The sequence below is a fragment of the Pseudomonas sp. PDM19 genome (assembly GCF_014852215.1).
In the GTDB taxonomy this organism is placed as follows: Bacteria; Pseudomonadota; Gammaproteobacteria; order Pseudomonadales; family Pseudomonadaceae; genus Pseudomonas.
This window is the reverse complement of the sequence record NZ_JACVBG010000001.1, coordinates 1,259,127-1,316,797: the sequence shown is the minus strand read 5'-3', so window position 1 is coordinate 1,316,797 and position 57,671 is coordinate 1,259,127. Positions and strand designations below refer to the sequence as shown.

The following is a 57,671-nucleotide window of genomic DNA, read 5'->3' as shown; positions in this document are numbered from 1 at the left end:
AGGAACTGGGTTATACCCCCGGTGATATCCAGCGCCTGCACGAGCAGGGCGCGGTATGACCCAGGAGAACCCAATGATTCAGCAAAGCCCGGCGGATTCCATCGTGCGAACCGCGCTGTTCGTTCCCGGCAGCCGCCCGGAGCGTTTCGCCAAGGCCCTGGCCAGCGGCGCCGACGCGGTGATCGTCGACTTCGAGGATGCTGTCGAGGCCTCGCTCAAGGCCCAGGCCCGCGACAATCTGGAAGCCTTCCTCGGCGCCAATCCGGAGGCCCGCGTGCGGGTGCGGGTGAATGCCGCTGGCGATCCGGAACAGGCCGCCGATCTTGAACTCTGCCGGCGCCTGCCGGGCGTCATCGGCATCCTGCTGCCCAAGGCCGAGCGCGCCATGCAGGTGCGTATCGCCGCGTCCTGCGGCAAACCGGTGTGGCCACTGATCGAGAGCGCCCGAGGCCTGCTCGCACTGGGCGAAATCGCTGCCTGCGAGGGTGTGGAACGCCTGACCTTCGGTGGCCTCGACCTGGCGCTGGATATCGGCATGAGCAGTGGCACCCAGGCTGCCGCGGTGGTCTATGACCAGGTGCGCCTGAGCCTGCTACTGCATTCACGGGTGAACGACCTGCAACCGCCGCTGGACACCGTGTTCCCCGCGTTCGACGACGCCGAAGGCTTCGCCGCGACCATCCGCCATGGCCGCGACCTCGGTCTGCTCGGCGCGCTCTGTATTCATCCGAAGCAGGTCGGTGTCGCCCATGCGGCGCTGGCCCCGAGCGCGGACGAGCTGGATTGGGCGCAGCGGGTGGTGGCTGCCGCGCAGAGCGGCGCGGCGGCCTTCCAGGTCGACGGGCAGATGGTCGATGCGCCGGTGCTGGGCCGCGCCCGGCGGTTGCTGGCCAGCGCTGGCGACTGATCTCCAGTGTTTCCTGCAGGAGCGCGCCATGCTCGCGATCGCGCGCATGGCGCGCTCCTACAGGTCAGCTCCGCAGCAGCCGGTCGGCGCGCTGTTCAGCTCAATCCCGGACAGTAGGGCGGATAACCCGGAACGGGTTATCCGCCGATTGCCTTGCGGCGCATAGCGCCAACGCGTTATGCGCCCTGCGTTCCGACCTACAGCAGTGCGCCATGCGCGCTCAATCCAGCAACCCCCGCGCCCGGGCAATCGCCACGGCCTCGGTGCGCCCCTGGGCGCCGAGCTTGGCGTTGATGTTGCGCAGGTGGGATTTCACGGTGAACTCGGAGAGGAACATCTTCTCGGCGATCACCTTGTTCCGGTGCCCGGCTGCCAGCAGGCGGATCACCTGGATCTCGCGGGTGGTCAGGCCTTCGCCGGCAGCGCCGGGTACCTGGCCGTTGCTCGGCGTCTCGCCATGGCAGACGAAGCGCTGCAGCAGGGTGGTGAGGAAGCGCGGCTCGATGCCCAGCGCCCGCGACTGCGCCTGATGCGGAACCGCCCAGCGTTGCAGCAGGCCACCCAGGCGCGGGCCCTCGTCGAGGAAGGTGCGCATGAAGCCTTCATGGCTGGCGAAGCGCAGCGCCTCGCTGAGTGCCTCGAAGGACTCCTCGGTTCGCTCCAGGGCACTGAGCGCGAGGGCATGCAGCAGGCGCAGCTTGAGTTCGCGGCGATGGTGCTGGCGGGCGTTGGCCTCGGCCATGGCTTCGCGCAGCTCGCGCTCGGTGTCCTCGCAGTCGCCCTGGGCGATGCGCAGGCGAAAGCGGGCGATGCTCGGGGTGTCCACGTCGTTGCCATGCAGCAGGATGCCCGGCCGCTCCCAGTCACCATGCAGCTCGGCATAGCGCAGGGATTGGCGGGCCGATTCCAGTCGATTCTCCAGGGTGGCCGCGCGGGCACGCTCCAGCCAGGCCGAGCAGATCACCCGTGCCGAGCCGGACTGCTGGCCGATCTGTTCCAGGTCCGCCAGCAGGCGCAGCCAGGCGTCGCGATCGCCCTTGAGCAGGGCGACGCGGGCCAGCAGGACATGGCAGGAAATCAGTGAATCCGGCGGGCTGCTTTCCTTGGCGTGGGGCAGTACTTCGCCCAGCAGCTGTTCCACCTCGTCCAGCGCGTCGGTTTCGTAGAGTGCGATGGACAGCGTGATCTCCAGCGACGGCCGCCCGGCGAGAATCTTCTCAGCACCGCCCGTGGTTTGCGTCGGGAAGGCCGCCTGCAGACGCGCCACGGCATTGCCCAGGCGCCCCTGGATCATGTCCAGCGCGCCCTCCAGACAACTGGCGACGCTGCCCATGGACTGGGTGCGGCTCTGCGAACAGCGCAGGATCGCCCGCGACAGCAGGCGCCGCGCCTCTTCGTAGCGTCCTGTGGAGACCAGGCTGTAGCCCAGGCAGTTGGCGATCACGCCGTACTGGAACTGCTCGTCATCGGGGATGCGCTGGATGTGCGCCAGGCCCGCCTCGCAGCAGGCTTCCACCTGGTCGGTGAGGGCGAACAGCAGGCAGCGGATGGTTTCCGCTTCCAGCGCCAGCGGTTGCTCGCCATCTTCAGTGGCGCCACGGATCAGCGCGATGCTGGCCAGCGCGTCGGTGTAGCGGCGGTGCAGGGCGAGGGTCCAGGAATAGCCCAGGCAGAGGTTGGGATAGCGCTGCAGGGTCTGCGGCGGAATCTGGTCCAGCCAGCGCAGCAGCAGGCGCGAACGGCCCACGTCCATGAATTCGCCGACATGCCGGGTCAGGTGCAGCGCGGCCTCGTCGCGGGCGCCGGCCTGCAGCAGGTGATCGATGGCCGGCACCGGGCGCTGCTCGGCCAGGTACCACTGCGCCGCCAGCTGGTGCAGCCGTGCGGCATGGCCGGGGTAGGAGCGCTGCAGGGCGTCGCGCAGGTAGCTGGCGAACAGGCTGTGGTAGCGGAACCACTGGTGTTCGCTGTCCAGGGGGAAGAGGAACAGGTTGGCGCGTTCCAGGTAGGCGAGCATTTCCTGGCCGTCCTGCCCGCCGGTGACGGCGTTGCACAGCGGCACGCAGAGCTGGTCAAGCACGCTGGTGAGCAGGAGGAACTGCCGGCAGGCCTCGCTCTGCCGCGCGAGGATGTCTTCGGTCAGGTACTCGGCCAGCTCCAGGTTGCTGCCGGAGAAGCTGGAGACGAAGGCTGCGTGGTCGTTGCGCCCCTGCAGCGACAGGCTGGCGAGGTAGATGGCGGTGATCCAGCCCTCGGTACAGCGGTAGAGGGTGGCGATCTCGGCGTCACGCAGCGGCAGTTCGCGCTTGTCGCGGATGAAGCGCGTCGCCTCGTCGAGGGAGAAGCGCAGCGCGCCGGGGTTGAACTCCAGCAGCTGGCCACGGGCACGGATGCGCCCCAGGCCGATGTCCGGTGTCGAGCGCGAGGCCAGCACCAGTACGCCGCAGGGCGGCAGGGTGTCGATCAGCTGCTGGACGAAGTTGAGCACCGCCGGGTTGTGGATCGCCTCGAATTCGTCCAGCAGCAGGGCGAAGGGGCGAGTGCGGTCGGAAAGTTCTTCCAGCAGCGTCTGCATCTGCTGGGACAGGCCCTGCGGCTCGCCGGTCGGCGTGGCGTCGAGTTGGCGCAGGCCGTTGGCGAGGTGGGCGACGAAGCGTTGCAGGTCGTTGTCCGCGGCATCCAGGTTGAGCCAGAGCACCTGGCGCTCCTGGGCCAGGCAGCGCTCGCGGTACTGCTGCAGGAGGGTCGTCTTGCCGAAGCCGGCGGCGGCGCGGATCAGGATCAGCCGCGCGCTGGACTGCTCCATCTGCTCCAGCAGGTGCTGGCGGGGCAGATGGCTGGCGGAGACGGACGGCGTGGCGAACTTGCTCGACAGGATGCGCAGGGGCGCGGTCCCGGTGGCAGAGGCGGCGGAAAACTGGGCAGACATGGCAACTCCGCTGGCCGGTCGTGTGGCTGCGCTGGGCGCGCCGCCGGCTCAATTGTTTTTCTATGTCGCGGCATCTTGCCACGGCCGGCGGCGGGATCGCAGTCGTCCATTCGAACTACTCGACAGTTTGAGGCACGCCAGAGCCCCGAAATTCGGCCCGAGCGGACTAGTCCGTGATTCGTCCGTTCGATCCATTGTTGCCCGCTGGCCCGTCGCTAGGCTGGGGAGCTGCCGGATATCCCGGCGCTTGCACAGCCAGACAGGAGCGATGCGATGGCGGGCCCGCTGACGGGATTGAAGGTAATCGAGATGGTCGGCCTGGGGCCGGCGCCGTTCTGCGCCATGCTGCTGGCTGACATGGGCGCCGAAGTGATCCGCGTGCAACGCCCCGGCCAGGCGCTGGGCGAGCGGGCGCGCTTCGACGTGCTCGGCCGTGGCCGCCGCGCCGTCGCCCTGGACCTGCGCCAGAGCAAAGGGGTGGAAACCCTGCTGCAACTGGTGGAAGGCGCCGACGCGCTGATCGAAGGCTTCCGCCCCGGTGTGATGGAGCGCCTGGGCCTGGGGCCGGAGCAATGCCTGCAGCGCAACCCGAAGCTGGTGTTCGGCCGCATGACCGGCTGGGGCCAGAGCGGCCCGCTGGCCCAGGCCGCCGGCCACGACATCAACTACATCGCCCTGGCCGGCGCGCTGCACGCCATCGGCCGGCCCGGCGAGAAGCCGGTGGTGCCGCACAACTACATCGGCGACTTCGGTGGCGGCGGCATGTTGCTGGGCTTCGGTGTGCTCTGCGCGCTGCTGGAGGCGCAGCGTTCCGGCAAGGGACAGGTCGTCGATGCGGCCATGACCGACGGCACCGCGCTGCTCTCGGCGATGATGTACGGCTTCCGCGCGGGCGGCCGCCTGAGCGACGAGCGCGGCGCCAACCTGCTCGACGGCGGCGCGCATTTCTACGACACCTACGCCTGCGCCGACGGCCGCTTCATCGCCCTGGGCGCCATCGAACCGCAGTTCTACGCCGAGCTGCTGCAGCGCTGCGGCATCGACGACCCGCAGTTCCAGCAGCAGATGGACCCGCGCCAGTGGCCGCAGCTCAAGGCCAAGCTCACCGCGCTGTTCCTGCAGCGCAGCCGTGCCCAGTGGTGCGAGCTGCTCGAAGGCAGCGACGCCTGCTTCGCCCCGGTGCTGGACTGGGCCGAGGCCGCGCAGCACCCGCACAACCGCGAACGCGGCACCTACCTCGAACTCGACGGCGTACTCCAGCCTGCGCCGGCGCCGCGCTTCAGCCGCACACCCGCCGCGACGCCGACGCAGGCTGCGGGCGAACCGCAGAGCGAAGCGGTGCTGCGCGACTGGGGACTGAGTGACGAACGCATCGCCGACCTGCAGCAGGCCGGCGTCATCTGAGCCCCGCAGCGACGCGGGCCAACAGCACAACAACAAGAAAGGTGAACCGATGGAACGCTTGTACGAGTACATAGTGGTGGGCGCCGGCTCGGCCGGTTGCGCAGTGGCCGGGCGGCTGGCCGATGCCGGCTGCAAGGTGGCGCTGCTGGAAACCGGCGGTCACGACCACCACGGCAAGGTCACGGTGCCGGTGGGCCTGGTGCTGACCATTCCGCGCAAGGGCGACTACAACTACGCCTACGAAAGCACCGCGCAGCCGAGCCTGGCGGGTCGCGCCAGCTACCTGCCGCGCGGTCGCGGGCTGGGTGGCAGCTCCTCGATCAACGGCATGCTCTACCTGCGCGGTACGCCTTCGGATTATGACGGCTGGGCCGCTGCCGGCTGCGAAGGCTGGAGCTGGAAAGAGGTGCTGCCGTACTTCAAGCGCGCCGAGAACAACGAGCGCGCTGCCGGCAAGGACGACGCACTGCACGGCGGCAGCGGCCCGCTGCACGTCACCGACCCGCGTTCGCCGTGCTCCTGGGCGCGCCACTTCATCGAGGCGGCGGCCAGCGCCGGCCACGCCTACAACCACGACTTCAACGGGCCGCAGCAGGAGGGCGTGGGTTACTTCCAGGTCACCCAGTTCAACGGCGAGCGCTGGAACGCCGCGCGGGCCTACCTGCACCGTGGCAATGCCGGCGATGCGACGCACAATGGCGGGCGCTCGAATCTGCAGGTGCTGACCGGCAGCCGCGCGCTGCGCATCCTGTTCCAGGGCAAGCGTGCCACCGGCGTGCTGGTGGAGCGTGACGGCCAGGAAGTGGCGCTGCATGCATCGCGGGAAGTGATCGTCTGCGCCGGCAGCCTGGTCTCGCCGCAACTGCTGATGGTTTCCGGCATCGGCCCGGCCGCGCACCTGCGGCAGCTGGGCATCGCGCCGCTGCACGACGCGCCCGAGGTCGGGCAGAACCTGCAGGAACACCCGGACCTGATCCTGCACAAGCGCATCTTCAGCACCGACCTGTTCGGTGTGACCGTGCGTGGCGCGCTGAGCTACCTGGGGCAATGGCGCAAGTACAAGCGCGAGCGCGGCGGCCTGTTCACCCGCACCTTCACCGAGGCCGGGGCCTTCCTCAAGACCGATCCGGCGCTGGCCGACCCGGACATCCAGCTGCACTTCGTGATGTCCTCGGGCGACAACCACGGGCGCACCTTCCACTACGGCAGCGGCTACTCGGTGCACGTCTGCGTGCTGCGCCCGCACAGCCGCGGACAGATTCGCCTGCACAGCGCCGACATGCGCGACGACCCGCTGATCGAGCTGAACCTGCTGCAGGACGAGCGCGACATGGCGACCATGCTCAAGGGCGTGAAGCTGGTGCATCAGATCCTCGAACAGCCGGTGCTCACGCGCTTCGGCGGCAAGCCGCTGTTCCATGGGCACCTGAAGTTCGACGGGAGCGACGACGAAGCGGTGAAACAGATGATCCGCGAGCACTGCGACAACGTTTACCACCCGGTGGGCAGTTGCCGGATGGGCGGCGACGAGCAGTCGGTGGTCGATCCGCAGCTGCGCGTGCGCGGCGTCCAGGGCCTGCGCGTGGCGGACGCCTCGGTGATCCCGCTGCAGGTAGGCGGCAACACCAATGCGCCGACCATCATGGTCGGCGAGAAGTGCGCCGATCTGCTGCTGGCCGAGCGCAATGACGCCCAGCCGGGCCGCGCGGCCTCGCTGGGGGAACTGCAGACCAGTTGATACCGAGTTGTACGGGGGGAAGGGCCGGGCGGCTTCGGGCGCCCGGCCCTTTTTTTGTGCGCTGCGCCCTACGGTCTTTTTCATTGCGTGGCTCCGGTTCGGTATTCCCCTGTAGGAGCGGGCCATGCCCGCGATCGCGCGCATGGCGCGCTCCTACACCCAGCGCCATGCCACCCGGACAGCGCGGAACGCTCTAGTCCATTCGAACCACCCGCCAAACCACCGCAGCTTCATCCCTTCGACCGACGCCGCGCCCAACGCCCCTCCCTAGTATCGAACTCACAAGAACAACATCGATTGGAGACCTGCCATGTACCTGACCCAAGGCCTGCAACGCATGCTGCAGCAGGACCCGGACCACGTCGCGACCATCTTCCGCGGCCGCACGCGGACCTTCCGCGAGCAGGGCGAGCGCGTCTCGCGCCTGGCCGCGGCCCTGCAATCGCTGGGCATGCGCAACGGCGACCGGGTCGGCATGCTGGCCCTGAACTCGGACCGCTACCTGGAATACATGCTGGCCACCTGGTGGGGCGGCGGCGTGCTCAACCCGGTGAACATCCGCTGGAGCGTGCCGGAGATCGTCTACTCGCTGGACGACTGCCAGACCGAAATCCTGCTGATCGACGACCACTTCCTGCACCTGGCCGAAGGCATCCGCGCCGGCGCCAGGAGCGCCCCGGTGCTGGTCCACGTCGGTGACGGCGCCGCGCCTGAGGGCATGCACTCCTTCGAAGGCCTGATCGCCAGCCACGAGCCCATCGAAGACGCCCTGCGCGGCGGCAACGACCTCGCTTCGATCATGTACACCGGCGGCACCACCGGCCTGCCCAAGGGCGTGATGCAGTCGCACCTGAACCTCTGGTCCTCTGCTGTGGCACGCATGGCCGAGTTCCCCGCCGAGGATGACTCGCGCACCCTGCACGCCGCGCCGATGTTCCACACCGCCGCCATGGCACGCTGCCTGAGCCAGGTGATCGGCGGCTACGTCAACGTGTTCATCCCGATGTTCGATCCGCTGGAAGTGCTGCAGACCATCGAGCGCGAGCGCATCAACGAGATGCTGCTGGTGCCGACCATGCTGCAGGCGGTGATCAACCACCCGGACTTCGAGCGCCACGACCTGTCCTGCCTCAAGCGCATGGCCTACGGCGCCTCGCCGATTTCCCTGCCGGTGCTGGAGCAGGCCCTGGCCAAGTTTCCCGGCATCGCCTTCATGCAGGCCTACGGCATGACCGAAACCTCGCCGGTGATCTCGGTGAGCCCGGACTGGACGCACCAGGCCGAGGGCATCGCCAGCGGCCTGGTACGCAGCGCCGGGCGCGGCGGCTTCGGCGGCCTGGTGAAGATCGTCGACGAGGAGGGCAACGAAGTCCCCCGTGGCGTGGTGGGCGAGATCATCGTCTGCGGCCCCAACGTCATGCTCGGCTACTGGAACCGCCCGGAAGAGACCGCCAAGACCCTGCGCAACGGCTGGCTGCATACCGGCGACGGCGCCTACATGGACGAGCGTGGCTTCCTGTTCATCGTCGACCGCCTCAAGGACATGATCGTCACCGGCGGCGAGAACGTGTACTCCGCCGAGGTCGAGAACGTGGTGGCCCGCCACCCGTCCGTGCAGAGCTGCGCGGTGATCGGCATTCCCCACGAGCGCTGGGGCGAAGCGGTGCACGCGGTGGTGGTGCTGCACGCCGGCAGCGACGTCTGCTCCGACGACATCCGCGCCCACTGCGCCCAGCACATCGCCGGCTACAAGTGCCCGAAATCCGTCGAGTTCGTTGCCGCTCTGCCGCTCTCGGCGGCCGGCAAGGTGCTCAAGCGCGACCTGCGCGCTCCCTACTGGAAAGACCAGAACCGCGCCGTCAACTGACGGCGCGCGACACGCCCATCCCCAAGGAGAAACACATGAGCAATAAAGTAGTGGTGGCCGGGGTCGGCATGATCCCCTTCACCAAGCCGGGCCAGAGCGACGAGTACCACATCATGGGCGCGAATGCGGCCAAGGCCGCGCTGGCCGACGCCGGTATCGACTATGCGCTGGTGCAGCAGGCCTACGTGGGCTACGTCTACGGCGACTCCACCTGCGGCCAGGCCGCGGTCTATGGCGTCGGCCTGACCGGCATCCCGGTGGTAAACGTCAACAACAACTGCGCCACCGGCTCCACCGCGCTGTTCCTGGCGCGCCAGGCCGTGGAAAGCGGCGCCGTGGAATGCGCCATCGCCCTGGGCTTCGAGCAGATGGTCCCCGGCGCGCTGAAGGGCGCCTACACCGACCGTACCGGCCCGATGGACCGCTTCGCCAAGACCATGACCCAGGTGCAGGGCTTCGACGAGGCCGCGCCGCGCGCCGCGCAGTTCTTCGGCGGCGCCGGGCGCGCCTACATGAAGGAATACGGCATCAGCCGCGAAGTCTTCGCCCGCATCCGCGTCAAGGCCAGCCAGCACGCCGCACGCAACCCGCTGGCGGTGTTCCGCAACGTGGTCAGCGTCGACGAAGTGATGGCCTCGCCGATGATCTTCGACCCGCTAACCCGCCTGCAGTGCTGCCCGCCGACCTGCGGCGCGGCCGCCGCCATCGTCTGCACCGAGGCCTTCGCGAAGAAGCACGGCCTGCGCACCGACGTGGTGATCGCCGCCCAGGCCATGACCACCGACCGCAACAGCACCTTCGACGAAGGCGACATGCGCAAGGTCGTCGGCTACGACATGACCCGCAACGCCGCCAACATCGTGTACGAGAAGGCCGGTGTCGGTCCGCAGGACATCCAGGTGGTCGAGCTGCACGACTGCTTCACCGCCAACGAACTGATCACCTACGAAGGCCTGATGCTGACCCCCGAGGGCACCGCCGAGAAATTCATCCTCGACGGCGACAACACCTACGGTGGCCGCATCGTCACCAACCCCTCCGGCGGCCTGCTCTCCAAGGGCCACCCGCTGGGCGCCACGGGCCTGGCCCAGTGCTTCGAGCTGACCCGCCAGCTGCGCGGCACTGCCGACGCCACCCAGGTAGACGGCGCGCGCTTCGCCCTGCAGCACAACCTGGGCCTGGGCGGCGCCTGCGTCGTCACCCTGTTCCAGCGCCAGTGACCGGGGAGCCGCGAGCATGATCGACAAGAGCCATATCGGCGCGGTGGTCTCCAGCCACACGCAACTGGTCGAGGCGGGGCGCCTGCGCTTCTTCGCCAAGGCCACCGGCCAGGCGGACGCGCGCTACAGCGACGAGACCGCCGCCCGCGACGCCGGCTATCCCGGCCTGCCGGTGCCGCCGACCTTCCTCTTCTGCCTGGACATGGAAGCCGGCGGCTCGGGTTCGGTGCTCAAGCGCCTGAACATCGACCTCGGCCGCATCCTGCATGCCGAGCAGGGCTTCACCTACCACCGCATGGCCTTCGCCGGTGAGCGCCTGTCCTTCGAGACGAAGATCGTCGACATCTACGACAAGAAGGGCGGCGCCCTGGAATTCGTGGTGCGTGAAACCCGCGTCAGCAACGCCGCCGGCGAGCTGGTGGCGGAACTGCGCAACAGCCTCGTCGTACGCAACGGATAAGGAGCCGAGCGTGAACCTGAATGCAATCGCCGTCGGCGACGAACTGCCGAGCTTCACCACCGACCCGGTGAACCGCACCACCCTGGCGCTCTACTGCGGCGCCTCGGGGGACCACAACCCGATCCACGTCGACATCGACTTCGCGAAGAAGGCCGGCATGCCCGACGTGTTCGCCCACGGGATGCTGTCCATGGCCTACCTCGGCCGGCTGCTGACCAACTGGGTGTCGCAGGAGCGCCTGCGCAGCTACTCGGTGCGCTTCGCCGCGATCACCCAGCTGGGCGACGCCATCACCTGCTCCGGCCGCGTGCTGGAGAAGGACGAGGCCGCCGGCACCCTGCGCCTGGAAATCACCACCCGCAACCAGGCGGGTGAAATCAAACTGTCCGGCGAAGCCGTCGTGGCCCTGGACGCCTGAAACAGGAGAACAACAATGAACAACAAACTCGCAGGCCAGGTCGCCATCGTTTCCGGTTCCGGCCGTGGCATCGGTCGCGAAATCGCCCTCAAGCTGCACCGCGACGGCGCCGCCGTGGTGGTCAACGACCTCGACGCCGCCCCGGCAGAGGAAGTGGTCGCGCAGATCGTCGCCGAAGGCGGCCGCGCCGTTGCCTGCGTCGGCAGCGTGACTGAAAAGGACTTTGGCGAGCGCTTCGTGAAGACCGCCCTGGAGTCCTTCGGCGGCCTCGACATCATCGTCAACAACGCCGGCTACACCTGGGACAACGTGATCCAGAAGATGACCGACCAGCAGTGGGACGACATCATGGAAGTCCACGTCTCCGCGCCGTTCCGCATCCTCCGTGCCGCTTCCGGGCACTTCCGCGAAGCTGCCAAGAAGGAAGCCGAGGAAGGCCGCGAGGTGTTCCGCAAGGTGGTCAACATCTCCTCCGTCTCCGGTGTCATGGGCAACCCCGGCCAGGCCAACTACTCGGCCGCCAAGTCCGCGATCAACGGCCTGACCAAGGCCCTGGCCAAGGAGTGGGGCCGCTACAAGGTTTGCGTCAACAGCGTCGCCTTCGGCCTGATCGAAACCCGCCTGACCTCCGCCGCAGCGGGCGAGGGCGCCACCATCAACGTCGGCGGCCGCGAGCTGAAGGTCGGCATCAGCGAGCAGATGGCGAAGAACGCCGCCGCGCTGATCCCCATGGGCCGCGCCGGCACTCCGGAAGAGGCCGCCGGTGGTGTCTACCTGTTCTGCATCCCGGAGTCGAACTACGTCTCCGGCCAGGTGCTGATTGTCGGCGGCGGTCGTCCCTGACCGTCCCTTTGCCGGCCGCCCCGTGCGGCCGGCCTTCTTATCCGAATCGTTTCCCGAATCGCTTGCCGAGGAGCCGCCATGAGCGCCACTCAATCGCCGTGGATCACCGACGACCTGGTGATCTTCCAGGACTCCATCCGCCGCTTCATCGCCAACGAACTGGTGCCCCATGAAGAGCGCTGGTGGAAGCAGCAGTACATCGACCGCGACATGTGGCGCAAGGCCGGCGAGTTCGGCATGTTGCTGCCGAGCATCCCCGAACAGTACGGCGGCGGTGGCGGCACCTTCGCCCACGACGCCATCGTCACCCTGGAACAGAGCCGGGCGATGTGCTCGAGCCTGGGCACCAACGTGCACAGCGGCATCGTCGCGCACTACCTGCTGCGCTACGCCAGCGAAGAGCAGAAGCTCGACTGGCTGCCGAAGATGGCCCGTGGCGAGATGGTGGGCGCCATCGCCATGTCCGAGCCGGGCGCCGGTTCCGACCTGCAGGCGATCAAGACCCGCGCCGTGCGTGACGGCGACGAGTACGTGATCAACGGCTCGAAGACCTTCATCACCAACGGCTATCACGCCGACCTCATCCTGGTGGTGGCCAAGACCGACCCGGAGAAAGGCGCCAAGGGCACCTCCATCGTGGTGGTCGAAACCAGGGACCTGCCCGGCTTCCGCCGTGGCCGCATCCTCGAGAAGATCGGCCAGAAGGGCCAGGACACCACCGAACTGTTCTTCGACGACGTGCGCGTGCCGGCCAGCAACCTGCTGGGCCCGGAGGAGGGCAAGGGCTTCATCCAGCTGATGCAGCAGCTGCCCCAGGAACGCATGATCATCGCCCTCGGCGCGCTGGCGACCATGGAGCGCGCGGTGGCCGAGACGGTGGAGTACGTGCGCAGCCGCAAGGTGTTCGGCCAGACCCTGCTGGACCTGCAGAACACTCGTTTCAAGCTCGCCGAGTGCCAGAGCACTGCCGTCATTGCCCGCGCCTTCGTCGACGACTGCATGGTCAAGGTGCTCAAGGGCGAGCTGTCCGGCGAGACCGCAGCCATCGCCAAGTGGTGGAGCACCGAGCAGAACTGCAAGGTGATCGACGAGTGCCTGCAGCTGCACGGCGGCTACGGCTACATGCTCGAGTACCCCATCGCGCGGATGTACGCCAACGCCCGGGTGGGCCGCATCTTCGGCGGCTCCAACGAAATCATGAAGGAAATCATCGCCCGCACCCTGTGATGCGGGTGGGCCGGGCCGCCACGTGCGGTCCGGTCATTCCCGCCGGGATGCCCGCCGCGAGGTACGCATGTCGAGCATCGAACTCTCCATCGAAGACGGACTGGCGCGCCTGACGCTGGCTAGTCCGGAACGCCGGAACGCATTGACCACGGCGATGGTCGCCGAGCTGATCGACGCGCTCACCGCCCTGCGCCGCAACCCTGAAGTGCGCGCGCTGCTGTTATCCGGCGCTGGCGGGGCTTTCTGCTCCGGCGGCGACGTCAGCAGCATGGGCGGTACGCCCGAAGCCGGCGCGGTGCGCATGCGCATGGCCGAGACCAACCGCCTGCTCGCCGCCCTGGCCGACTTCGACCGCCCGGTCGTTGCGCTGGTGGACGGCGTGGCCTATGGCGCCGGTTTCAGCCTCGCGCTGGCTGCTGACTTCGTCATCGCCAGCGAGCGTGCCCGCTTCTGCATGGCCTTCGCCCGCATCGGCCTGGTGCCGGACCTGGCCGCCTCCTGGCTGCTGCCGCGCCTGGTGGGCATGCAGCGCGCCCGCGAGATCATCTATTCCGCCCGCGAGATCGGCGCCGCCGAAGCCGTGCAACTGGGCATCGCCCTGGAACGGCATGAAGGCGAGCGCGCCATCGAACGCGCCGGGGAACTGGCTCGAGCGCTGGCAGAGATGTCGCCCCCGGCCTTCGCCATGAGCAAGCGCCTGCTGGCCCGCAGCTTCGAGAACGACCTGGCCGCCCAGCTCGACGCCGAAGCTGCCGCCCAGGCCGTGGCGCTCACATCCGGCTACGTGAAGGAAGCCTCCGCGCGCTTCCTGCGCAAGGAAGCCCCGCAATACCAGTGGCCGTCGCGCCGCGACGACTGAACGACAACAACAACGAGGCTCAGACCCGCCATGACCCAGACCAGCCCCGGCGCTGCCATCCGCGCCGTGCTCGACCGCCAGCGCGCCGCGCACCTGTCCAGTGAACCGCTGAGCGCCGAGCGGCGCATCGAGCTGATCGACCGCGCCATCGGCCTGCTGGTCGATCACCAGCAGGCAATCGTCGAAGCGGTGCGCGCCGATTTCGGCCAGCGCAGCGATGACTTCTCCCGCGTGGTGGAAGTGCTGTCGCCACTGATGAGCCTGAAGCAGACCAAGGCCCAGCTGCTCGGCTGGATGCAGCCCGAGCCGCGCCACTGCGAGCGCGGCGAAGCCTGGGTGGAGTACCAGCCGCTGGGCGTGGTGGGCATCGTCACGCCGTGGAACTTCCCGGTGAACATGGTCTTCACCGGCCTTGCCGGAGTCCTGGCCGCCGGCAACCGGGCGATCATCAAGCCCTCGGAATTCACCCCGCACAGCTCGGCACTGATTGCCCGGATGATCGCCTCGGTGTTCGCCGAGGAGGAAGTCGCGGTGATCACCGGCGGGCCGGAAGTCGGCCAGGCGTTCTGCGCCCAGCCCTTCGACCACCTGCTGTTCACCGGCGCCACCAGCATCGGCCGCCAGGTGATGCGCGCCGCCGCCGAGAACCTGGTGCCGGTGACCCTGGAGCTGGGCGGCAAGTCGCCGACCATCATTTCCCGGTCGGCCGACTTCCAGGCCGCGGTGCAGAAGATCATCGCCGGCAAGCTGCACAACGCCGGGCAGATCTGCCTGGCGCCGGACTACGTGTTCGTCCCCGAGGAGTCGCTGGACGACTTCATCGCCAGCGCCCGTGAAGTGATCGCGCGCATCTACCCGAGCCTGCGCGACAACCCCGACTACACCTCGGTGATCAACGTCCGCCACCAGCAGCGCCTGCAGGGCTACCTGGACGAAGCCCGCGAGGCGGGCGTAGAGCTGATCGAGCTGAACCCGGCCGGCGAGGGCTTCGCTGCGCAAACCGGGCACAAGCTGGCGCCAACCCTGCTGCGCAACCCCGGCGACGAGCTGAAGGTGATGCAGGACGAAATCTTCGGCCCGCTGCTGCCGATCAAGCCGTACAAGACCATCGCCGAGGTGATCGACTACATCAACGCCCACCCGCGTCCGCTGGGCCTGTACTACTTCGGCGTCGACGCCGACGAGCAGGCGCTGGTGCTGCGCCGCACCACTTCCGGGGGGGTGACCATCAACGACGTGATCAAGCACGTTGGCGTCGAGAGCCTGCCGTTCGGCGGTGTAGGTCCTTCGGGTATGGGCTCGTACCACGGCCGCGACGGCTTCCGCGCCTTCAGCCACGCCAAGGCGGTGTTCAAGCCGGCCGACGGCCCGGACCTGATGCGCCCGCCTTACGTCGAGCCGCTGCGTCAGGCCGTCACCGCCATGATCTGTCGCTGAGGAATCGCCATGAAAGCTGCTGTACTGCGCCAACCGGGCACGCCACTGTCCATCGAGGAAGTTGCCATCGGCAAGCCCGGCCCGCGCGAAGTGCTGATCCGCACCCGCGCCGTGGGCCTTTGCCATTCCGACCTGCATTTCATCGAAGGCGCCTACCCCTGGCCGATGCCGGTGATCCTCGGCCACGAGGCCGCCGGCGTCGTCGAGCAGGTCGGCTCGGAGGTCCGTTCGGTGAAACCGGGCGACCACGTCGTCACCTGCCTGTCGGCCTTCTGCGGGCACTGCCCGCATTGCGTTTCGGGGCACCTGTCGCTGTGCGTGTCGCCGGAAACCAAGCGCGGCAAGAACGATGAGCCGCGCCTGAGCGAAGTCACCAGCCTCAAGCCGGTGAACCAGTTCATGAACCTCTCGGCCTTCGCCGAGCAGATGCTGGTGCACGAGAACGCCTGCGTCGCCATCCGCCGCGACATGCCGCTGGACCGTGCCGCCGTGCTCGGTTGCGCGGTAATCACCGGCACCGGCGCGGTGTTCAACACCGCCCAGGTGCGGCCGGGCGAGACCGTGGCGGTGATCGGCTGTGGCGGCATCGGCCTGTCCACCGTCAATGGCGCGGCGCTGGCCGGGGCCGGGCGGATCATCGCGATCGACCGGCTCGAGTCGAAACTCGAGCTGGCGAAGACCTTTGGCGCCACCGACGTGATCAACGCCGCCGACGGCGACGCCGTGCAGCAGGTGCTGGAACTGACCCGTGGCGGCGTGCAGCACGCCTTCGAATGCATCGGCCTGAAACAGACCGCCGAGCAGGCCTTCGCCATGCTCGCGCGTGGTGGCAGCGCCACGGTCATCGGCATGATCAAGCCCGGCGTGAAGCTGGAGCTGAGCGGCCTGGACTTCCTTGCCGAGCGGCGCATCCAGGGCTCGTTCATGGGCTCCAACCGCTTCCCGGTGGACCTGCCGCGGCTGGTGGACTTCTACCTGCAGGGCCGGCTGAAGCTGGACGAGCTGATCTCCCAGCGCATCGGCCTCGAGCAGATCAACCAGGGCTTCGACGAGCTGCGCCGGGGCGAACTGGCACGCTCGGTCATCGTCTTCGACCAGTGAAACGCGGAGAACCCCCATGAAGACACGCATTACCGAACTGCTCGGCATCCGCTACCCGATCATCCAGGGCGGCATGATGTGGGTCGGTCGCGCCGAGATGGCCGCCGCCGTTTCCAACGCCGGCGGGCTGGGCATCCTCACCGCGCTGACGCAGCCGACCCCGGAGGCGCTGGGTGAGGAAATCGAGCGCTGCCGGACCCTCACCGACAAGCCTTTCGGCGTGAATCTGACGCTGCTGCCGTCGATCAATCCGCCGCCGTACGAGCGCTACCTGGACGTGATCATCGCGAGCGGCGTGAAGGTGCTGGAGACCGCCGGCAACAATCCCGGCGAATTCATCGCCCGCGCCAAGGCCGCCGGCATGACGGTGATCCACAAGTGCGTGGCCGTGCGCCATGCGCTGAAGGCGCAGAGCCTGGGGGTGGACGCGGTGTCCATCGACGGTTTCGAGTGTGCCGGGCATCCGGGCGAGGACGATGTTTCCGGCCTGGTGCTGATCCCGCTGGCGGCACGCCGCCTGCAGGTGCCAGTGATTGCTTCCGGCGGCATCGCCGATGGTGAAGGTATGGCTGCCGCCCTGGCCCTGGGCGCCGAAGGGGTGAACATGGGCACGCGTTTCTGCGCCACCCAGGAGGCGCCGATCCACGAGAACATCAAGCGCGCGCTGGTGGGCGCCACCGAGCGCGACACCCGGTTGATCTTGCGCACCCTGCACAACACCGCGCGGGTACTGCGCAACCCGATCTCCGAGGAAGTGGTCAGCATCGAGAAGCGCGGCAATGCGCAATTCGAGGACATCCGCCACCTGGTGGCCGGTGCCCGCGGCCGCGCGGCGCTGGAGAGCGGCGAGGCGGACGACGGCATCGTCACCGCCGGGCAGTGCGTCGGCCTGATCGACGACATCCCCAGCTGCGCCGAGCTGCTGCAGCGCATGGTCCGTGACTGCCGGGCCAGCCTCCAGCGAGCCCAGCGTTACGCGGGGAGCGAAGCATGAGCGCCAGTGATTTCATCGAAGAGGAGGGCGCCGTGCCCGCCGGCTTCCAGCCCATGTCGCGGCCGGGCTTCGTCAACAACTGCGGTGGCGTGTACGTGAACCTCGAACGCCGCGTGGTGGCGGCGCGAGTCCTCGAGGAGCACCTGAACCCGCTGGGGATTGCCCACGGCGGTTTCCTCGCGACCCTGGTCGATACCGGCTTCGGCACGGCAATCAAGCTCACCGCCGGCAGCGAACTGCCCCCGGCCACCATCAACCTCGACATGGACTACCTGAGCCCGGCGCTGCCGGGGCGCTGGATCGAAGTCCATGTGCAGATCCACAAGCTCGGCCGCAGCATCTGCGTGGCCAGTTGCGACCTGCTTGACGGCGACAAACTGCTGGCGCGCGGCAAGGGCACTTTCATCAACAACACGCGCAGCCTGCACGGCCGGGCGCAATGAACCAGGAGCCAGCCATGGCCGAGAATCCCCCAGCCGCCGCGCCCGTCGGACCGGAAGCGCAGTACCAGCGGTTCCTCCAGCAGGGCCGTTTCATGATCCAGCGCAGCGCTTCCACTGGTCGCCATGTGTTCTACCCACGCGTGGCCGCCCCCCGGCAGCGGCGAGACCGACCTGGAATGGGTCGAGGCTGCCGGCACCGGGCGCATCTACGCCATCACCGTTAACCGCTCGCGCAATGCCAGCCACAACGTGGCGCTGATCGATCTCGACGAAGGCGTGCGCCTGATGTCGCGCATCGAAGGCCGGGAAACCGCGCCCATCGGCAGCCGCGTCAAGGCGCGGGTGATCGAGGAAGACGGGCAGGCGCTCGTGGTGTTCGACGTGATCGAAGAGGTGCAGGCATGAATTCGTCCCTTCGCGGCAAGACCGCCATCGTCGGCATCGGCAGCGCCGGAATCGGCGAAGCCCACGGCTTCAGCGCCATGGAACTGCTCGGCCAGGCTTCGCTGAAAGCTATCGCCGATGCCGGGCTGAAACTCTCCGACGTCGATGCGGTGTTCTCCGCCACCAGCTCCCATGCGTTCCCGACGCTGTCGGTATGCGAGTATCTGGGCATCAAGCCCAGGTTCGTTGACGGCACCAACGTCGGCGGTTCCAGCTTCGAATGGCACCTGCTGCAGGCCACCCTGGCGCTGCAGGCCGGGCTGTGCGACGTGGCGTTGATCTGCTATGGCTCCAACCAGCGCACCGCCGGCGGCAAGCTGGTGTCGATGAGCGAGCCGCAGTGGCACGAGACGGCCTACAAGCCGCGCCACCCGATCACCTCCTATGCGCTGGCGGCCAGCCGGCACATGCACCAGTACGGCACCACCCGCGAGCAGCTGGCGGAAGTGGCGCTGGCCGCACGCGGCTGGGCCAACCTCAACCCGGAGGCCTTTGCCCGCGGCCCGCTGAGCATGGACGACGTGCTGGGCGCACGGATGGTCAGCGACCCGCTGAGCGCCGCCGACTGCTGCCTGGTGACCGATGGCGCCGGCGCCTGCGTGATGGTCCGTGCGGACTGTGCCCGCGACCTGCCGAACAAGCCCGCGTACTTCCTCGGCGCCGGCGGCGCGCAATGGCACCGTTCGGTAGTGTGCATGCCGGACCTGACTGTCACCGCCGCCTCGGAAAGCGGCCCGCGCGCCATGCAGATGGCCGGCGTGAGCCACGCTGACGTCGACCTGGTGATGCTCTACGACGCCTTCACCATCAACACCATCCTGTTCCTCGAAGACCTCGGCTTCTGCCCGAAGGGCGAGGGCGGGCGGTTCGTCCAGGGCGGGCGTATCGCTCCCGGCGGCGAGCTGGCGGTGAACACCAATGGTGGTGGGCTGTCGTGCGTGCATCCGGGGATGTACGGGATGTTCCTGATCCTTGAAGCAGTGACGCAGATACGCGGCCAGGCCGGCGCGCGGCAATTGAAGAAGGCCGATATCGCGCTGCTGCATGGCAACGGCGGGACGCTGTCGAGCCAGGTCACGGCGTTCCTGGGGAGTGAATCGGCGCTTTGATCTAGCGCCGTACCTGTAGGAGCGAAAGCCCGCCGGCCCCGCCGCGCGGGCTTTCTGCTTTCCCGGCGCCCGAAATAAATCCCGCCCGAAATTGGTCCGAACGAACTACAGCCAGCCCCGCGCCACGTCCCGATACTCGACGGCGAAACCCCTGCCGTGAAAGCGGCCCACAAGAACAACAGGTCTGAGGAATACCTCGATGGATATCCACTACACGCCCGAAGAGCTGGCCTTCCGCGAGGAAGTGCGGGCCTTCCTGCGCGACAAGCTGCCGGCCGAGCTGGCCGCCAAGGTCAAGCTCGGCAAGCGCCTCTCCAAGGAAGACAACGTCTTCTGGATGCGCACCCTGAACGATCGCGGCTGGCACGCCTCCCTCTGGCCGGTGGAACACGGTGGCACCGGCTGGAGCGTGGTGCAGAAGTACATCTTCGAGGAAGAGTGCGCGATCTTCGGCGCGCCGCGCGTGCTGCCGTTCGGAGCGGTCATGGTCGGCCCGGTGATCATCAACTTCGGCACCGAGGCGCAGAAGGCCTACTTCCTGCCGCGCATCCTCGACATGACCGACTGGTGGGCCCAGGGTTATTCCGAACCGGGCTCCGGCTCCGACCTGGCCAGCCTGAAGACCCGCGCCGTGCGCGAAGGCGAGCACTACATCGTCAACGGCCAGAAGACCTGGACCACCATGGGCCAGCACGCCGACTGGATTTTCTGCCTGGTGCGCACCGACCCGCAGGCCAAGGCCCAGCGCGGCATCAGCTTCCTGCTGATCGACATGAAGTCCCCCGGCATCACCGTGCGTCCGATCATCACCCTGGACGGCGAGCACGAGGTCAACGAGGTCTTCTTCGACAACGTGAAGGTGCCGGTGGCCAACCTGGTGGGCCAGGAGAACGACGGCTGGACCTGCGCCAAGTACCTGCTCACCCACGAGCGTACCGGGCTTGCCGGCATCGGCTTCTCCAAGCAGTTGCTGCGCCAGCTCAAGGGCATCGCGGCGCGCGAGCGCAAAGGCGGGAAACCGCTGATCGACGATCCGCTGTTCCGGGCGCAGATTGCCGATCTGGAAATGCAGCTGATGGCGGCAGAAATGAGCAACCTGCGCATCCTCGCCGCCGCCCGCGAAGGCGGCGGCAGCGGCGCGGAAAGCTCGATCCTCAAGGTGCGCGGCACCGAGATCCGCCAGGCGATCACCCATCTGCTGCGCAAGGCCGTCGGCCCCTACGCGCTGCCGTTCCTCGAAGAGGAAATGGGAGCCTGCTCCGGCGACCTGCTGCACACCGACTACAGCGCCACCGCCGCCAGCCAGTACTTCATCATGCGCAAGCTCTCGATCTACGGCGGCTCCAACGAAATCCAGAAGAACATCGTTTCCAAAGTGAACCTCGGACTCTGAGAGGCAGCCGACCATGGACTTCAAACTCACTGAAGAGCAGCAGATGCTGCAAGACACGGCGGCGCGTCTGGTACGTGACGCCTACGGATTCGAACAGCGCGAGGCTTATCGCCGTAGCGAGCTGGGCTACAGCGCCGACTTCTGGCACCAGCTCGGCGAGCTGGGCCTGACCGGCGTGTCCCTGCCCGAAGCCTACGGCGGCTTCGGCGGCGGCGTGGACAGCATGCTGGTGCACACCGAACTGGGCCGTGGCCTGTGCCTGGAGCCTTACCTGCAGTCGGTGGTATTCGCCGGCGGCCTGCTGGCCCAACTGGGCAGCGACGCGCAGAAGGACCAGCTTCTGACCCGCGTCGCCAGTGGCGAGCTGCAACTGGCGGTGGCCTTCGAGGAACCGCAAAGCCATTACGAACTGAACAGCGTGGCCACCCGCGCCGAACCGGTGAACGGTGGCTGGCGTCTGAGCGGGCGCAAGGTCGCGGTGATCGGCGGGCACAGCGCCGGGCTGATCCTGGTCTCGGCTCGCGTGGCCGGCGGCGAGCAGGACGAGCAGGGCATCAGCCTGTTCTTCCTCGACCCGAACGAGGCGGGCGTGAAGCGCCGCGTCTACCCGACCGCCAACGGCCTCAAGGCCTGCGAGCTGTACCTGGACGGTGCCTTTGTCGCCAGCGAGCACGTGCTGGGCGAACCCGGCGAAGCCTTCGATGCGCTGCGCTACCAGCAGGGTCGCGCCATCGCCGCGCAGTGCGCCGAGGCGGTCGGCGCCATGGAAGCCACCTGCGAGCTGACCCTGGACTACCTGAAGACCCGCAAGCAGTTCGGCGTCGCCATCGGCTCCTTCCAGGTGCTGCAGCACCGCATGGTGGACATGCGCGCCGAACTGGACCAGGCCAGCAGCATGGCGATCCTCGCCGCCTGCGTCGCCGACCAGCCCGACAGCGCCGAGCGCAGCCGCGCCCTGGCTGCCGCCAAGTACATCACGGTCCGCGCCGGCCGCCTGATCTCCGAGCAGTGCATCCAGCTGCACGGCGGCATCGGCCTCACCGACGAATACCTGGGCTCGCACTACGCCAAGCACCTGGTGATGATCAGCCACCAGTTTGGCGACGACGACCATCACCTGCAGGCGTTCAGCCAGATGATGGACGTGGCCTAGTACGTAGGGCGAATAACGCGCCAGCGTTATCCGCCGCTGCCCCGAATGACGGCGGATAACTGCAAGCGGTTATGCGCCCTACGTTCTGCTTTCCTACAGGCCCCTGGCGTCTCTCAGGTGTAGCCCAGTCCCAGAGTCACCCCTTGTTCCGGGCCGCAAGGCCCGGTTTTTTTCCAGGAGTCCCCGATGAAAGTCCTCGTAGCCGTCAAGCGCGTGGTCGATTACAACGTCAAGGTCCGCGTCAAGGCGGACCACTCCGGCGTCGATCTGGCCAACGTCAAGATGTCCATGAACCCCTTCTGCGAAATCGCCGTGGAAGAGGCCGTACGCCTGAAAGAGAAAGGCGTCGCCAGCGAGATCGTGGTGGTCTCGGTCGGCCCCAGTGGCGCGCAGGAGCAACTGCGTACCGCATTGGCGCTGGGCGCAGACCGCGCGGTGCTGGTCGAGAGCAATGACGAACTGAACTCGCTGGCTGTCGCCAAGGCCCTGAAAGCCCTTGTCGACAAGGAGCAGCCGCAGCTGGTCATCCTCGGCAAGCAGGCCATCGACAGCGACAACAACCAGACCGGCCAGATGCTGGCTGCGCTGACCGGCTACGCCCAGGGCACCTTCGCCTCCAAGGTCGAAGTCGCTGGCGACAAGGTCAACGTCACCCGTGAAATCGACGGCGGCCTGCAGACCGTTGCCCTGAACCTGCCGGCAATCGTCACCACCGACCTGCGCCTGAACGAGCCGCGCTACGCGTCGCTGCCCAACATCATGAAGGCGAAGAAGAAGCCGCTGGAAACCCTCACTCCTGATGCGCTGGGCGTCTCCACGGCCTCCACCGTGAAAACCCTCAAGGTCGAAGCGCCCGCCGCGCGCAGTGCCGGCATCAAGGTGAAATCGGTGGCCGAACTGGTCGAGAAACTGAAGAACGAAGCGAAGGTGATCTGATGGCGGTCCTGGTTATTGCAGAACATTCCAATGGCGCGCTGGGCTCGGCGACGCTGAACACTGTCGCCGCTGCGCAGAAGATTGGTGGCGACATCGCTGTGCTGGTCGCTGGCCAGAATGTCGCTGGCGCGGCCGAAGCCGCTGCCAGGATCGCCGGTGTTGCCAAGGTGCTGGTCGCCGACAACGCTGCCTACGCTCACCAGCTGCCGGAGAACGTCGCTCCGCTGATCGCTGAGCTCGGCAAGGGTTACAGCCACGTGCTGGCCGCCGCCACCACCAACGGCAAGAACTTCCTGCCGCGCGTCGCCGCTCTGCTGGACGTCGACCAGATCTCCGAGATCATCGAAGTGGTCAGCGCCGACACCTTCAAGCGTCCGATCTATGCCGGTAACGCCATCGCTACCGTGCAATCCTCGGCCGCCGTCAAGGTCATCACCGTGCGTGGCACCGGCTTCGACGCCGTTGCTGCCGAAGGTGGCTCCGCCGCTGTTGAAGCCGTTTCCGGCCCGGCTGACGCTGGCAAGTCCGCCTTCGTGGGCGAAGAGCTGGCCAAGTCCGACCGTCCGGAACTGACCGCTGCCAGGATCGTCGTTTCCGGCGGCCGTGGCATGGGCAATGGCGACAACTTCAGCATCCTCTACTCCCTGGCTGACAAGCTGGGCGCTGCCGTCGGCGCTTCCCGCGCTGCCGTTGACGCCGGCTTCGTGCCGAACGACATGCAGGTCGGCCAGACCGGCAAGATCGTCGCTCCGCAGCTGTACGTGGCCGTCGGTATCTCCGGCGCCATCCAGCACCTGGCGGGCATGAAGGACTCGAAAGTGATCGTTGCGATCAACAAGGACGAAGAGGCGCCGATCTTCCAGGTTGCCGACTACGGCCTGGTGGGGGACTTGTTCGAAGCGGTGCCGGAGCTGCAAGGCGCGCTGTGAGCCGCGGCCGGCGTGCCCGACAAAAGAAATCCGGGTCGCCACGCGTATGGCCGAAAGTGATCTAGCTTGAATGGAGGGGAGCCGGCGTCGGTGCCGGCTCCGCGAGCAGATCGGCGCCGCGTCCGTGTGCGCCGCACGTCCCTCACCCCAGGTGACGAAACGCCATGGACTCCCCGAAGAAAGCCTCCAGCAAGAAAGCCGGTGCCCCCGAATCTGCCGTGCAGTTCCGCTCCCGCGAGGAGCGCCTGGACGTCGGCCGGCGCCTGCGGCAGAAGATTCCCCGCGAAAGCCATGGCAAATGGAAGTCGCCCGGGCGACAGCGCGATGTCATCGCCATCCTGGAAAAGTCCAACCGCGACCGCCTCAAGGACCTGGTGCCGATCCGCTACGGGCGCATGTTGCGCAGCCCGTTCACCTTCCTGCGGGGTTCGGCTGCACTGATGGCCCATGATCTCGCCGGGCTTCCGCATATCGGCGTGAAGGTGCAGGCGTGCGGCGACTGCCATCTGCTCAACTTCGGGTTTTTCGCGACCCCCGAGCGCAACCTGGTCTTCGATCTCAACGACTTCGACGAAACCCTGCCTGCGCCCTGGGAATGGGACATCAAGCGCCTGGCGGTGAGTTTCGCGGTGGCTGCCCGCAGTAGTAGCATCGCCGATGCTCGCGCCCGCGAAATTGCCATGACCTGCGTGCGGGCCTACCGCGAGAACCTGCGCTCCTATTCGCGCATGAGCCCGCTGGAGGTCTGGTACTCCCGCCTGGATACCCAGGCCCTGCTGGACATGGCGCCCGATGCCAAGGCGCGCAAGTTTCGCCAGCAGCTGTTCGACCGAGCCCGCGAACGGGTGGTGGAAAGCGCCTTCCCGAAGATCGCCGAGCAGGTGGCCGGCCAGCCGCGCATCATCGACCAGCCGCCGATCATCTACCACGTCGCCGAAGCGGACTTCATGCAGCGCGTACTGAGCAGCCTGGCGGACTACCGCGGCAGCCTGTCGGACGATCGCCGGGTGCTGTTCGAGCGTTACCGCCTGGTCGACGCGGCAGTGAAGGTGGTCGGCATCGGCAGCGTCGGCACACGCTGCTTCATCGCGCTGCTGTTTTCCGAGGAGAACCACCCGCTGATCCTGCAGTTCAAGGAGTCCTGCCGCTCGGTACTCGAGCCTTACGCTGGCAAGTGCCAGTACCGCCACCAGGGGCAGCGTGTGGTGATGGGCCAGCGCCTGATGCAGTCCTCCAGCGATATCTTCCTTGGCTGGATGCGCAGCCCGGCCGGGCGCGACTACTTCGTCCGACAGCTGCGCGACATGAAACTGTCGGTGCCGGTGGAACGCATCAGTGCCGTGCAACTGGAGCGCTACGCCGATATCTGTGGGCTGACCCTGGCCCGCGCTCACGCCAAGTCCGGCGACGCCGCGAGCATCAGCGGCTACCTGGGCAAGGGCGACACCTTCGACAAGGCCATAGGCGACTTCGCCTTGCTCTATGCCGACCAGACCGAACGCGACCACGACGCGCTGGTCAAGGCCGCGCGCAGCGGGCGAGTAAAGGTGTTGATGGAGGAAGAGTAGGGCGTCCTGCGAGCCGTTTCGCGTCAGCAGGAATTCAATCTGCGCAGCGGCGGCGCCTGCGAGGGACTGCTCCTGTCTTCTGATCACTTCTCCTGCAAAAGAGCATGCAAATGGAAGCATCCGGCAAGAAGATGACCCTGACCGGGCTCACCACCCTGGTCGCGGTCAACATGATGGGGTCGGGCATCATCATGCTGCCCACCAGCATGGCGCAGCTGGGGGCGATCTCCCTGCTGTCCTGGATCATCACCGCCATCGGCTCGATGGCCATCGCCTACTGCTTCGCCCAGTGTGGCATCTACTGCACCCGCTCGGGCGGCATGTCGGCGTATACCGAGGAAGCCCACGGCAAGTCGGCGTTCTTCCTCTGCTCCTACCTGTATTTCCTGTCGCTGGCCATCGGCAACGTGGCTATCGCCATCTCCGCAGTGGGCTACCTGACACCCTTCATTCCCTGGCTGGGAACCGGCGCCATGCCGCTGTTCATCGGTAGCGTGGCGCTGATCTGGCTGACCACCCTGGCCAACTTCGGTGGCCCCAAGGTGACCGGGCAGATCGGCTCCATCACGGTCTGGGGGGTGATCATCCCGGTGGCGGGCCTGTCGATCATCGGCTGGTTCTGGTTCGACAGGCAGGTGTTCGACGCTGCCTGGAATCCGAACAACATCGCCATGGGCGACGCCATCACCCAGAGCATTCCGCTGACCCTCTGGGCCTTCCTCGGCATGGAGTCGGCGGCGCAGAACTCCGACGCCGTGGAGAACCCCAAGCGCAACGTGCCGCTGGCCTGCCTGCTGGGCACCCTGGGTGCGGCGGTGGTCTACGTGCTGTCGACGACGGTGATCATGGGCATAGTGCCGAACCCGGAGTTGGCCAATTCCAGCGCGCCGTTCGCCTTCGTCTATGCGCGGATGTTCAATCCGGTGGTGGGCAACATCATCATGGCGCTGGCGGTGATGGCCTGCGTCGGCTCGCTGCTGGGCTGGCAGTTCACCCTGGCACAGACGGCCAAGGTCACCGCCGACCAGCACATGTTCCCCCGCCTGTTCAGCAAGGTGACGCTGCTCGGCGCACCGATCCTCGGGCTGGTGGCCAACGCCGCGCTGCAGAGCGCCATGGCGGTGTCGACCATCTCGCCCAACGCCTCGGAGCAGTTCGGCAAGCTGGTCAGCCTGGCCGCGGTGACCAACATCGTGCCGTACATCACCGCGCTGTCGGCGCTGCTGGTGATCATGCAGAAGGCCGGAGTGACCGGCTTCCCGCACCACCGCAACGTGGCGGCGTTGCTGATCGCCATGGTGTACAGCTTCTACGCGCTGTACGCCTCGGGGATGGAAGCGGTGTTCGGCGGCATGCTGGTCACGGCGGTGGGCTACCTGATGTTCGGCTACATTGCCGACCGCTTCATCGATCCGCAGGCGAAGCTCAACGTGGAGGCCCGGCCATGAACCGCTGGCTCCCCCGCGCCATCCTCCTGCTGGCTGCCGCGTTGCCGCTGGTGGCTCCGGCCCAGACCCTGGAACGCATCCGCAGCAGCCATACCCTGACCCTGGGCTACCTGCCGGAGCGCCCGCCGTTCTCCGCCAGCGAAGGCGAGGGCGCCGTCGGCTACGGCATCGACCTGTGCCAGAAGGTCGCCGACCAGTTGCGGACCCAGCCGGGTCTGGCGCAACTGCAGGTGCGCTTCGTCGCGCTGAGCGCCGACAAGGCGCTGGAAACGGTGGGCGCAGGAGGCGTCGACCTGCTCTGCAGCCCGATGGTGGAAACCTTGAAGCTGCGCCAGGACCTCGATTTCACCCTTCCCGTGTATACCGCCGGGCTGGGCGTGGTGGTCCGCAAGGATGCGCCGTTCTTCCTGGTGCGCTCGCTCAACGGCGAGGTGGACCAGAGCGGCCCGACCTGGCGTGCCACGCTGAACCGCGGTCTGGCGGCCTACACCTTCGCGGTGCCCGGCAATACCAGGGTGGAAACCTGGGTGCGCGAACGCCTGCGCCTGCTCAAGGTTCTGGTCACCGTGCAGGCCGTAGCCGGCCCCACGGAGGGAGTCGAAGCAGTCGCGGGCGGCAAGGTCGATGCCTTCTTCTACGACCAGATGACCCTGCGCAGTCTGGTGGAGCACAGCGCTGGCAGGGCCAACCTGATGGTGCTCAGCCGGCGCTTCGAGTTTGCCCCGGTTGCATTGGCGATGCCGCGCGGCGACGAGGACTTCCGCCTGCAGGTGGATACCGCGCTGAGCGAGCTGTATCGCTCTGACGATTTCGTGCCGCTGTACAGCAAGTACTTCGGCGCACCAAGCGAGCTGGACCAGAGCCTGTTCAAGGTCTATTCGCGGCCGTAGGCCGGGCCGGATTGCAGGCGGGCACTTCGTTGCCCGCTTGCGTTTCAGGGTTGCGCAAGCAGATGGGCGTTGGTGTCGATCAGCGTCTGCGCGACCTCCACCAGGCCATTGATGGCGAACTGCACGCCCATGCACACCAGCAGGAAGCCCATCAGTCGCGAGATGGCGTCGATGCCGGACTTGCCGGTGGCCTTCATGATCAGGTCCGAGGCGCGCAGGCAGCCCCAGAGAATCAGCCCGGTGCAGAGGAAGATCAGCGGTGGCGCGACCAGGATCACCCAGTTCGGGAAGCTGGTGCTGTGCTTGATGCTGGCCGCGGAGCTGATGATCATCGCGATGGTGCCGGGCCCGGCGGTGCTGGGCATGGCCAGCGGGATGAAGGCGAAACTGGTGCGTTCGGGCAGGTCCTCGCGAGAGTCAGGGGAGGGCATGGGCGCGGGGAACAGCATGCGTCCGCCGATGATGCAGAGGATGCCGCCGCCGGCGACGCGCAGGCCCGGAATCGAGATGCTGAACACTCCCATGATGAACTCGCCGATGTAGTAGGTCAGCGTCATGATGATGAACACGTAGCAGGCGGTCAGCAGCGCCTGCTGGTTCTTCTCTTCGCGGCTGAAACCCTGGGACAGCGCAAGGAACAGCGCGACCGTGGTCGGCGGGTTGATCAGCGGCAACAGGGCCAGCAGCCCGAGTAGGATGGCGTCGAACAAGCTGCTCATGAGCGGGCGTTTCTCCAGTGACGGACGGCTGGGGGAAGTTTAGGTGCGAATCCGCCGGCGGCGCGGAAACTATCGTGACCGGCTCGACGCTGGCAGTACGGCCGCTGATCTACGCTGTAGACGATAAGGTTGGCGCTTCGCTGGGCCTTTTGTCGTCTTCGCCAGGAGCCACTTCCCCGATGTCCGAAACCCCGTCGCAATCCCGATCCGGCTTCGACTGGCAGCGCTGGCTGCCCGGCCTCGTCACCCTGCGCAACTACCAGGTGAGCTGGTTGCCCAGGGACCTGGCCGCCGGGCTGGTGCTGACCACCATGCTGGTGCCGGTGGGGATTGCCTATGCCGAGGCTTCCGGCGTGCCCGGTATCTACGGGCTGTACGCGACCATCATCCCGCTGCTGGCCTACGCGCTGTTCGGGCCGAGCCGGATCCTCGTGCTCGGCCCCGATTCGGCGCTGGCCGCGCCGATCCTCGCGGTGGTGGTGCAGTACGCGGCGAGCGACCCGCAGCGGGCCATTGCCATCGCCAGCCTGATGGCGCTGGTGTCCGGTGCGGTTTGCATGATCGCCGGCCTGCTGCGCCTGGGCTTCATCACCGAACTGCTGTCCAAGCCGATCCGCTATGGCTACATGAACGGCATCGCACTCACGGTGCTGATCAGCCAGTTGCCCAAGCTGTTCGGCCTGAAGGTCGACAGCGAAGGACCGCTGCGGGATATCTGGCAACTGGGCCAGGCACTGATGGAGGGACGCGCCAACTGGACGAGCTTCGCGGTGGGCGCCGGCAGTCTGGTGCTGATCCTGCTGCTCAAGCCCTACAAGCGTATTCCGGGCATCCTTATCGCGGTCATCCTGGCGACCCTGGCGGTCAGCCTGTTCGACCTCGGCAACCAGGGTGTCAAGGTGTTGGGGCAGCTGCCGCAAGGGCTGCCGTCGTTTGCCTTCCCCTGGGTGACCGATATCGACCTGGTGGAAGTGGTGCTGGGCGGCGTCGCCGTGGCCCTGGTTTCCTTCGCGGATACCAGCGTGCTGTCGCGCACCTACGCCGCACGACTGAAAAGCCCGGTGAACCCCAACCAGGAGATGTTCGGCCTGGGCGTGGCGAATGTCGCCTCAGGGCTGTTCCAGGGCATCCCCATCAGCAGCAGTTCCTCGCGTACCCCGGTGGCCGAAGCTGCGGGGTCGAAAACCCAGCTCACCGGCATCATCGGCGCGCTGGCGGTGACCTTGCTGTTGCTGGTGGCACCGAACCTGATGGAGCACCTGCCCAACAGCGCGCTGGCCGCGGTGGTGATCGCTGCTGCGCTGGGCCTGTTCGAGTTCGCCGACCTGAAACGCATCTACCGCATGCAGCCCTGGGAGTTCTGGCTGTCGATCAGTTGCTTCGTCGGCGTGGCGGTGTTCGGCGCCATACCCGGCATCTGCATCGCCGTGGTGATCTCGGTGATCGAATTCCTCTGGGACGGCTGGCGGCCGCACCATGCGGTGCTCGGCCGGGTCGATGGAGTGCGCGGCTATCACGACGTAACGCGTTACCCGAATTCCCGGCGCATACCCGGACTGGTGCTGCTGCGCTGGGATGCGCCGCTGTTCTTCGCCAACGCCGAGCAGTTCCAGAATCAGGTGCTGGCGGCGCTGGACGAGTCACCGACGCCGGTACAGCGGCTGGTGATCGCCGCGAGCCCGGTGACCAGTATCGACGTGACGTCTGCCGATATGCTCGCCGAACTGGACAAGGTGCTGGAGCAGCGGGGCGTCGAGCTGCAGTTCGCCGAGATGAAGGACCCGGTGAAGGACAAGATGAAACAGTTCGAGCTGTTCGAGGGCCTGGGCGAATCGGCGTTTCACCCGACGCTGGGCGCCGCCGTGGATGCCTACCTGGCCGATTCCGGCGTGGACTGGAAGCCCTAGGCCGCGCGGGCCCGCGCGCGGCGGCCATCGATCCAGATGAGCATGCCGCTGGCGTAGAGCGACACCGCGAGGAACAGCGCCATGCGGATCGCGAAGGCGCGGTAGACGTCCTGGCCGCCGGCGCTGTCCGCCACCGACTGGCCAAGCAGGATCAGCATGGTGGTCAGGCAGCTGACCCAGTACGCCGGGCTCTTGCGCGTGGCCACGGCGGCGTACAGCCGACGGCCTTGCCAGAGGGTGAACAGCAGCACCCAGAGGAAGAACGTCCACAGGTGCACGAACAGGCTCAGGGCGCCCCACACCATAATCGCCAGCACGCCGGCCAGCAGGGTGGAGCCGATCAGCTCGCGGCTGGCGTGGCGCGCGCGGGTTTCCCCCGCCTGCTGGCCGAGGCTCACCGACTTCATGATCAGCGGCATGAAACGGTCCGGCGCGATGATCGCCAGGAGGAAGGCGGGCATCACGATCAGCGTGGCGCGCAGGGCGATCCAGCCGGCTTCCTGCTCATTGGGCAGGGGCGGGGCTGGGGGCGAGGGCGCATCCGCGGGCTCCGGGAACAGGGCGTGGGCCACGGCGGTGCTCAGCACGGCCAGCAGCATGCCCTTGGCCAGCGCCTCGACCACCGATAACGCCAGGGTGAAATCGCTGGTGCCGGCGGCGGCGATCATGGTCAGGCCGATCACCAGCAGGTTCGCCAGCAGGCCGTTGCCACCGCGTAGCGCATAGCGGAACACGCAGTACAGGCCGACGCCGACCAACAGCACGCCGCTGAGGGGCGCGTGGCGCAGCAGCGGGATCAGCAGCAGGCCGATGCCGCAGCTGAGCATTACCAGCACCGCCAGGGCCGGAGCCGCCTTGAGCGGCAGGGCCTGGGCGCGCATCGCCAGCAGGAGCACGGCAAGCACGGGGGCGAGGAACGGGATCGGCATGCCGATTCCGTAGCTGGCCGCCAGGCACAGCGCCGTGCCCCAGGCCAGCCGGAGCGCACGTTGGCGACGCAGTTCAATAGGCATACGACAGCCAGCTCATCAGCCACATGAACACGCGGCCGAGCAGGTTCAGCGGATTGCCTTCGCTGGGCAGCGCCATGACTTCGGCCTGACCGCCCACGCGCAGGCCGGCCGGGCTCTCCAGCTGGTCGCGGTCCAGCTCGACTATCACCGGGAACCGCTGCGCCGAGCGCAGCCATTCGCGGCTGTTCTGCACCGTCGGCAGCGAGCCCGGCGGCGTGCCCTGGCCGACGCTGACGCCGTAGCCGATGCTGCGGACACGCCCGGTGAGCAGCTCGCCCGGCAGCGAGTCGAGCACCACCAGCACCGGGGTGCCGTTGCGCAGGTGGCCGAGATTGTTCTCGGTCATGTCGGCGCTGATCCACAGGTCGTGGATGGCGATCAGGGTCATCACCGGGCTGCCGGGGCCGACATAGTGGCCGACGTCGGTGCGCAGGTCGGTGATCAGTCCGTCGGAGTCGGCGCGCACCGTGGTGCGGGCAAGATCGAGGCGGGCCTTGGCGACGTTGGCCGTGGCGCTGCGCAACTGGGCGTTGTCTTCATCGTGGCCGCCTTGCTGTTCGCGGGCGCGCTCGACTTCGGCTCGGGCCGCCGCGACCTGGCTGGCCGCCTGTTCGCGGGTTGCCTGCGCGCTTTCCAGACGGCGCACGGAAACCGTGCCGGGGTCTTCCTGGTAGAGCCGCTGCAGGCGCTCGGCATCCTGCCGGGCCTTGCGCTCATTGGCCTGGGCGGCGGCGAGCGAAGCCTGGGCGGAGTCGATACCGGCGGTGCTCGCGCCGATCTGCCGGCGCACCGTGTCCAGGTCCGCCTCGGCGCGCTGCAGGGCGATGCGGTACTGCTCCTGGTCCAGTTCGAAGAGCACGTCACCCTTGCGCACTTCCTGGTTATTGCCCACGGCCACGCGCTTCACCGGGCCGGCCACCTCGGCGCTCACCGCGACCACGTAGGCCTGCAGCCGCGCCTGCTGGGTATAAGGCGTGAAGCGATCGGCGAGCAGGTACCAGACCAGGCTGACGACGATCAGCAGCAACACCAGGCGCATGCCGCGATCCGGCGCGGATTTGCCGGGGGCGGGAGGCGAGGGCGGTGCCGGCGGGGTAGCGGGGGTGTCGCTCATTTCGGGCTTCCTTGATCCTTGGCGGCTGGAGAGGGCTCATCGAGCAGGTCACCCCAGTCGGTGCGTTGCTGCATCTGTTGCCGGGTAGCGGAATCGATGGGCGCGCGCTGGCTGTCCCAGCCGCCGCCGAGCGCCTTGTACAGCGCCACCAGACTGCTGACGGCGTTGCCGCGGCTGACCAGGTAGCCGTCCTGCTGTTGCAGCAGCAGTTGCTGGGCATCGAGCACGCGCTGGAAGTCGGCGAAACCTTCGCGGTACTGCGAGCTGGCGAGGCTCAGCGAGCGTTGCGCCGCCTGCGAGGCCTGTTCGCGGATGCCGGCGCTCTGCAGCGAGCGCACCAGGCCACTGGCAGCGTCGTCGGCTTCGCGCGCGGCGTTGCGCACATCCTGCTGGTACAGCTCGATCAGTTGCTGCAGGCGCGCATCTTCCACGCGTACGGCGTTCTTGCGCCGGCCGTAGTCGAAGGGGTTCCAGATCAGGCTCGGGCCGGCGGCGAGGTTGAAGCTGTCGGGCAGGTTGCTGGCCGAGACGAAGCTCCAGCCGAGGCTGCCGATCAGGCTCAGCGACGGGTACAGGTCGGCCTCGGCGACGCCCACCAGCGCCGACTGCGCGGCCACCGCCTGTTCGGCGGCGCGGATGTCCGGGCGGCGCTGCAACAGGCTGGCCGGCACATCCTGGAGAATCGCCCCGTTGGGCATCGGCAACTGGCCGTGGCGCGCGAGCAGCTCCGGCATCTCGCCCGGCGGGCGGCCGAGGAGGGCGCAGAGGATGTTGCGCAGAGCGTTCACCTGGTTCTCGAATTCGGGGATGGTCGCTTTGGTCGCCAGGTACTGGGTACGCGCCTGCTGCCAGTCCAGCTCGTCGTTTTCTCCGTGGCGGAACAGCCGCTCGGTGATTTCCAGGCTGCGCTCCTGGCGCCTGGCGTTCTCGCGGGCGATATCCAGGCGCGCCTCGGCGGTGCGCAGGCCAAAGTAGGTGTCGGCGACCTGCGCGCGCAGCAGCACCATGGCGTCGGCGTAGTTGGCCTGGGAGGCGAAATACACCGCGTCAGCCGATTCGATGGCGCGGCTGAAGCGGCCCCAGAAATCGATCTCCCAGCCGATGTCGAAACCCACGCTGGATTGCCAGAACACCGAGTCCCGTGCGCTCGGCGCGCCGTGCTGGTTCTGCTTGAGGTAGAGGCTGTCGGCGCTGATCTGCTGCAACTGCGGATAGCGTCCGGTCTCGGCGATGGCCAGTTGTGCGCGCGCCTCGGCGATGCGCAGGCCGGCCACGCGCAGGCTGGTGTTGTGCGCGTCGGCCTCGGCGATCAGGGCATCCAGGGTCGGGTCGGCGAAGACCGTCCACCAGCGGCTGAAATCCGGCGCAGCCGCACGCTGGCCGGCCTGCTCCAGCAGCGGCGTGTTCCAGCCGTTCAGCCACGGCTGCTCTGGCTTCTGGTAGTCCGGGCCGACCTGGGTGCAGCCGCCCAGCAGGGCGGCGATGATCAGGATGCCGCGTGTGACGCGCTCTGCCATGGCGATCCCTGGGTCATTCGGCCGGCGTGGCGGGCTTGTCCATCTTCGGCACCTGCTGGTCCACCCATTGCCAGAACAGCTTGTAGGTCACGGCGAGGATCACCGGGCCGAGGAACAGGCCGATGATGCCCTTGACCACCATGCCGCCGAGGGCGCCGATCAGCACCACCGGCATCGGCACGTCGACGCCGCGCCCGAGCAGCAGCGGCTTGAGTACGTTGTCGGCGAGCCCGGCGACGAAGATATAGATGGCGAACACGATGGTCGTGCCGGTGAAACCTTCGGTACTCAGCACATAGATGATGACTGGCAGGGTGACCAGGCTCGCCGGTGCCTGGGCGATGCCCAGCACCAGCACGATCAGCGCGAGGATGCCCGCGCCGGGGATGCCCTTGATGACGAAGCCGATGCCGATCAGCAACATCTGGATGAAGGCGATGCCGATCACCCCCAGGGCCACTGCACGGATCGTTGCGGTACACAGCGCGGCGATGTGCAGGCCGCGTTCCGCACCGGAAATCCGCTGGGCGATGCGCTGCGCGGCGATGGTGCCCATCTCGCCGAAGGCCATGATGATGCCGGAGATGATGATGGCGCCGACGAACAGCAGGAAGGCCCCGCCGGCACTGGCGGCGGCGCCCAGCAGCATGCGCCCGGCGTCCTTGATGTTGGGCATCAGGCCGCGCAGCACATCGGTGAGGCTGGTGGAGGCGGCCAGCCAGAGGTCATAGACGCGCGGACCGATCAGCGGCCACTCGGCCACCGAAGGCTGGGGCGCCGGCACGTGCAGGGTGCCGCTCTTGAGGATGTCGCCGACGCTGCCGGCGGACTCGGTGATGGACATTGCCATCAGGTAGATCGGCACAATCAGCACCAGCAGCACGAACAGCACCAGCAGGGTGGCGGCGTGGCCATCCTTCAGCCCGGTGCGTGCCTTGATCCTGCCCAGCACGGGATAGAGGGTGACCGCGAGGATCACCGACCACAGCATCAGTTCGAGGAACGGCTGGAACACCTCGAAGGAGAAGATCACCAGGGCGGCGACCAGCCCGGCCTTGATGAGTATGTCGAGCATGCCCTGGGAGAGGGCTCCGTCGAGCTTGAATCCTGGTTGCATGGCTGTTCTCCTCAGGCGGGACGGTCATTGCGCTGTTCGGCGCCTGGTTGGGGTGGTTCGGGTGGTTGTGGGGTGGGTGGAGTGACACCGGCAAGGCCGCTGCCATCGTCGGCGAAACAGCCACCCGGTTCGTCGTCGCGGCCCTGGCGGTGCAGTTCCAGCAGCGATTGCACTTCCTGCAACTGGTAGCGGCGCACCCAGGCAGCGGCCTGTTCCTCGCTCACGCCCAGTTCGATAAAGGCGCGGCGGCCCATCTCCAGGCTGGAGTGGAAAGTCTCGCGCACCGGGTTGGCGCCCCGGTCGAGTAATTGCAGGACCTGCTGGCGGTTCAGTGCGCGGGCGATCACCCGGGTCCTGGGGTAGAGGCGGGAGAGGGCGTCCACGGTGTTCAGGTTGATCTGCGGGTCGTCGGTGGCGACTATCACCAGTTCCGCCTCGCCGACCTTGGCGGCGTGGAGGATTTCCGGCCGCGTCGGGTCGCCGTAGTACACCGGCACGCGACCTTCCTTGCCTTGGCGAACGATGGCGTCCATCGAGGTATCCAGCGCCACCACCGGCACACCCTGGGCCTGCAGCAGGTTGGCGACCACCCGCCCCATACGGCCCATGCCGGCTATCACCACGCGCGGCTCGCCGCTGACTTCCGGCGGCCCATCCGGCACCTCGCCGACGGACGCATCGCCGCGCAACTGACGGGCCAGCGCCATCATCACCAGAGGCACCACGGCCATCGACAGGGTAATGACCAGGACCAGCACGTCGTGGACCCGCTGCTCCAGGAGTTGGTGATCCAGGGCCAGCTTGAACACCACGAAGGCAAATTCGCCACCCGACGCCAGCACCACGCCCAGGCAGAGCGCCTCGGAACGTTCCAGTCCGCCGGTGAAGCGCCCAAGGCCGAACAGCAACGGCAGCTTGATGCCCACCAGCAGCACCGTCAGGCCCAGTACCAGCAGCGGCGCACCGACCAGCAGGCTGAGGTCGGCAGTCATGCCCACGCCAACGAAGAACAATCCGAGCAACAGGCCCTTGAGCGGCTCGATCTGGGATTCCAGTTCATGGCGGAACTGCGACTCGGCCATCAGCATGCCGGCGAGGAACGCGCCCAGCGCCATGGAGACACCGACGTGCTCCATGATCCAGGCGGTGCCCAGTACCACCAGCAGTGCGGTGGCGGTGGAAAGCTCGCGCAAGCCCGAGCCGACCGCCCAGGTGAACACCGGACGCAGCAGGTAACGGCCGCCGATGATCACGATGCCGATGCCCACGGCGACCGTCAGCAAAGGGCGCACGCCTTCGTTGGAAGGGTCGCCGCTGCCCGCCAGCAACGGCACCACGGCGATCAACGGAATGGCCGCGATGTCCTGGAACAGGAGGATGCCGACAGCCAGCCGGCCATGGGGTTTGCCCAGTTCCTTGCGCTCGGCGAGCACCTGCAGGCCAAAAGCGGTGGAAGAAAGCGCCAGGCCCACACCCAGTACCACGGCAGCGGCAGGTGACTGGCCGAACAGCAGGAAGGCGATCAGCCCGAGTACCAGGGCCGTCAGCCCTACCTGCAGCGACCCTACGCCGAACAGCGAGCGGCGCATCATCCACAGGCGCCGCGGGGAAAGCTCCAGGCCGATGATGAACAGCAGCATCACCACGCCCATCTCAGAGAGGCGGCTGACGTTCTCCGGGTGGCTGACCAGGCCCAGCACGGACGGGCCGATCAGGATGCCGGCCAGCAGATACCCCGGCACGGCGCCCAACTTCAGGCGTTGCGCCAGGGGTACGAGAATGACGACCGTCAGCAGGAAGATTACCGTCGCCTGCAGCAGGCTCCCGTCATGTGGCATTCATCAGCCCTCTTGTGGTTCCTTGCGGGCCACTTGGCCCTGTCGATACTGCCCGGCAGGTGTTCTCCCGCCGGCTGCTTCCTGGCTGCCACGTCACCCCGCTCCCAGGGCTTCTCTGGGGAAAGAGAGCAGGGGGCTTGCATCTGCTACTGCGCCGCTCAGGCACACGCATCGCACAGGCCTCACGTTGTGGAGGACCTGGCGAGTGCTGATCGGTGAGAAATGAGTATGGGTGATCCGCAGCTTTTTGCCGGCCGGCGAGCTTAAGTCGCTATCGCCCACCTAGAAAGGCAACTCCAGCAGATTCAAATACTTACGATGGTTCGGGGAAAACTAGAGCTTCCAGATCGGACCGTAGCTGCCAAAGCAGGCGTTCGACAGCGCCTGCGGGCGTACGCCGTGGGTTTCGTATCCGCCGAACTCGTTGATTTCCAGGGTCAACTGAGGGGTGAGTTCCTTGCCACTTTTCAGCCGCACGCTGTCGAACACCCGCAGCTTCTTGCCGGTGTTGACCACGCTGGTCTCCATCCAGGCGTCGGGCGTGCTGGCTTCGTCCAGACGCGCCAGAAGTGCGTTGTAGAGCGGCAGGTAGCGGCCATCGGGAGCCTTGCAGTCGATATTGATCTTCTTCACCAGGGCCTCCGCCTCGGCGGAGCTGAAATACAGGCGGCTACCGAAATCCTGCTGCAGCCTGTCGACGTAGCTGCCCTGGCCATCGTTCTTCGCGGCAGCCGTCATCGGTTGTGGGGAAAGGTCCGCCAGACACGACTGCCGGCTTTTATAGAAGGTGTGAGAAACGCGAACACCCGTGGGCTTGTAGATCGCCGAAGTGATCAGCACGTCGCCATTGGCGCTCAGGTGATCGCCATCGGGAACGTATTCGCCGCCATTGCCCCAGACACCGTCCGGGAGCCCGTTCGGCCATTCGGTGCAGGTGGCTGGCGAAGTATCGCGGCGAAGCTCGTAGAGACGGCCCTGGAGAAAAGCCACCTGGGCATGAGCGAAGAATGAAATCAGCGACAGGCAGGATGCGATGAGCAGTCGAGTCCGATTCAAGAAGCGTCTCCTTGTTGCCCATCGGAGTTCCGGCAGGCCATACGCACAGAAGAATAGTCGGGCTCGTGCCAAATGCTTTCGAAGTTGTCGCAGGGAGCGCCCAGGGGGAAATGTACGCAACCCGCTGATTGATTCACATCGAGCAAGAGTTGGCCCAAGCGACAGGCGGGGGAAGAACGGACCGATTGATTGACTCAGGTCCATGAACCGCGAAGGTCGATTTGTCCGCGATTTCCGCGTCCTTCAGACTGGTTGTCTTGTATACAGTTTCTGGAGTCGATGATGCGGAAGTCCCTCTCAGCACTTGCTTTTACCATCCTGGCGTCACAAGGCGTCATGGCCGGCGAGACCACGACCACGGCGGTCGGAGGCGGTATTGGAGGCGCTCTGGGGAGCGTGGTGGGCAATGCCGTCGGTGGTAGCACTGGTGCGGCGATCGGCGCCGGGGTCGGCGGGGCGGCAGGCGGCGCGATGTCGGCGAAGGACGGGAAGAAGACCGAAGCGGCCATTGGTGGCGGCCTCGGTGCGGCGGGCGGCCAGGTGGTCGGGAGCAAGGTGGGCGGATCTACTGGCGGCCTTGTGGGCGCGGGTCTCGGTGGCGCGGCGGGCAGCGCCATCGGCAACAACCTGGCCGACGATGGCCATGACCACCACGACAACCACCACAAGCACAAGCACCATCATTGACCGCCATTGCCGGCGCGCTCCTGCGCTCTGGCAATCTGCCTCTCAGGACGTGGTCAGGGCCACGATGATGGGGCCGCAGACTGCCAGCAGCACGTTCGAAATGGCGTAGCAGACCGTGAAGCCGACGACCGGGGTGTTGCTGCCGGATTGCTCGATGATCTTGTTCATCGATGCGGCCTCCGTCTGGGCGCCGGCCAGGGCACCGAACAGGATCATCGGGTGGAGCCCCAGGACGTAGCGACCGAAATAGAGCGTCACCAGCGGCGGAATGATCGTGACGATCGCTCCCGCGACCAGCAGGGCGGCGCCTTGCTCCTGGATGGCGGTGATGGCGGCGGGTCCTGCCAGCAAGCCGACGACGGCACCGAATGCTGTCAGGCCGAACTCGGAGAACGCCCATTGTGCGGCCGGAGGCAGCGCACCGAGCTCGGGATGACGCGAGTTGAACCAGCCGATCAGCAGCCCCGCCAGCAGCACGCCGCCGCCGATGCCCAGCTCGATGGGAATCATGCCGATATGGGTCGAGAGCATGCCGACCAGGGAGCCGATCACCATCCCCAGGGCATGGATGGCAATGTCGCTCTTGCAGTTGCTTGTGCGGATGCGACCGATCTGCTCGGCCAGGGCCTCGACACTCGCGGTACGGCCCACCAGCGTAATGACATCGCCCCGGTGCAGCACCGTTTCGGGCAGCAGTGGCAGCTCCAGCCCCTGGCGGGTGATGGTGCGGATATAGCAGCCCATGCGCTCGGCGCCGATCAGCATGGCCTTGATCTGGTGAATGGTCTTGCCGGCCAGCTTGCGGGAGGTGAGCACGATGCCGGCATCGCGGGTGGGAAACGACATGCTTTCCGGGTTGTCGATTTCCGGGCCTATCCATTGGCTCAGCTCGGGCACGGCCTCGCGCAAGGCATAGACCGCGAGTATGTCGCCGGCGCTGAGCTTCAGGTCCGCTGAACGCTCCAGAATCTGCCCGTTGCGAATGACCCGCTCGATACTCAGTGACGCGTGAAGCGCTTCGATGTCCTGGATGCGCTGGCCAACGGCGGCGGGCACGCTCAGGCAGTGGGCGCGCACGACGATGCGGGTGTAGGGAATGCTGATGGCGTTCTCTTCCCGTTCGATGCCTAGTTGACGCTCCAGCTCCCTCGCCGACTCCTTCAGGTCGACCCGCAGCAGCCTGGGGGCGATGCTGCCGACGAAGACCACGAGCCCGATGGTGCCGAACACGTAGGTAATGGCGTAAGCGACCGCCATGTGGCTGTTGAGCTGGGATTTCGCCGCTTCATCGATGGCCAGTTGTGCTATCGCGCTGCTGGCGGTCCCCATGATGGCCGTGTCGGTCAACGCGCCGGCTCCCAGCCCGGCGGTAAAACCCGCGTCGAACTGGAAGATTCGGTTCATGACCAGGATGGTGGCCAGTGCGGTGGCGCACAGGACGACGGACAGCACGACCAGTTTGACCGTGCCGCGGTTGAGGCTGCCGAAGAACTCCGGCCCGCTCTTGAAGCCCACGGCGTAGATGAACAGCGCGAAGAATACCGACTTCAGCACGTGCGGCACTTCCAGGCCGATCTGACCGATCAGCAAGCCCATCAGCAGAGCACCAGCCACCGATCCCAGGTGAAATTCGCCGATGCGTACGCGGCCCAGGAGCACGCCCAGCGCGATGGCCAGGAAGACCGCTATCTCAGGGTTGGCGCGCAATGCATGCAACACGAAGTCGACCATCGACGAATCTCCCTCTCGTAATGGGCTGCAGTTGAAAAGCCGGGGCTGGACTCAGTATGGCTGGCCCCGAGGAAACCGTGAGCAGGCCCGCTGACCATTTGGTCCGGCACTCTTCAAGCGGTCCCCGGCGATTATTCGACTAGTCTTCCCCGACATAAGCGTGGCGCGAATCGGGGGCAGTAGCGCGTACACGGCAAGCCGAGAGTCCGCATGTCGACCTCCAGCGATCTGATCATTTGCGAATACTGCGATGCGGTGTACCGGCGTGAGCCGCTCCAGCGCCATCAGCGTGCCCTGTGCGAGCGCTGTGGCGGAGTCCTTCACCGGCACAATGCGCTGACGATTCAGCAGCGACTGGCCCTGGCCATTACCGGCGCCCTCCTGCTGGCGTTCGCCCACAGCTACCCGGTGATGACCATCAGCATGCAGGGGCTGAGCAACTCCGCGACGCTGTGGGATTCGGTGATGATCCTCAGCAGCGGCAGCATCACCCTCATCGCGCTGGTCGTGGCGCTGGCGATCATCCTCGCCCCGGTGCTGCAGATAACACTGCTCATCTGGGTGCTGGCGTTCGCCCAGGCCGGGCGCCGGGCGCCGGCTTTCGCCTTCAGCATGCGCTGGCTGGAGGCCCTGCGCCCGTGGAGCATGCTGGAGGTCTGCCTGCTGGGAACCATGGTCGCGGTGATCAAGCTGGCCGGCCTGCTCGACGTGATCCCCGGTATCGGGCTGCTGGCCATGGCGGCGCTCAGCGTACTGATCCTCTATATCGCCGGGAAGGATATCCGCGAACTCTGGGAGCGCGTATGAGCCGTCCCCCCCTGGCGACCGAACTCAACCTGTGCCTCTGCCATGGTTGCGGACTGGCCTGCGATGTCCGTGAGCACGGCCATCACTGCGGGCGCTGCGGTGCGCCGCTGCATGTGCGCAAGGGCGAGGCCGTTACGCGCGCCTGGGCGTTTCTCATCGCCGCCCTGATCTTCTACATCCCCGCCAACCTGCTGCCGGTGATGCATACCGAGATGCTCGGCCAGGGCATCGACAGCACCATCGGCGGCGGCGTGCTCGAGTTCTGGGAAAGCGGGGCGTGGGATATCGCCCTGATCATCTTCATCGCCAGTATCGGCGTGCCGGCGGTCAAGTTCCTGGCCATGGGCATGTTGCTGCTGACCGTGCAACGACGCAGCAGCTGGGCGCAACGCCAGCGCTCCCAGCTGTATCGCCTGGTCGAACTGATCGGCTACTGGTCGATGCTCGACGTGCTGGTCGTCGCGCTGGTGGCCGCCCTGGTGCAGATGCGCGAACTGGGCACCATCGAGCCGCGAGCGGGCATTCTTTTCTTCGGCCTGGTGGTTGTCTTCACCATGCTTTCCGCCATGAGTTTCGATCCACGGCTTATCTGGGACGACGGAGACCCTATCGATGCAGCAGGACACCCTTAAGCCAGGCACGCCGGGGGCCGCGCCGGTGCGCACGCGGCGCTGGAACGTGTCGATGGTCTGGATTGTGCCGATAGTCGCGCTGCTGGTGGGCGCCTCGCTGATCGTGCGCAACTGGATGGAGCAGGGGCCGACCATCGAAATCTCGTTCAGGACCGGCGAAGGCCTGGTCGCGCACAAGACCCAGGTCAAGTACCGCAGCGTGGTCATCGGGGAGGTCGAGGCGGTGGAGCTGGCCAACGACAAGAACAGCGTCAACGCCACGGTGAAGCTCAACAAGGAAGCGGAATCCTTCGCCACCCAGGGCGCCAAGTTCTGGGTGGTGCGCCCACGTATCGGTGCCGGTGGCGTTACCGGTGTGGACACACTGCTGTCGGGCAACTTCATTGGCGCGGATGCCGGGGAGTCGCGGGCGCCGCAGAAGCGTTTCACCGGGCTGGAGGCTCCTCCGCCCATCACCTATGGCGAGAAGGGCAAGAGCTTCGTATTGCGCGCTGAAGACCTCGGCTCGCTGGATATCGGCTCGCCGATCTATTACCGCAAGATTCCGGTGGGGCAGGTGACCTCCTATGCCTTGCGCAGCGATGGCAAGGGCGTGGACCTGGGCATTTTCGTCGAGGCGCCAAACGACGCCTTCGTCACCCAGAACTCCCGTTTCTGGAACGCCAGCGGCGTGGACGTCGATGTAGGCGCCAACGGCCTGAAGGTCAATACCGAGTCGCTCTCGGCACTGCTGGTGGGTGGGCTGGCCTTCGGCACGCCGGAGGGAAGCACCGACGTGGCGGCTGCCAACGACAACCAGGTCTTCGACCTGTACGCCGACCGCGAGGGCGCCCTGGCGCCGCCGTCGGGTATCGCCCAGTACCTGCGCCTGCGTTTCGACCAGTCGATGCGCGGGCTCAGCGTGGGCGCGCCAGTCGAGTTCATGGGCGTCGAGTTCGGCAAGGTCACGGGCATCCAGCTGGACTACGACGAGAAGCAGCAAAGCTTCCCGGTGCTGGTCGATGCGGTGATCTACCCGCAGCGACTGGGCCCGGTGCACCAGAAGATGGTCCGGGCGTTCAACAGCACGACCGGGGATGAGGCCGGGGTCACCCGTGTGATCAGCAGCTTCGTCGAGCACGGTATGCGTGCCCAGGCGCGCAGCGGCAACCTGCTGACCGGCCAGCTGTACATTTCCCTGGACTTCTATCCCGATGCCAAGCCCGTGGCCTTCGATGGCACTGCCCGGCCGCTGCTGATCCCCACGGTTCCCAGCAGCCTGGAAAAACTCCAGGAGCAGTTGCAGGCAGTGGTGGAGCGTATCCGCAAGCTGCCGCTGGAGAGCATCGCCAACAATCTCGATGGCAACCTGCGCGAGCTGCAGGGCAGCCTCAAGCAGTTCAATACCCAGACCTTGCCCGCGGTGACCAGCACCCTGGCCGAGGTGCGTTCGACCCTGGCCACGGCCAACTCGGCGCTGGGCGAGAACTCGCCGCAGCGGGAGAAACTCAGCGATACCCTGAATGAGCTGGATCGCATGTCACGCTCGCTGCGCGATCTCTCCGACTACCTCGGACGTCACCCCGAATCGCTCATCCGTGGCAAACCCAAGGGTGCGGATGCGGACAACCTGCAGCCATGAGCAAGCACCGTACACAGGAGAGAAAGCCGATGCCGAAGTCATCCCTGCTGCCATTGGCGGGACTGTTCGCGCTGCTGGGGGGCTGCAGCAGCGCGCCGGTGCACTATCACACGCTGCTGCCGGCCCAGCCCGGCAGCCCCGCCAGCGGCCAGGTGCGCGTCGAGCGCGTGCTGCTGCCGCCGCAGGTGGATCGCTCGCAGATGGTGGTTCGCCAGGGCGGCAGCGGCCTGGTGATCCTTGAGACCGAGTGGTGGGGCGCGAATCTGGTCGACGAGTTCGGCAACGCCCTGCAGGACCAGCTCGGTGCGCCTGCACCCGGCGCGTCGCTGTTGCGAGTGGAGGTCCAGCGATTCGATTCGGTGCCGGGGCAGTATTCACTGCTGGAGGCTCAATGGCGCTTGCGCAAGCACGGCAGCGAGAAATCCCTGACTTGCCACAGCAGCCTGCAGAGCCCTGCGGAGAATAGCGTGGACAGCCTGGTGAGCGCGCATCAGAGCAACCTGCGCAAGCTGGCGGAGCAGGTGGCGCGGGCCAGTGCAGGGGGCGCGAGCGCCTGCCCCTGAGCGGCGGCGGGGAAGGGCAGTGCTGCCCCATCGAGAAAATTCGATACCGAAAAAGGGTACCCTTGGCAGCGCTTGCGCCCGCTTCTGGCACAGGCTGACGCGTTACAGGAGATAACACTTGATGGAGACTTCGTCCCGCCCCCGCAGCACCCTCAATCCACCGGTTTTCTACACCAGCGCCGCACTGATCTTCCTGCTCGTGCTGTACGCCGTGGTCTTCCAGGCCGAGGCCCAGACGCAGTTCGACAGCGTGCAGCGCTGGATCTTCGGCAATGCCAGCTGGTTCTACATCCTCGCCGTCGCGCTGATCCTGATCAGCGTGGTGTTCCTCGCCATCAGCCGCTACGGTGACATCAAGCTCGGCCCCGATCACAGCGAGCCGGAGTACCGCAGCAGCAGCTGGTTCGCCATGCTGTTTTCCGCCGGCATGGGCATCGGCCTGATGTTCTTCGGCGTAGCCGAGCCGATCATGCACTTCACCAGCCCGCCGGTGGGCAAGGCGGGCACCGTCGCTGCCGCCCGCGAGGCAATGAAGATCACCTTCTTCCACTGGGGCCTGCACGCTTGGGCGATCTACGCCATCGTCGGCCTGATCCTGGCGTATTTCAGCTTCCGCAAGGGCCTGCCGCTGACCCTGCGTTCGGCGCTCTATCCGCTGATCGGCGAGCGCATCTACGGGCCCATCGGCCACGCAGTGGATGTCTTCGCCATCATCGGTACCGTATTCGGCGTCGCCACTTCCCTGGGCTACGGCGTGCTGCAGATCAACAGTGGTTTCCACCACCTGTTCGGCCTGCCGGTGAATCCCACGGTGCAGATCATCCTCATCACGGTGACCTGCGGCCTGGCCACGCTTTCGGTCGCCAGCGGCCTGGACAAGGGCATCCGCATCCTTTCCGAGCTGAACCTGGCGCTGGCCGTGATCCTCATGCTCTTCGTGCTGCTGCTCGGTCCGACCGTCTTCCTGTTGCAGACCTATGTGCAGAACACCGGCGCCTACCTGTCGGACATCGTCAACAAGACCTTCAATCTCTACGCCTATCAACCGACCGACTGGATCGGCGGCTGGACGCTGCTCTACTGGGGCTGGTGGCTGTCCTGGTCGCCCTTCGTGGGTCTATTCATCGCGCGCATCTCGCGCGGCAGGACGATCCGCGAGTTCGTCTGCGGCGTGCTTTTCGTGCCGGCCGGGTTCACCCTGCTGTGGATGACGGTGTTCGGTGATTCGGCCATCCACATGATCCTCAACGAGGGGGTGCGCGACCTGGCGACAATCGTCGATCAGGACAGCTCGCTGGCGTTGTTCGCCTTCCTGGAGCACTTCCCGCTGTCGAGTGTGGTGTCGATGGTGGCGGTGCTGATGGTGGTGGTGTTCTTCGTGACATCCGCCGATTCCGGCGCACTGGTGGTGGATATGCTGGCCTCTTCCGGGCATGCCCATTCGCCACTGTGGCAACGTATCTTCTGGTCGGTGAGCATCGGTGTGGTCGCCGTGGCGCTGCTGCTGGCTAACGGGCTCAAGGCGCTGCAGACGGCGACCATCGCCAGTGCGCTACCTTTCTCGATCATCCTGCTGGCGTCGATCTGGGGCTTGTTCCGCGCGCTGCACCTGGACGCCACGCGGCGCGGCTTGCGCAACCAGGCGTTGCCCGCACCGCGCCATGCCCCCCATCACGAAGGCGGCTGGCAGCGCCGCCTGCGCAACATCGCCATGAAGCCACGCCGCGCCCACGTCACCCGCTTCATCAGCGAGGTGGTCCGCCCGGCCTGCGAGGAGGTGGCAGCAGAGCTGCGCAAGCAGGGGCAGGAGGTCTCGGTGGTGGAACTGGACGATGGCCGTGTCAGCCTCGACCTCTCGCCTTCGGGCGAGGCGCACTTCCGCTATGAGGTTCGCCCGCGGGCCTTTACCAGTCCGAGCTTCATGGTGCTCGACGACAGCGATGGCGGTGAAGCCCGCAAGTACTTCCGCGCCGAGGTGCATCTGCGCGAAGGTGGCCAGGATTACGACATCATGGGCTGGAGCCGTGACGACGTGATTGCCGACATCCTGGATCAGTACGAGCGGCATCTGCACTACCTGCATGTAGTGCGCTGAGGCCTGTGGTGGGCTCTTCCGCCATTGGCGGGGCCCGTCGAGAGCGGCTGCGGGAAAGTCTCAGTCAGTGCCGGCCGGGGCTTTCCCGTCCAGGTAGGGAGCGGCCAGCTCCAGCGCACCGCGTCCGCCCCGGCGAAGGCAGGCCAGCAGCGAAAGCCAGGGGATATCGGTCATCACCACGGCATCGCTGGTCAGTGTCTGCACCTCGCCAGCGGTGCCACCTGCGGGGCCACCGTCAGGCATGTAGACCAGCAGCCAGTCTTCCCGGCTTTCCAGGCACAGGCCGAATCGGTAGCCGCTGTCCTGGATGACCATCACGACGCGGGCGCCTTCGATGTTCTCCATGCCGGTGAATCGGGCTGTCGCGTCCTTCAGCAACTGGTAACCCGGCAGATTGCCGAGCAGCCGGTCTTCCAGCGCCCGTAGCGCGCTGGAAGCTGCTGCAGTCCTGGCCAGCAGCCCCGCCAGGAAGCAGAAGAGCAGCAACACGAAGATGGCCGCCACGGTGACGGAGGTGGCTCCCGCGACAGAAAAACCCGCGAAGATCGGCAGCACCTTCTGCAGCGGGCCACTGAGCAGATGGATGGCCTTCTCGATGAGGATGAACAGCAGTACCAGCGGAAGAATGAAGAGCAGCCCGCCGGCAATGGTGGTCTTGATGAATCTGAACATGCGCAGTCTCCTTGGCTTTGCGGCCCGACTCCATGGGATCGCCCCGGGCCCCTTGTGTCGCAAGAGCTTAGACGCGCGGTGAGGAAGCACCCGGCGGATCTGCCCGCCAGTCAGTCGAAGCAAAGAGCATTTCACGACAGGGCATATGCCAGGCGAAAGCTTGGGCGAGGGGCTCTGCCGCTCTATTCCTGGTGGCCAGATTCGGCAATTGCTGTCGCCAGCGGGCAATGCGATCGGCTGCGCTCATACCTAAGTATGAGTTTCTGAATCCCTACTTCGTCGCTTACGTCGTTCTCTCGTACTGATTAGTTTTCCCGGGCCAACACCAACCACGGGAAAGCCGCATGACAACAACAAAAGCGCGCGCCGGATTCGCCCCCAACGCACTGGCGCTAGCCGTTGCACTGGGCTGTGCCGCACAGGCCCAGGCCGTCACGTTCAATATCGGTGAAGTCGAGGGAACCTTCGACTCGTCCCTGTCCGTGGGGGCCAGCTGGGCGCTACGCGGTGGTGATCCGGACCTCATCGGCGTCAACAACGGTGGCAAGGGCCTGTCGCAGACCACCGATGACGGGCACCTGAACTTCAAGAAGGGCAAGACCTTCTCGAAGATCTTCAAGGGCATCCACGACCTCGAGCTGAAGTACGAAGACACCGGCGTGTTCCTGCGCGGCAAGTACTGGTACGACTTCGAACTCAAGGATGAAAGCCGGCCGTTCAAGGACATCGACGACAGCGGTCGCAAGGAGGGCGCGAAGTCCGCTGGCGCGCAGATGCTCGATGCCTTCGTCTACCACAACTACACCATTGCCGATCAGCCGGGCTCGGTCCGCCTGGGCAAGCAGGTGGTGAGCTGGGGGGAGAGCACCTTCATCCTCAACAGCATCAACTCGATCAACCCGATCGACGTTGCCGCCTTCCGCCGCCCAGGCGCCGAGATCAAGGAAGGCCTGATCCCGGTGAACATGTTCTACGTGTCGCAGAGCCTGACCGACAGCCTCTCGGCAGAAGCCTTCTACCAGCTGGAGTGGGACCAGACGGTCGTCGACAACTGCGGCACCTTCTTCTCCCAGGCGGACGTGGTGGCCGACGGCTGCAGCAACAACCTGCGCCTGCTGACCAACAACCTCGCCGCCGGCAATGCCATCAACGCCGCGCTGCCTGGAACCACCATGGACATCGACCAGAACGGCGAAGGCACCCTGGTGCGCCGCAGTGGCGACCGCGATGCCCGTGACGGCGGCCAGTGGGGCCTGGCGCTGCGCTACATGTTCGACCCGCTGAACACCGAGTTTGGCGCGTACTTCATGAACTACCACAGCCGTGCGCCGTTCCTCAGCGTGACCGCACCCTCGCAGAGCCTCTACAACGTGGCTGGCCGCACCGGTGCAGCGGCCCCCCTGGTGGTGGCGGGGAACTCCAGTTACTTCATGGAGTATCCGGAAGATATCCACCTGTACGGCCTGAGCTTCTCGACCACGCTGCCCACCGGAACCGCCTGGAGCGGCGAGGTCAGCTACCGGCCCAATGCGCCCGTCCAGCTGAACACGACGGACCTGCTGTTCTCCGGCGTCGGGCCACTGGCTGCCATCAACCCCGTGGCCTATGCCGCCTACGGCAATGCCTCGGTACTGCAGGCCACTCCGGGAGGCGACCTGCACGGCTATCGCCGCAAGGAAATCACCCAGTTCCAGACCACCCTGACGCACTTCTTCGATCAGGTCATGGGCGCCGAGCGCCTGACCCTGGTGGGCGAGGTGGGTGTGGTGCATGTCGGTGGGCTCGACTCGACCAGCGAGGCGCGTTACGGCCGCGACCCGGTCTACGGGCCGGGACCGCTGCCCGCCACTGGCTCGGTCAACACCTGCCGCGCGCTCAACCAGACCACCATCGCTGGCGCGGTGGGCAACAATGACTACACCAACCTGACCACCAACTGCACCGATGACGGCTACGTCACCGCCACCTCCTGGGGTTACCGCGCCCGCGCGATCTGGGACTACAACAGCGTCTTCGCCGGAGTGAACCTGCGGCCGAACATCAGCTGGTCGCACGACGTCCATGGCTACGGTCCCAACGGCCTGTTCAACGAGGGCAGCAAGGCCGTCAGCTTCGGCCTCGATGCGGACTACGCCAACACCTACACCACCAGCCTTTCCTACACCGACTTCTTTGGCGGCGACTACAACACGTCGGTCGACAGGGACTTCGTCGCGCTCAGTTTCGGCGTGAACTTCTAACCCAGGGGACCCTGCCATGCAGACTCAGAAAACACTGTTGAAATCCGGCGTTCTGGCCCTCTCGCTACTGGCCAGCAGCGTGATGGCTGCCGCCCCGGCGGCCGAAGTGGCGCAGCTGGGTGGAACCCTGACGCCCATGGGCGCCGAAAAGGCCGGCAACGCCGACGGCAGCATTCCGGCCTGGACCGGCGGCCTGCCGGTGAATGCCGGGGCGGTCGACGGCAAAGGCTTCCTGGCCGACCCGTTCGCCAGCGAGAAGCCGCTGTTCGTCATCACGGCGGCCAACGCCGAGCAGTACAAGGGCAAGCTCACCGAAGGCCAGATGGCGATGTTCAAGCGCTATCCGGACAGCTACAGGATCCCGGTATACCCGACGCACCGTACCGCAGCGCTGCCCGACGATATCTACGCCGCGATCAGGAACAGCGCCCAGCACACCGAGCTGGTCGGGGGCGGTAACGGCCTGCAGAACTTCGACAGCCACTACTACGCCTTCCCGATTCCGAAGACCGGCGTGGAGCTGGTGTGGAACCACGAAACACGTTACCGCGGCGGTAACATCCATCGCTACATCACCCGCGTGCAGCCGCAGGTGGATGGCTCCTTCTCGATGGTGCACTTCGAGGATGAAGTGTCCTATCCCGCCAAACTGCCGGATTTCGACAAGGCCAAGGGCGACAACATCCTCTTCTACTTCATCCAGCGGGTGACCGCGCCGGCGCGTCTGGCGGGCAACGTGCTGCTGGTGCACGAGACCATCGACCAGGTGAAGGAACCGCGCCAGGCGTGGCTCTACAACGCCGGTCAGCGCCGCGTTCGGCGTGCTCCGCAAGTTGCCTACGACGGCCCGGCAACCGCTGCCGACGGCCTGGCTACCTCCGACAACTACGACATGTACAACGGCTCGCCCGATCGCTACGACTGGAAGCTGGTCGGCAAGAAGGAGCTGTACATCCCCTACAACAGCTACAAGCTCGACTCGCCGTCGCTCAAGTACGACGACATCATCAAGCCGGGGCACATCAACCAGGACCTGACCCGCTACGAGCTGCACCGGGTCTGGGAAGTGGTGGGTACGCTGAAGGACGGTGAGCGGCACATCTACGCCAAGCGCCACATGTTCTTCGACGAGGACACCTGGCAGTTGGCCGAGGTCGACCACTATGACGGCCGTGGCCAGCTGTGGCGTGTCGGCGAGGGCCACGCGCAGCAGTATTACAACCAGAAAGTGCCGGGCTACACCGCCGAGACTCTCTACGATGTCATCTCCGGCCGCTACTCGGTCATGGGCCTGAAGAACGAAGAGAAGCAGAGCATAGTGTTCGGCGCCAAGGCGCTTGCCGCGGACTACACCCCGGCAGCATTGCGCCAGACGGGCGTTCGCTGACGTCATCAGTTCACCGAGCAACTCCGTGTTGGGCGGCCGAACAGCCGCCCTTTTTTATGCCTGATCGTCGGCAAGCCCAATACAGCCTCAAGGGCAAGCCGTACCATGGCGGACTTTGTATCAGCGAGTAACGCCATGCCCACGGCGAACATCTATTCAGACCCGTGCCGCGTTCCCTCGTTGCCCACCGGCTTTCTGCCGCGCCCCCGACTCAGCAAGACCTTGCTCGCTGCGCGCTGCCGGCTGCGGCTGATCTGCGCCCCGGCGGGAAGCGGCAAGAGCGTGCTGCTGCGCGAGTGCGCCCTGGCCCGTCCCGAACAGACCCAGGTGCTGTGGCTCGACCTGAAAGGCCTGGTGCTGGATGACGTGGCCTTGCTGCGCCTGCTCGCTTCGGCGCTGGAGCTCGTCGACAGCGATCCCATCTCGGTGCTCAACTGCCTGGCGCAGCGCGAAGGTGCGCTCTGGATCATGCTCGATGACCTGCCGCGAGCGGCAGACGAACGCATCGACCGTCTCCTCGAGCTCCTGCTGCGAGCGTCGGCGCCGACGGTGTCCTGGTGGATCGCCAGTCGTCGCAGGCCTGCCTGCAAGCTGGAGCGCCTGTTGCTCGACGGCGAACTGCTGGAGCTCGGCGCAGAAGACCTGGCCATGACGGCCACCGAATTGAGCGAGCTGCTGGGCAGCCTGTATGGCGAGGTGCCGGTTACCAGCGTGCAGACCCTGATGATGCAGACCGATGGCTGGTTCGCCGGCATCCGTCTGCGCCTGCATGGCCGAGACCCCGGGCAGTTGCCGGAAGCGATGCAGGGCAACGCGCTTGTGAGACGCTACCTGGAACAGGAAGTGCTGGCGGAGCTTTCGGCGGAGTTGCGGGATGCGTTGTGCAAGCTGTCCTGCCTGCAGGACTTCGACGATTCCCTGTGCGATCACGTACTGGGCGCAGGCGAAGGCAAGCAGCTGCTTCAGCAACTGCTCGACGCGGGTGTGTTCATCGAGACGCTCGATGCGGACCTGGGATTGCATCGTGTTCGTCCGGCGGTGGGTAGCATTCTGGCGACGGAAGTTGCCCAGGGCCTGAAGCGTGCGTTGTACCGCCATGCCTGCCAGTGGTCCGCCGGGCGCGAGCAGATTCGCCAGGCAATCGATTACGCGCTGCTCGCGGAGCAGCCCGAGATTGCCGCCAGCCTGTTGCAGCACTTCACCCGCGATCGACTGCTGCACGGCAGCCAGATGGCCCGAGTGCTCCGATGGCGCAACCTGCTGCCTGGCGAGCTGATCTCCAGTACGCCGCGCCTGCTGATCCTGAACTCCTGGGCGCTGCTCATCAGCGGCCGCCTCGACGAGGCGGAAGTCTGCGCAGCGCAGCTGCAACGCTTCCTGCCGCAGCCGACGGCACAGCGTCAGCGCGAGCTGCTCGCACAATGCCAGGCGCTGACCGGCAAGCTCGAATACCACCGGGGCAAGGCCGATGCACGGCACATGCGCGAAGCGCTGGAGAACCTGCCGGAATCTGCCTGGGCGCAGCACGTGATCGTGCTCACCGCGCTGATCGAAGTGGAAATCGTCGACGGGCGAATGGAGACGGCCGAGCAGTTTCACCGCGATGCCATCAAGATGGCGCGCCGCCATGGGAGCCGCATGCTCGAAGCAGTATTGCTGCTGCAGCAGGTGCAGCTGCTGGAAATGCGCGGCGAACTCGCTCAGGCGCTGCACCTGACCGAGCAGTTGCACCGGGAGTTGTGCGTTGAAGGCAAGGGTGAGGCCAACCCCCTGCGCGGCCGGACACGACTGCGCCTGGGTGCCTTGCTGGCGCGGCGCGGCGACTACGCCGTTGCCCGCGGACATTATGAAGCCGGGTTGCAGGAATGCCTGGACTGCGAAGACCCGGCGGCCTCCTGGGGCTACATCGGCCTGGCCGAGCTCGATGCGATGCAGAAGTCGCTCGGCCAGGCTCATCAGCGTCTGGCCGATGCAGAGCGCCTGCTGCAGTTCCGCAACATCACCGAGCCGCTGTACCAGAACCTCCTGCTGCTCGGTTACGCCCGGCTGTGGATTCAGGAAGGCAATGCCGGCCGCGCTCGTAGCGCACTGGAGGAGGGACTGCGGCAGTACAGCGGTGCAGAGTGCTGCAGGCCACCGTACGGCAATCCCGAACTGGTCCAGCATCTGCACGTGGCGCTGCTGCATGCACGGCAGGCGATGGGTGAAGAGGTCAGCGATGCCTTCGAGGACATGCTCAAGGCGGCCCTGCGGCAGGAGCGTCGCAGTCTTGCCATAGAGTTGTGGTTCGGCATGGCCGAAGCACTCTATGCCAAGGGGCAGCAGGGCGGCGCGCAGCGGGCGTTGCTCGATGCGATGGCGCTGTCCCGGCAGACTGGCATGCTAAGCGCCGAGTATCACTGCAGCCTGCGCAATCCCGGCCTGATTCGCTGGGGCAAGGACTCGCTCAGGCCGAAGGACCAGCAGGCCGCCGCAGTGTTGCTCAGCCCGCGTGAGCTCTCGGTGCTGAAGATGATTGCCCAGGGGTTGTCCAACCAGGACATCGCCGAGCAGCTGTTCATTTCACTGCACACCGTCAAGAGCCATGCGCAGAAGATCAACGTGAAACTGGGAGTGGCCCGGCGCACACAGGCCATTGTCCGGGCCAAGGAACTGGGGCTGGTGCGGTAGCCTCCAGCTACGCTAGCGGTAGGGCGGATCTTCGGGGTCAATTGCGGCGCTGCCGTCGAGCAGTTGTCGCCGGATCGCGCGCGGCGTGTCATCGAACCAGCGGCGACAGGCTCGGTTGAACACGCTCTGTTCGCTGTAGCCCAACAAGCCCGCGACCTGGGACATCGGCATGTGGCGCTCGGCAAGGTAGCGTTGCGCGCAGGAACGTCGAGCCTGTTCGAGCACCTGCTCGAATCCCGTGCCCAGCTCCGCCAGGCGACGTTGCAGCACCCGCTCATGCAGGCCGAGTTGCTCGGCGATCAGGCCGATCCGGCAGCGCTGGGTGGGCAGCGTCCGCAGGATCAGGTTCTCCACCTGATGTACCAGGCCGGCGGCGGCCTGGGCATCGAAGGGCCGCAGGTAGTCCAGCATCACGCGGTGCAGCTGCGGGTCCTGTTGTTCGATGCGCATGCCCAGTTGCTCATTGCTCAGGACCAGGGCGTTGCAGTCCTGGTTGAAGTAGGCCGGGCTCCTGAAGTAGCGCTTGTAGCGGGCGGGGGGCAGTGCGCCGGCTCCGCTGAGCAACACGGAGCGAGCGCTGAACTGGCTGCCGCACAGAAGCTTCAGGGTGTTGTGGCCAACCCCCAGTGCCAGCTCCTGCATCTGCCTCAGGCGCGTAGGGCCGGGCAGGCGAATCTCGATCAGCAGCCGCGGCGCCTGACGATCACTGCGGTCGAGCTGCACATCGATGCCGGGACTGTGATAGCCGATGAACCGCGAGATTTCCTCCAGCGCCTGGCCTACCGTGGCCGAATTCCGCGCGATCAGCGCCACCGGCCCGAGCACCTGGAGGTCCTGGTACTCGGCCATTCGCAGGCCCAGGTCGGGGCAGTCCAGTTCGTTGGCGGCACATTCGAGCACGGCCACCAGGGCGCGCAGCGGTACCCGTGCCTCGTCGTCTTCGAGTGCGGCGGGGGCTATCTGGAAGCGGTGCAGCAAGTGCTCGCAATTCCCGCCCAACTGAGCGATCAGTTGCGGAAAGCCGATGAACGAGGTCGTGCGGATGAGGGCGGTCACAGTCGTCGAAAGTCAAAAACAAGTCGTTGAAAGTCAATTAATGTGCGCCTCGGCGGCGAAGAATTCCAGCGGTCTGCGCCGAGACATGCTGCTCGGTGCGTATCGCCCGCGAACCGAGAAGAACAAGTATGGAATTCGACTACATCATCGTTGGTGCCGGCTCGGCCGGCTGCGTACTGGCCAATCGTCTGAGTGCCGACCCTTCGGTACGGGTGTGCCTGCTGGAGGCGGGTTCCGAAGACACCTCGCCACTGATCCACACGCCGATCGGCGTAGCCGCCATTCTGCCGACACGCCACGTCAACTGGGCGTTGCAGACGGTCCCGCAACCCGGCCTGGGCGGCCGTGTTGGCTACCAGCCGCGCGGCAAGACCCTGGGCGGCAGCAGCTCGATCAACGGCATGATCTACATTCGCGGGCATCGCAGCGATTACGACGACTGGCAGGCCCTGGGCAACGCGGGCTGGGGCTATGACGACGTGCTGCCGTACTTCCGCAAGAGCGAGGGCCATCATCTGGGGGGCTGTGACTACCACGGTGGCGATGGTGAGCTGTACGTCGGCCGGGTGCAGCCGCACGCGGTCACCAATGCCTTCCTCGATGCGGCCCAGCAGGCCGGGCACTCTCGCAATGCCGACTTCAACGGTGCCGAGCAGGAAGGGGTAGGGCACTACGACGTGACCATCCGCGAGGGCCGGCGCTGGAGCACTGCCTCGGCATTCCTCAAGCCCATCCGCGAGCTTCGCGGTAACCTCACGGTCATTACCGGAGCCCAGGCCCAGCGCATCCTGCTGCAAGGCAAGCGCGCCGTGGGCATGCAGGTGTCGGTCAAGGGTGAGCGCCTGGAAATCAGGGCACGCAGGGAAGTACTGCTGAGCGCAGGGGCCTTTGGCAGTCCGCAACTGCTGATGCTTTCAGGCATTGGTGCGGAGGCCGAACTGAAACCCCACGGTATTGCGCTGCAGCACGAGCTTCCGGGCGTGGGGAAAAACCTCCAGGACCACCCGGACTTCGTCGCCTGCTACAAGAGCCATGACACCACCCTGCTGGGCATCTCCGCCAGGGGCACGGTGCGCATGGGCAAGGCCTTCTTCGATTACACCCGCCAGCGTATCGGTCCCTTCGCGAGCAACTGTGCCGAGAGCGGTGGCTTCCTGAAAACCTCCGCGGACCTGGCCCGCCCGGATATCCAGCTGCATGCGGTGATCGGCCCGATCGACGACCACGGTCGCAAGCTGCACTGGGGACATGGCTTCAGCTGCCATGTCTGCGTGCTGCGGCCGAAAAGCATCGGCAGCGTCGGCCTGCACTCGGCCGACCCTTTCGCCGCGCCGCGCATCGACCCCAATTTCCTCGGCCATGACGACGACGTCAGCACGCTGCTGAAGGGATACCGCATGGTGCAGGACATCGTCGGCCAGGCACCGCTGGCCAGGTACGGCCTGAAGGACCTGTACAGCCAGAACCTCTCCAGCGACGAGCAACTGATCGAACTGCTGCGCAAGCGCACCGATACCGTCTACCACCCGGTTGGCACCTGCAAGATGGGCAGCGACGAGATGGCGGTCGTGGACGGGCAACTGCGTGTGCACGGTATCGAAGGCTTGCGGGTCGTCGATGCCTCGATCATGCCCACGCTGGTTGGCGGCAACACCAACGCCCCGTCGATCATGATCGCGGAGCGGGCCGCGGAGTGGATCATCGCTGCCTGAGTGCCGCCAGAGCAGCAGGACCCCCGAAGATCGTGGCGGGCCCGCCCAGCTCAATTGGGCGGCCCGTCAGCGAATGCCCAGCGCGCGATCCAGCGACCAACTGCCGGCACCGCGCCCGATCAGCCACAGCAGCAGGCCCGCCCAGACCAGGTGGGTGGGCCAGGCGTCCGGATAGACGAACACCTCGATCACCGTGGTCATCCCCAGCAGCGCCAGGGCCGAAAGGCGGGTGAACAGGCCCAGCACCAGCAGCAGCGGGAAGAGGTGCTCGGCGTAGGTCGCCAGGTGGGCGGCGATCTGCGGCGGCACCAGCGGCAGCATGTACTCGGTGCGAAACAGCTCGTAGGTGCTCGGGGTGATGGTCAGGAGCCCTTCGACCTTGGTGCGCCCGGAGAGGAAGAAGGTCGCGGCGATTCCCCAGCGCGCCACCAGGCAGAGAAAGGTGTCGCCGAGCAGGTGCTGCAGGAAGTCGGCCATGCGGTTCCAGCGTTGGCGCAGGCCGGTGCGGGGCAGGGTAGTGCGGGCGATGTCCATGATGGTCTCCTCACGCGAGGGCGATGGGACGGAAAACCCCGGCGCCCAGCAGGCGGCCGAACAGGTCGTGGAAGTCGAGATCCGGTTGCGCCTGAAGTGCCTGGGTCGATGCCTGATCCAGGTTGTCTCCGGCTGCACAGGCGTCGAGAAAGGTACAGCCGCCGACCTCAAGCGCGTGCCAGGCGACGCCATCGGAATGGCCGACCAGTAACGCGCCTTCGCCTTGCCAGGGCAGCTCTTCGGGTATCGGCAGGGCTTCGCGGTTGTAGCGCCAGATGCTGTAGATCGGCTGCTCGGCAAACCAGCGCCAGCGCACGCAGGCACGCGTCTCCAGGTGGCAGGTGGCAAGATCCGATGCGGTCATGCCGGCCAGACTGGCGAGGTCGAGGCGCGCCTCCTGAGGTGCGACGAAGGCCTCCGTCCATGACCGGTCCAGGCGCGCCACGGCGCCAAGGTAGGGCAGTTCCCGTGCGGGTTCGAATGCATCGAGGAAATCGGCAAAGCGCTCACCGTAGAGGATCAGGCGGGCATCGTCTGGCGGCGTCTCGCGGGCGTGAATGGCTGCCGCCGCGCGCATCCAGTCGGTACCGACCAGGCGCTCGATGGTCGGGAAGTTATCGCACAGCGCGTCGACGCAGCCCTTGAACACGGTGTTGCGATACACCTCGAAGGCCGCCTGTGTGATCACGCCTTGCAGCGCTGGAGCAGGGCGCCGGTAGATGGCCTCGACAAAGGCATCCTGGAAGGCGCCGAGCGAGCTCTTCATGGTTTCACCTCCGCCAGGTTGAGGATCGCCTGAGCGATCTCGCGCTCGGCCAGCAACTCTTCGAAAGCAGGCAGATGGTCGTCGCGCTCGATCAGTGTCGGCCTCGGGCCGATGCGCTGGATCAGGTGTTCGTAGAGCGCCCAGACCGGCTCGGCGACCGGCGCATCGTGGGAGTCGATCAGCAGTTCGCCGCCCTCGTCGCGGCTGTGGCCGGCCAGGTGGATTTCAAAGATGGCCGCTGCCGGGAAACGGTCGAGGTAGCGTCTCGCATCGAAGCCGAGATTGTGCGAGCTGACATGCACGTTGTTGACGTCCAGCAGCAGGCCGCAGCCGGTGCGCAGCGCGAGCTCCGTGAGGAATTCGATTTCGTCCCAGTCGTGGCCCTCCAGGCGCAGATAGTGGCTGGGGTTCTCGATGGCGATACGCCGGCCCAGGGCTTCCTGGGTGCGCTGGATGTTCTCGGTGATGCGCGCCAGGGCCGCATGGCTGCGCGGGAAGGG

At 66.4% G+C, this 57,671-nt stretch carries 47 protein-coding genes and 3 pseudogenes (2 of these 50 cut by a window edge); 36 read left to right on the top strand and 14 right to left on the bottom strand.

Features of this window, described 5'->3' with window-relative positions:
* Window positions 1–59, top strand: partial view of a CaiB/BaiF CoA transferase family protein gene (locus tag IB273_RS05680; RefSeq protein WP_081520375.1) — the 3' portion only. The gene continues 1,132 nt to the left of window position 1, outside the view; 59 of the gene's 1,191 nt are visible here — the last part of the coding sequence; its start codon lies off the left edge, out of view; its stop codon occupies window positions 57–59.
* Window positions 60–73: 14 nt separating this feature from the next.
* Window positions 74–907 (top strand): HpcH/HpaI aldolase/citrate lyase family protein, encoded by an 834-nt coding sequence (locus IB273_RS05675; protein ID WP_081520374.1) that lies wholly within the window; start codon window positions 74–76, stop codon window positions 905–907.
* 220 nt (window positions 908–1,127) lie between these two features.
* Here the strand turns inward: IB273_RS05675 and IB273_RS05670 are convergent, their stop codons facing one another.
* Window positions 1,128–3,836: a LuxR C-terminal-related transcriptional regulator gene (locus tag IB273_RS05670; protein WP_192223489.1), complete on the bottom strand. Its 2,709-nt coding sequence runs from the start codon at window positions 3,834–3,836 to the stop codon at window positions 1,128–1,130.
* Between the two features lie 273 nt (window positions 3,837–4,109).
* On the opposite strand from IB273_RS05670, the gene IB273_RS05665 reads away from it, so the two are divergent.
* The 22 genes and pseudogenes from IB273_RS05665 to IB273_RS05560 all read left to right on the top strand — a co-directional run bounded on the left by IB273_RS05665 (window position 4,110) and on the right by IB273_RS05560 (window position 27,717).
* Window positions 4,110–5,240, top strand: coding sequence for a CaiB/BaiF CoA transferase family protein (locus IB273_RS05665; protein ID WP_192223488.1), 1,131 nt, complete (start codon window positions 4,110–4,112; stop codon window positions 5,238–5,240).
* Window positions 5,241–5,289: 49 nt separating this feature from the next.
* The gene (locus tag IB273_RS05660) at window positions 5,290–6,978 is read left to right on the top strand and encodes a GMC family oxidoreductase (RefSeq protein ID WP_192223487.1); all 1,689 of its coding nucleotides are present in this window, start codon (window positions 5,290–5,292) and stop codon (window positions 6,976–6,978) included.
* Between the two features lie 310 nt (window positions 6,979–7,288).
* Window positions 7,289–8,845, top strand: coding sequence for an acyl-CoA synthetase (locus tag IB273_RS05655; RefSeq protein ID WP_081520370.1), 1,557 nt, complete (start codon window positions 7,289–7,291; stop codon window positions 8,843–8,845).
* Between the two features lie 35 nt (window positions 8,846–8,880).
* Window positions 8,881–10,065, top strand: a complete 1,185-nt coding sequence (locus IB273_RS05650) for a lipid-transfer protein (RefSeq protein WP_192211000.1) — start codon at window positions 8,881–8,883, stop codon at window positions 10,063–10,065.
* Window positions 10,066–10,081: 16 nt separating this feature from the next.
* Window positions 10,082–10,525, top strand: a complete 444-nt coding sequence (locus IB273_RS05645; protein ID WP_081520368.1) for a MaoC family dehydratase N-terminal domain-containing protein — start codon at window positions 10,082–10,084, stop codon at window positions 10,523–10,525.
* A 10-nt stretch (window positions 10,526–10,535) separates the two neighbouring features.
* Complete coding sequence (locus tag IB273_RS05640) at window positions 10,536–10,943, top strand: MaoC family dehydratase (RefSeq protein WP_192223486.1); 408 nt, start codon at window positions 10,536–10,538, stop codon at window positions 10,941–10,943.
* A gap of 15 nt (window positions 10,944–10,958) precedes the next feature.
* Window positions 10,959–11,786, top strand: coding sequence for an SDR family NAD(P)-dependent oxidoreductase (locus tag IB273_RS05635; RefSeq protein WP_151187172.1), 828 nt, complete (start codon window positions 10,959–10,961; stop codon window positions 11,784–11,786).
* 78 nt (window positions 11,787–11,864) lie between these two features.
* Complete coding sequence (locus IB273_RS05630; protein ID WP_081520365.1) at window positions 11,865–13,013, top strand: acyl-CoA dehydrogenase family protein; 1,149 nt, start codon at window positions 11,865–11,867, stop codon at window positions 13,011–13,013.
* A gap of 67 nt (window positions 13,014–13,080) precedes the next feature.
* Window positions 13,081–13,872, top strand: a complete 792-nt coding sequence (locus IB273_RS05625; RefSeq protein WP_192223485.1) for an enoyl-CoA hydratase/isomerase family protein — start codon at window positions 13,081–13,083, stop codon at window positions 13,870–13,872.
* Window positions 13,873–13,902: 30 nt separating this feature from the next.
* Window positions 13,903–15,309, top strand: a complete 1,407-nt coding sequence (locus IB273_RS05620) for a coniferyl aldehyde dehydrogenase (RefSeq protein ID WP_192223484.1) — start codon at window positions 13,903–13,905, stop codon at window positions 15,307–15,309.
* 9 nt (window positions 15,310–15,318) lie between these two features.
* The gene (locus IB273_RS05615) at window positions 15,319–16,410 is read left to right on the top strand and encodes a Zn-dependent alcohol dehydrogenase (protein ID WP_192223483.1); all 1,092 of its coding nucleotides are present in this window, start codon (window positions 15,319–15,321) and stop codon (window positions 16,408–16,410) included.
* Between the two features lie 16 nt (window positions 16,411–16,426).
* Entirely contained in the window at window positions 16,427–17,404 is a 978-nt protein-coding gene (locus IB273_RS05610; RefSeq protein ID WP_192223482.1) for an NAD(P)H-dependent flavin oxidoreductase, read from the top strand.
* Entirely contained in the window at window positions 17,401–17,847 is a 447-nt protein-coding gene (locus IB273_RS05605; protein ID WP_081520360.1) for a PaaI family thioesterase, read from the top strand. Before IB273_RS05610 ends, IB273_RS05605 begins: the two co-directional genes overlap by 4 nt.
* 14 nt (window positions 17,848–17,861) lie before the next feature.
* Window positions 17,862–18,252: pseudogene (locus IB273_RS05600) on the top strand (Zn-ribbon domain-containing OB-fold protein).
* On the top strand, window positions 18,249–19,400 hold the full coding sequence (locus IB273_RS05595) for a thiolase (protein ID WP_192223481.1): 1,152 nt from the start codon (window positions 18,249–18,251) through the stop codon (window positions 19,398–19,400). The pseudogene IB273_RS05600 and the gene IB273_RS05595 overlap by 4 nt, the downstream one beginning before the upstream one ends.
* A gap of 199 nt (window positions 19,401–19,599) precedes the next feature.
* Entirely contained in the window at window positions 19,600–20,793 is a 1,194-nt protein-coding gene (locus tag IB273_RS05590) for an acyl-CoA dehydrogenase family protein (RefSeq protein WP_192223480.1), read from the top strand.
* Window positions 20,794–20,806: 13 nt separating this feature from the next.
* The gene (locus tag IB273_RS05585; RefSeq protein ID WP_192223479.1) at window positions 20,807–21,946 is read left to right on the top strand and encodes an acyl-CoA dehydrogenase family protein; all 1,140 of its coding nucleotides are present in this window, start codon (window positions 20,807–20,809) and stop codon (window positions 21,944–21,946) included.
* Between the two features lie 186 nt (window positions 21,947–22,132).
* Window positions 22,133–22,882: an electron transfer flavoprotein subunit beta/FixA family protein gene (locus IB273_RS05580; RefSeq protein WP_192223478.1), complete on the top strand. Its 750-nt coding sequence runs from the start codon at window positions 22,133–22,135 to the stop codon at window positions 22,880–22,882.
* Window positions 22,882–23,811 (top strand): electron transfer flavoprotein subunit alpha/FixB family protein, encoded by a 930-nt coding sequence (locus tag IB273_RS05575; RefSeq protein ID WP_192223477.1) that lies wholly within the window; start codon window positions 22,882–22,884, stop codon window positions 23,809–23,811. The genes IB273_RS05580 and IB273_RS05575 overlap by 1 nt, the downstream gene beginning before the upstream one ends.
* Window positions 23,812–23,975: 164 nt before the next feature.
* A complete protein-coding gene (locus IB273_RS05570; RefSeq protein ID WP_192223476.1) occupies window positions 23,976–25,379 on the top strand; it encodes a DUF2252 domain-containing protein in 1,404 nt (467 codons plus the stop codon).
* A gap of 110 nt (window positions 25,380–25,489) precedes the next feature.
* Complete coding sequence (potE, locus tag IB273_RS05565) at window positions 25,490–26,827, top strand: putrescine-ornithine antiporter (protein WP_192223475.1); 1,338 nt, start codon at window positions 25,490–25,492, stop codon at window positions 26,825–26,827.
* A complete protein-coding gene (locus IB273_RS05560) occupies window positions 26,824–27,717 on the top strand; it encodes an amino acid ABC transporter substrate-binding protein (protein ID WP_192223474.1) in 894 nt (297 codons plus the stop codon). Before potE ends, IB273_RS05560 begins: the two co-directional genes overlap by 4 nt.
* 44 nt (window positions 27,718–27,761) lie before the next feature.
* On the opposite strand, the gene IB273_RS05555 is transcribed toward IB273_RS05560, so the two are convergent.
* A complete protein-coding gene (locus IB273_RS05555) occupies window positions 27,762–28,436 on the bottom strand; it encodes a MarC family NAAT transporter (RefSeq protein ID WP_192210616.1) in 675 nt (224 codons plus the stop codon).
* Between the two features lie 179 nt (window positions 28,437–28,615).
* On the opposite strand from IB273_RS05555, the gene IB273_RS05550 reads away from it, so the two are divergent.
* Window positions 28,616–30,343, top strand: a complete 1,728-nt coding sequence (locus tag IB273_RS05550) for a SulP family inorganic anion transporter (protein WP_192223473.1) — start codon at window positions 28,616–28,618, stop codon at window positions 30,341–30,343.
* Here IB273_RS05550 and IB273_RS05545 read toward each other — a convergent pair.
* From IB273_RS05545 to IB273_RS05520, 6 genes are all read right to left on the bottom strand, one after another.
* A complete protein-coding gene (locus IB273_RS05545) occupies window positions 30,340–31,356 on the bottom strand; it encodes a DUF2955 domain-containing protein (RefSeq protein WP_192223472.1) in 1,017 nt (338 codons plus the stop codon). The genes IB273_RS05550 and IB273_RS05545 overlap by 4 nt on opposite strands.
* Window positions 31,346–32,470, bottom strand: coding sequence for an HlyD family secretion protein (locus IB273_RS05540; RefSeq protein ID WP_192223471.1), 1,125 nt, complete (start codon window positions 32,468–32,470; stop codon window positions 31,346–31,348). The genes IB273_RS05545 and IB273_RS05540 overlap by 11 nt, the downstream gene beginning before the upstream one ends.
* Window positions 32,467–33,987, bottom strand: coding sequence for an efflux transporter outer membrane subunit (locus IB273_RS05535; protein WP_192223470.1), 1,521 nt, complete (start codon window positions 33,985–33,987; stop codon window positions 32,467–32,469). Before IB273_RS05535 ends, IB273_RS05540 begins: the two co-directional genes overlap by 4 nt.
* Window positions 33,988–34,000: 13 nt before the next feature.
* A complete protein-coding gene (locus tag IB273_RS05530; RefSeq protein WP_192210619.1) occupies window positions 34,001–35,104 on the bottom strand; it encodes an AI-2E family transporter in 1,104 nt (367 codons plus the stop codon).
* A gap of 11 nt (window positions 35,105–35,115) precedes the next feature.
* Window positions 35,116–36,942, bottom strand: coding sequence for a monovalent cation:proton antiporter-2 (CPA2) family protein (locus IB273_RS05525; RefSeq protein ID WP_192223469.1), 1,827 nt, complete (start codon window positions 36,940–36,942; stop codon window positions 35,116–35,118).
* Window positions 36,943–37,275: 333 nt separating this feature from the next.
* Window positions 37,276–37,998 (bottom strand): hypothetical protein, encoded by a 723-nt coding sequence (locus tag IB273_RS05520; protein ID WP_151187161.1) that lies wholly within the window; start codon window positions 37,996–37,998, stop codon window positions 37,276–37,278.
* Window positions 37,999–38,280: 282 nt separating this feature from the next.
* On the opposite strand from IB273_RS05520, the gene IB273_RS05515 reads away from it, so the two are divergent.
* On the top strand, window positions 38,281–38,685 hold the full coding sequence (locus tag IB273_RS05515) for a glycine zipper domain-containing protein (protein WP_081520013.1): 405 nt from the start codon (window positions 38,281–38,283) through the stop codon (window positions 38,683–38,685).
* A gap of 42 nt (window positions 38,686–38,727) precedes the next feature.
* Here IB273_RS05515 and aspT read toward each other — a convergent pair whose 3' ends face one another.
* The gene (aspT, locus tag IB273_RS05510) at window positions 38,728–40,416 is read right to left on the bottom strand and encodes an aspartate-alanine antiporter (protein ID WP_192223468.1); all 1,689 of its coding nucleotides are present in this window, start codon (window positions 40,414–40,416) and stop codon (window positions 38,728–38,730) included.
* Window positions 40,417–40,626: 210 nt separating this feature from the next.
* On the opposite strand from aspT, the gene IB273_RS05505 reads away from it, so the two are divergent.
* The 5 genes from IB273_RS05505 (at window position 40,627) to IB273_RS05485 (ending at window position 46,134) form a co-directional block, all read left to right on the top strand.
* Window positions 40,627–41,223: a paraquat-inducible protein A gene (locus IB273_RS05505; protein ID WP_192223467.1), complete on the top strand. Its 597-nt coding sequence runs from the start codon at window positions 40,627–40,629 to the stop codon at window positions 41,221–41,223.
* A complete protein-coding gene (locus tag IB273_RS05500; protein ID WP_081520010.1) occupies window positions 41,220–41,855 on the top strand; it encodes a paraquat-inducible protein A in 636 nt (211 codons plus the stop codon). Before IB273_RS05505 ends, IB273_RS05500 begins: the two co-directional genes overlap by 4 nt.
* On the top strand, window positions 41,836–43,476 hold the full coding sequence (locus IB273_RS05495) for an intermembrane transport protein PqiB (protein WP_081520009.1): 1,641 nt from the start codon (window positions 41,836–41,838) through the stop codon (window positions 43,474–43,476). The genes IB273_RS05500 and IB273_RS05495 overlap by 20 nt, the downstream gene beginning before the upstream one ends.
* A gap of 29 nt (window positions 43,477–43,505) precedes the next feature.
* Window positions 43,506–44,039 carry a membrane integrity-associated transporter subunit PqiC gene (locus IB273_RS05490; RefSeq protein WP_081520008.1) on the top strand — a complete coding sequence of 178 codons (534 nt, stop codon included), beginning with the start codon at window positions 43,506–43,508 and terminating at the stop codon, window positions 44,037–44,039.
* Window positions 44,040–44,160: 121 nt separating this feature from the next.
* Entirely contained in the window at window positions 44,161–46,134 is a 1,974-nt protein-coding gene (locus IB273_RS05485) for a BCCT family transporter (protein ID WP_192223466.1), read from the top strand.
* Window positions 46,135–46,194: 60 nt separating this feature from the next.
* Here the strand turns inward: IB273_RS05485 and IB273_RS05480 are convergent, their stop codons facing one another.
* Window positions 46,195–46,806, bottom strand: coding sequence for a hypothetical protein (locus tag IB273_RS05480; RefSeq protein WP_081520006.1), 612 nt, complete (start codon window positions 46,804–46,806; stop codon window positions 46,195–46,197).
* A gap of 344 nt (window positions 46,807–47,150) precedes the next feature.
* Between IB273_RS05480 and IB273_RS05475 the strand changes: the two genes are divergently transcribed.
* The 4 genes and pseudogenes from IB273_RS05475 to IB273_RS31850 form a co-directional block, all read left to right on the top strand.
* Window positions 47,151–49,046: a DUF1302 domain-containing protein gene (locus tag IB273_RS05475; protein WP_192223465.1), complete on the top strand. Its 1,896-nt coding sequence runs from the start codon at window positions 47,151–47,153 to the stop codon at window positions 49,044–49,046.
* 16 nt (window positions 49,047–49,062) lie between these two features.
* A complete protein-coding gene (locus IB273_RS05470) occupies window positions 49,063–50,433 on the top strand; it encodes a DUF1329 domain-containing protein (RefSeq protein WP_192223464.1) in 1,371 nt (456 codons plus the stop codon).
* Between the two features lie 105 nt (window positions 50,434–50,538).
* A pseudogene (locus IB273_RS05465) lies at window positions 50,539–52,803 on the top strand (helix-turn-helix transcriptional regulator); the annotation flags it as partial.
* A gap of 111 nt (window positions 52,804–52,914) precedes the next feature.
* A pseudogene (locus IB273_RS31850) lies at window positions 52,915–53,103 on the top strand (response regulator transcription factor); the annotation flags it as partial.
* 12 nt (window positions 53,104–53,115) lie between these two features.
* On the opposite strand, the gene IB273_RS05460 reads toward IB273_RS31850, so the two are convergent.
* On the bottom strand, window positions 53,116–54,159 hold the full coding sequence (locus tag IB273_RS05460) for an AraC family transcriptional regulator (RefSeq protein ID WP_151187154.1): 1,044 nt from the start codon (window positions 54,157–54,159) through the stop codon (window positions 53,116–53,118).
* Window positions 54,160–54,287: 128 nt separating this feature from the next.
* On the opposite strand from IB273_RS05460, the gene IB273_RS05455 reads away from it, so the two are divergent.
* Window positions 54,288–55,871 carry a GMC family oxidoreductase gene (locus IB273_RS05455; RefSeq protein WP_192223462.1) on the top strand — a complete coding sequence of 528 codons (1,584 nt, stop codon included), beginning with the start codon at window positions 54,288–54,290 and terminating at the stop codon, window positions 55,869–55,871.
* Window positions 55,872–55,937: 66 nt separating this feature from the next.
* Here the strand turns inward: IB273_RS05455 and IB273_RS05450 are convergent, their stop codons facing one another.
* The 3 genes in view from IB273_RS05450 to IB273_RS05440 are tightly spaced (at most 10 nt apart) and all read right to left on the bottom strand, a layout consistent with a single transcriptional unit that may run on beyond the window.
* A complete protein-coding gene (locus IB273_RS05450; RefSeq protein WP_081520000.1) occupies window positions 55,938–56,405 on the bottom strand; it encodes a DoxX family protein in 468 nt (155 codons plus the stop codon).
* A gap of 10 nt (window positions 56,406–56,415) precedes the next feature.
* Window positions 56,416–57,171 carry a DNA-binding domain-containing protein gene (locus IB273_RS05445; RefSeq protein ID WP_192223461.1) on the bottom strand — a complete coding sequence of 252 codons (756 nt, stop codon included), beginning with the start codon at window positions 57,169–57,171 and terminating at the stop codon, window positions 56,416–56,418.
* A protein-coding gene (locus IB273_RS05440) for a DUF692 domain-containing protein (RefSeq protein ID WP_192223460.1) crosses the window boundary here: on the bottom strand, window positions 57,168–57,671 show its 3' portion. 330 nt of this gene lie beyond the right edge of the window; only the last 504 of its 834 coding nucleotides appear in the window; the start codon falls outside the window, past its right edge — the gene reads right to left on this strand; its stop codon occupies window positions 57,168–57,170. The genes IB273_RS05445 and IB273_RS05440 overlap by 4 nt, the downstream gene beginning before the upstream one ends.

Bases quoted from the DNA above. Each gene is read 5' to 3' on its own strand.
- IB273_RS05550 (WP_192223473.1), top strand. From the start codon at position 28,616: ATGTCCGAAACCCCGTCGCAATCCCGATCCGGCTTCGACTGGCAGCGC.
- IB273_RS05490 (WP_081520008.1), top strand. From the start codon at position 43,506: ATGCCGAAGTCATCCCTGCTGCCATTGGCGGGACTGTTCGCGCTGCTG.
- IB273_RS05515 (WP_081520013.1), top strand. From the start codon at position 38,281: ATGCGGAAGTCCCTCTCAGCACTTGCTTTTACCATCCTGGCGTCACAA.
- IB273_RS05575 (WP_192223477.1), top strand. From the start codon at position 22,882: ATGGCGGTCCTGGTTATTGCAGAACATTCCAATGGCGCGCTGGGCTCG.
- IB273_RS05585 (WP_192223479.1), top strand. From the start codon at position 20,807: ATGGACTTCAAACTCACTGAAGAGCAGCAGATGCTGCAAGACACGGCG.
- IB273_RS05605 (WP_081520360.1), top strand. From the start codon at position 17,401: ATGAGCGCCAGTGATTTCATCGAAGAGGAGGGCGCCGTGCCCGCCGGC.
- IB273_RS05645 (WP_081520368.1), top strand. From the start codon at position 10,082: ATGATCGACAAGAGCCATATCGGCGCGGTGGTCTCCAGCCACACGCAA.
- IB273_RS05470 (WP_192223464.1), top strand. From the start codon at position 49,063: ATGCAGACTCAGAAAACACTGTTGAAATCCGGCGTTCTGGCCCTCTCG.
- aspT (WP_192223468.1), bottom strand. From the start codon at position 40,416: ATGGTCGACTTCGTGTTGCATGCATTGCGCGCCAACCCTGAGATAGCG.
- IB273_RS05590 (WP_192223480.1), top strand. From the start codon at position 19,600: ATGGATATCCACTACACGCCCGAAGAGCTGGCCTTCCGCGAGGAAGTG.
- IB273_RS05560 (WP_192223474.1), top strand. From the start codon at position 26,824: ATGAACCGCTGGCTCCCCCGCGCCATCCTCCTGCTGGCTGCCGCGTTG.
- IB273_RS05665 (WP_192223488.1), top strand. From the start codon at position 4,110: ATGGCGGGCCCGCTGACGGGATTGAAGGTAATCGAGATGGTCGGCCTG.
- IB273_RS05485 (WP_192223466.1), top strand. From the start codon at position 44,161: ATGGAGACTTCGTCCCGCCCCCGCAGCACCCTCAATCCACCGGTTTTC.
- IB273_RS05540 (WP_192223471.1), bottom strand. From the start codon at position 32,470: ATGAGCGACACCCCCGCTACCCCGCCGGCACCGCCCTCGCCTCCCGCC.
- IB273_RS05580 (WP_192223478.1), top strand. From the start codon at position 22,133: ATGAAAGTCCTCGTAGCCGTCAAGCGCGTGGTCGATTACAACGTCAAG.
- IB273_RS05505 (WP_192223467.1), top strand. From the start codon at position 40,627: ATGTCGACCTCCAGCGATCTGATCATTTGCGAATACTGCGATGCGGTG.
- IB273_RS05570 (WP_192223476.1), top strand. From the start codon at position 23,976: ATGGACTCCCCGAAGAAAGCCTCCAGCAAGAAAGCCGGTGCCCCCGAA.
- IB273_RS05650 (WP_192211000.1), top strand. From the start codon at position 8,881: ATGAGCAATAAAGTAGTGGTGGCCGGGGTCGGCATGATCCCCTTCACC.
- IB273_RS05535 (WP_192223470.1), bottom strand. From the start codon at position 33,987: ATGGCAGAGCGCGTCACACGCGGCATCCTGATCATCGCCGCCCTGCTG.
- IB273_RS05445 (WP_192223461.1), bottom strand. From the start codon at position 57,171: ATGAAGAGCTCGCTCGGCGCCTTCCAGGATGCCTTTGTCGAGGCCATC.
- IB273_RS05670 (WP_192223489.1), bottom strand. From the start codon at position 3,836: ATGTCTGCCCAGTTTTCCGCCGCCTCTGCCACCGGGACCGCGCCCCTG.
- IB273_RS05655 (WP_081520370.1), top strand. From the start codon at position 7,289: ATGTACCTGACCCAAGGCCTGCAACGCATGCTGCAGCAGGACCCGGAC.
- IB273_RS05450 (WP_081520000.1), bottom strand. From the start codon at position 56,405: ATGGACATCGCCCGCACTACCCTGCCCCGCACCGGCCTGCGCCAACGC.
- IB273_RS05635 (WP_151187172.1), top strand. From the start codon at position 10,959: ATGAACAACAAACTCGCAGGCCAGGTCGCCATCGTTTCCGGTTCCGGC.
- IB273_RS05630 (WP_081520365.1), top strand. From the start codon at position 11,865: ATGAGCGCCACTCAATCGCCGTGGATCACCGACGACCTGGTGATCTTC.
- IB273_RS05610 (WP_192223482.1), top strand. From the start codon at position 16,427: ATGAAGACACGCATTACCGAACTGCTCGGCATCCGCTACCCGATCATC.
- potE (WP_192223475.1), top strand. From the start codon at position 25,490: ATGGAAGCATCCGGCAAGAAGATGACCCTGACCGGGCTCACCACCCTG.
- IB273_RS05500 (WP_081520010.1), top strand. From the start codon at position 41,220: ATGAGCCGTCCCCCCCTGGCGACCGAACTCAACCTGTGCCTCTGCCAT.
- IB273_RS05620 (WP_192223484.1), top strand. From the start codon at position 13,903: ATGACCCAGACCAGCCCCGGCGCTGCCATCCGCGCCGTGCTCGACCGC.
- IB273_RS05675 (WP_081520374.1), top strand. From the start codon at position 74: ATGATTCAGCAAAGCCCGGCGGATTCCATCGTGCGAACCGCGCTGTTC.
- IB273_RS05615 (WP_192223483.1), top strand. From the start codon at position 15,319: ATGAAAGCTGCTGTACTGCGCCAACCGGGCACGCCACTGTCCATCGAG.
- IB273_RS05555 (WP_192210616.1), bottom strand. From the start codon at position 28,436: ATGAGCAGCTTGTTCGACGCCATCCTACTCGGGCTGCTGGCCCTGTTG.
- IB273_RS05545 (WP_192223472.1), bottom strand. From the start codon at position 31,356: ATGCCTATTGAACTGCGTCGCCAACGTGCGCTCCGGCTGGCCTGGGGC.
- IB273_RS05495 (WP_081520009.1), top strand. From the start codon at position 41,836: ATGCAGCAGGACACCCTTAAGCCAGGCACGCCGGGGGCCGCGCCGGTG.
- IB273_RS05525 (WP_192223469.1), bottom strand. From the start codon at position 36,942: ATGCCACATGACGGGAGCCTGCTGCAGGCGACGGTAATCTTCCTGCTG.
- IB273_RS05480 (WP_081520006.1), bottom strand. From the start codon at position 46,806: ATGTTCAGATTCATCAAGACCACCATTGCCGGCGGGCTGCTCTTCATT.
- IB273_RS05660 (WP_192223487.1), top strand. From the start codon at position 5,290: ATGGAACGCTTGTACGAGTACATAGTGGTGGGCGCCGGCTCGGCCGGT.
- IB273_RS05625 (WP_192223485.1), top strand. From the start codon at position 13,081: ATGTCGAGCATCGAACTCTCCATCGAAGACGGACTGGCGCGCCTGACG.
- IB273_RS05595 (WP_192223481.1), top strand. From the start codon at position 18,249: ATGAATTCGTCCCTTCGCGGCAAGACCGCCATCGTCGGCATCGGCAGC.
- IB273_RS05530 (WP_192210619.1), bottom strand. From the start codon at position 35,104: ATGCAACCAGGATTCAAGCTCGACGGAGCCCTCTCCCAGGGCATGCTC.
- IB273_RS05475 (WP_192223465.1), top strand. From the start codon at position 47,151: ATGACAACAACAAAAGCGCGCGCCGGATTCGCCCCCAACGCACTGGCG.
- IB273_RS05455 (WP_192223462.1), top strand. From the start codon at position 54,288: ATGGAATTCGACTACATCATCGTTGGTGCCGGCTCGGCCGGCTGCGTA.